Origin of the sequence: Enterococcus durans (assembly GCF_002277935.1) — a bacterium.
Classification (GTDB): domain Bacteria; phylum Bacillota; class Bacilli; order Lactobacillales; family Enterococcaceae; genus Enterococcus_B; species Enterococcus_B durans.
On the sequence record NZ_CP022930.1, the window covers coordinates 945,343 to 1,003,013 of the forward strand.

Consider the following 57,671-nt stretch of genomic DNA (forward strand, 5'->3'; position numbering starts at 1 on the left):
TAGGTACTGGCTAATTGTTGTTGTGTATCAACGAATGTCGGATAAATGATTTCATAGATCTCGTGGATATTTTTCTGTACGGGAACTTGGGTCTCTAATTTGATCCATTTTTTGCCTTCATTTAATTCCTTGATTTTCCCTAGGCTCTGCCAGCCTAGAAAAACAGCCCCTAAAGCGGAAGCCTCAGAAACAGTTGGAAAGACGAGTGGATAGCCTAAGACATCTGCCATGAGTTGACGAAAAACATAGGATCGAGCAAATCCACCTGTCGCTCGTAGTTCAGATAGCTGACCTTCTTGGCAGATCCCTTCCAAGATCCGTTTCAAGTTGAGACAGATTCCCTCTAAGATTGCCCGCATCATTTCTTTTTCTGTGTGGTGCCGTTGGAGACCTAAGAAGCTTCCAGAAGCCTCTGCATCCCATAGTGGCGCTCTTTCTCCTAATAAATAAGGTTGGAAAAGTAAGCCGTTTGCTCCTGGAGGGACAAAAGCAATTGCTGAGAGCAGTGCATCGTAATGATTGTCTCCTTGCGCAATCGCTTGTTGCGTGACTTCCTGCATCAAGGTTTGACTTGCCCAATCAAAGATCCCTGCACCATTACTTGTTGCCCCACCAACGACCCAATGGCTTTGATCCAATACGTAGCAAAAGGTCTCCATATCTGGGTGCAACTGTGGATGATCTGTTATAAATCGGATAGCACCACTCGTCCCGACCGTTAATGCGGCGATATCCTCCCCAAATGCGCCTAATCCTAAATTTGAGAGCGGACCATCTGCACCGCCCAAAACAAATGATATATCATTTTTAAGTTTCAATATTTCTTGTATCTCTGCTTGAAGTTTCGGCATCTCCATAGTGGGTGGAGCTATTTCAGGTAACTGTTTTTCACTGATATTTAAGTAATCAAGCACTTCTTTTGCCCATCTGAACTGATGGATATCGAAGTATCCTGTGCCAGAGGCTGTACTATAATCTGTTATGAGCTTGCCAAATAAACGATAAATGATATATTCTTTGATCCCGATATAATACGCGGTACGTTCGATTAGTTCTGGTTGTGTTTCTTGTAACCATTTGATTTTTGCGAATGGCGTCATTGGATGAAGCGGCGTACCTGTTTGTTGGTAGATGCTTAGACCTAGTGGAGTGTTCTTCAATCTTTCTGCCTGTTCCACAGCACGTGTATCTGCCCAAGTGATCATTCGGGTAAGTGGCACCATTTGTTCATCGCACAAAATCAAACTGTGCATTGCTGACGAGAAGGAAATGACGTCAATCGTTGCTTCTTTAGAGAACCGTTCAGTCAATTGCTGGATCACTGTACAAACAGCGTGGAAAATCAGTTCTTGGTCTTGTTCTGCCATCCCTGGTTGTTCTTGGATCAAGGGATAAGGAAAGTACGCTGAATCGATGACTTGTGCTTGTTCATCGAAGGCGACTGCTTTGGTTTGGGTTGTGCCAATATCTATGCCAATTGAGATCTTCATTTTATCACCTCTACTAAAAATTACGAAAAAATTGGAGCATTACTGACGTATCTTACCTAAAAAGGAGGATACATTCATGTTACTGTCTGTTGTCATTGGTTGTTGTGTTGGTTCTTTCTTATGTTTGTCGGCACAACGGATTCCCCAAGGTCATTCTATTATTTCTCCCAGATCACATTGTGTCAACTGCCACCATTTTTTGACATGGTATGAATTGATTCCTTTGCTTTCGATCTGCTTGCAACGATTTCGCTGTCGCTCTTGCCACGTTCCCTTACCCCAAAGCTATTTTTTAGCTGAACTGGCTTGTGGCGGGATCTTTGTTTGGTTCTTCCACTATGCACCCAGCACCGATCCAATGCTCCTTTTTTGGATACTCTCTGCTTTTTTGCTCTCACTGATGGATTGTTTTTATTTCTTCATTGATTCTAGGATACTTTACCTTATTTGGATCATTTTGTGGAGTTATTGGTTGCTTACTGGGCATTTTCAATTCACGACGGTTTTGATCCTATCGATTGTCAGTAGTCTTTTGATTTTTTATGCTACTGATTATTTAGGTTCCGGCGATTCATTGGTTCTATGGTGTTGGAGCGGACAACTCTTACTAGTACAATTACTGTACTTAGTCTTGATTGCTAGTGCCTTAGGAATTTGTTTTATGCTCTGCACTCATTTCTTCTTTCAAAAGAGGATCACGAAGTTACCCTTTCTGCCTTTTTTAAGTGTGGCTTTACTCGTTGTCCAACATATTGAATAACGCGATACTACAGCAATGAAAAAGCCGACATCTAGTTGCATCCTAGCTGTCGGCCGAACATAGAGGTCGAGAAAAAAGTCATTTAGGTTTGAGAAATTGGAGAGAAAAACCTGACTTTTGGACTTTCGTTTACTCGAGAGTCTGTAGCAACACTGATTTTTAGATTTGTCCTAGACTCTATATTTTTTAGCTCTTTTTGTCGCTCCAATACTTTCTCAAAAATCCTCTACGGCCAGATCCTTCACGGTATAGCTGATAATGTACTTTGTTTTTTCTATAATAGTCTTGATGATATTCTTCTGCTGGATAAAAGTCGCTTTTAGGTTCGATTTTCGTTACGATCGGTTTATCAAATCGGCCACTGTCTTGCAGTTCTTGTTTTGATTTTTCCGCTATTTCCCGCTCTTCTTCATTCCCATAATAAATGACTGGCCGGTAGGAGTCCCCTCGATCTGCAAACTGTCCTAACGCATCGGTCGGATCGGTTTGTTGCCAATAAATCTCCACCAGTTGTTCATAGCTGATGATGTCAGGATCATAGGCGATCTCCACGGCCTCCGTATGTCCTGTCGTTCCTGTTGTCACTTGTTCATATGTTGGATTAGGCACGTGTCCACCTGTATAACCTGAAACAACAGAGAAAATACCTGGTTGCGTTTCAAATGGTTTTACCATACACCAGAAACATCCTCCGGCAAATACCGCTTTTTTTACTGCCATAATGATCAACTCCTTTCCTTTTATCATACTCATTTTATATGAAAGTCCTATTGATTTGCTTAAATTACCCTACTGGGGTATCAAAAAAGCTGCTTTATTTCTGTTTTTCCTACTGCCTATTCCAGACTCAATTTTTTGATATTGTGGATAATTATTGAAAAAAACTTATCCACCTGTGGATTTATTTTTCGTGTAACTTTTTGTGTTTCCTACTGACTGTTAATAGCTTCTTCCTACTTTTTATCCACAATTTTTTAAAATCATTTGATAAACTCCAGGACGATTTATCTGTAAAATGACTCACAAGATGAGCATAGCTAGAATTCGCTTCAATAAATTTCTGTTTATGTTCCAATGAACTGAACTACTATTTTATTCAAAAAAAGAGGATGTGATAGATTTTATCACACCCTCTAGTTCGAGTAACAAGGGAGAACAGAAGCCATTTCTTGATGAATCCTTCTGTTCCGACCGCTTTACTTACACGTTATGCTTATTTTTGTTCATTCATTGCATCTTCTGCAGCCATTTGTGCTTCGATGTCTGAAATACTATAAACATTTTCACTTGCTACACCGACTTCTTTTGGTTCCATGTTGCGGTAACGTGACATACCAGTACCAGCTGGAATGATCTTACCGATGATAACATTTTCTTTCAAACCAAGAAGTGGATCTTTCTTCCCTCTGATAGCAGCATCCGTCAAGACACGAGTTGTTTCTTGGAATGATGCAGCAGATAAGAAGCTATTTGTTTCTAATGAAGCTTTTGTAATACCTAGTAAGACTGGACGAGATGTTGCAGGAACACCGCCGGCTACTAACGTATTGTAGTTTTGGTCTTTGAAATCTGCGATATCTAATAATGTTCCTGGTAAGATTTCTGTATCACCTGGGTCCATTACGCGAACTTTACGCAACATTTGACGAACCATTACTTCGATATGTTTGTCTCCGATTTCTACCCCTTGCATACGGTATACGCGTTGTACTTCACGTAGCAAGTAGTTTTCAACAGACAATACATCGCGGACTTGTAACAATTGTTTAGGATCGATCGAACCTTCTGTCAATGGTGCTCCACGATGGATCATATCGCCTTCAGCAACTTTCATACGAGCTGTATAAGGAACAGTATACGTACGTGTATCTGTTTTCCCTTTGATCGTTACTTCTTTTGTACGTGTCGCAGCGTCTTCTGAAATGTCGATGACATCTCCGGTTACTTCTGTGATCACGGCTTGCCCTTTCGGATTACGTGCTTCAAAAATTTCTTGGACACGAGGAAGCCCTTGAGTGATATCGTCTCCGGCAACCCCACCCGTATGGAACGTACGCATTGTTAACTGAGTACCTGGTTCACCGATTGATTGAGCGGCGATCGTACCAACTGCTTCTCCGACTTCAACGTCAGAGCCAGTTGCCAAGTTACGTCCATAACAATGTTTGCAGACACCGTGTTTTGTGTTACATGTGAAGACTGAACGGATCGTTACTGTTTCAACACCTGCATCAACGATTTGTTTTGCAACGTCTTCTGAAATCAATTGATTTCCAGCAATGATCACTTCATTTGTTTCAGGATGACGGACTTCTTTACGTGTGTAACGTCCAATCAAACGATCTTCTAGTGATTCAATGATTTCGTTTCCTTCACGAATCGCTTGAATTTCAAGCCCTCGATCTGTACCGCAATCTTCTTCACGAATGATTACGTCTTGGGCAACGTCTACTAAACGACGAGTTAGATAACCTGAATCGGCTGTCTTCAAGGCTGTATCGGTCATTCCTTTACGCGCTCCGTGAGTAGAGATAAACATTTCCAAGACAGATAGTCCTTCACGGAAGTTTGAAATGATCGGCAATTCCATGATTCGTCCGTTAGGGGCAGCCATCAATCCACGCATACCAGCAAGCTGTGTAAAGTTGGAGATGTTACCACGGGCTCCAGAATCAGACATCATGAAGATTGGGTTTTTCGCTTCCAGACTTTCCATCAGTTTTTGTTGGATGTTGTCTTTGGCAGCGTTCCAAACAGCGATTACGCGTTCATAACGTTCATCATCAGTAATCAACCCACGACGGAATTGTTTAGTGATTGTTTCAACTTGTTTATGGGCATTTTCAATGATTCCTTGTTTTTCATCTAGTACACTGATATCTGCGATACCCACTGTGATACCAGCATGAGTGGAATGTTTGTACCCTAAGTCTTTCATACGGTCAAGCATCTTAGAAGTTTCTGTTACTTTGAAACGTTTGAAGACTTCTGCGATGATATTTCCTAAGTTTTTCTTCTTGAATGGTAAGACTAATTCTTGCTCTTTGATGTGCGCAGGAATGTCTGTACCTGCTTCAACAAAATATTTATCCGGTGTTTGGACTGTTAAGTTGAAGTCAGTAGGTTCATTCAAGTAAGGGAATTCTGGTGGCATGATTTCATTAAAGATGATCTTACCAACAGTTGTGATCATCGTACGTTCTTTTTGCCATTCAGTAAATGGTTTTTCACCTAGTGAATTAGGGTTCACACCGATACGTGAATGTAAATGAACGTAGCCATTACGCCATGCGATCACAGCTTCATTTTGATCACGGAAGACCATACCTTCGCCTTCACGTCCTTCTTCTTCCATCGTTAGGTAGTAGTTACCTAAAACCATATCTTGAGAAGGAGTTACAACTGGTTTACCATCTTTTGGATTCAAAATGTTTTGAGCAGCGAGCATCAACATACGTGCTTCTGCTTGTGCTTCTTCGTTCAATGGTACGTGGACAGCCATTTGGTCTCCATCGAAATCGGCATTGTAAGCTTCACATACAAGTGGATGCAAACGGATTGCACGACCTTGAACCAATACTGGTTCAAATGCTTGGATACCAAGTCTGTGAAGCGTAGGTGCCCGGTTAAGTAAAACTGGGTGTTCTTTGATTACGTCTTCTAGTACATCCCAAACTTCGTCTTCTTGACGCTCGATTTTACGTTTCGCATTTTTGATATTTGAAGCAAGTTCACGTTGAACAAGTTCACGCATCACAAATGGTTTGAATAGTTCGATCGCCATTTCTTTTGGTAGACCACATTGATACATTTTCAAGAATGGTCCAACAACGATAACCGAACGACCTGAATAGTCCACACGTTTACCAAGTAAGTTTTGACGGAAACGACCTTGTTTCCCTTTCAACATATGAGAAAGAGATTTCAATGGGCGGTTACCTGGTCCAGTAACTGGACGGCCACGACGACCATTATCGATCAATGCGTCAACAGCTTCTTGTAACATACGTTTTTCATTTTGAACGATGATACCAGGAGCGTTCAAGTCTAACAAGCGTTTCAAACGATTATTACGGTTGATTACTCGACGGTAAAGGTCGTTCAAGTCACTTGTCGCAAAACGGCCACCTTCTAATTGGACCATTGGACGTAGATCTGGCGGGATGACAGGGATAACATCCATGACCATCCAGCTTGGTTCATTTCCTGAAGCACGGAAAGCTTCTAAAATGTCCAAACGACGGATCGCACGTGTACGTTTTTGTCCTTGTGCAGATTTCAATTCTTCTTTTAATTCAGCTGCTTCAGCATCTAAATCAACATTATCAAGTAATTGTTTGATTGCTTCTGCTCCCATAGCTGCTTGGAATTCTTGTCCATATTGTTCACGTTTTTCGCGGTATTCGCGTTCAGTCAACAATTGTTTTTTCTCTAAGTTTGTGTTTCCAGGTTCGATGACCACATATGAAGCAAAGTAAATGATTTCTTCTAGTGCGCGTGGGCTCATGTCTAATACAAGACCCATACGAGAAGGAATACCTTTAAAGTACCAGATATGTGAAACAGGTGCTGCTAATTCAATGTGTCCCATACGTTCACGACGAACTTTTGAACGTGTGACTTCCACACCGCATCGATCACAAACGATTCCTTTATAACGGATACGTTTGTATTTTCCGCAGGCACATTCCCAGTCTTTTGTAGGACCAAAAATCCGCTCACAGAACAACCCTTCGCGTTCAGGTTTTAAGGTACGATAGTTAATCGTCTCAGGTTTTTTTACTTCACCGTAAGACCAGCTTCTGATTTTTTCGGGAGAAGCCAAACCTATTTGCATACTTTCGAATTTATTTACATCGATCAAAAGGGGTTCCCTCCATTTCGTTTAATGGCAAAACCGCAAGGCGGCTGATCATCGACCGCCTTACAGCTCATAGACCGGATTAGTCTAATTTATCTTCTGCGGTTTCGAAGTTTTGGATGACATCTTGTCGTTCATCTTCTACTTGTTCTGCAGCTTTTTTCTCTAGCTCTTTTGCAGTTTGTTGTTCCGCAAATTTAGTCAATGCATCAACGGTGATCAAATCATCGTCTTCGTCATCCATATCACGAAGTTCGATTTCAGCATCTTTGATATCCAAGACACGCATATCCAAACCAAGTGATTGTAATTCTTTTACTAATACTCGGAATGATTCTGGAACGCCTGGTTTTGGAATTGGTTCACCCTTAACAATTGCTTCGTATGTTTTCACACGACCGACAACATCATCTGATTTGTAAGTCAAGATTTCTTGTAAGGTATATGCTGCACCGTAAGCTTCCAGTGCCCAAACTTCCATTTCCCCAAAACGTTGTCCACCAAATTGTGCTTTACCACCCAACGGTTGTTGTGTAACCAATGAGTAAGGTCCAATTGAACGAGCATGCAATTTATCATCAACCATGTGAGCAAGCTTGATCATGTACATCACGCCGACAGACACACGGCCATCAAATGGTTCACCAGTACGACCGTCATAAAGAACAGTCTTCGCATCGCTAGCCATACCAGCTTCACGAACAGTTTCCCAAACGTCTTCATCACTTGCACCATCAAAGACTGGTGTTGCAACGTGGATGCCTAGTTGACGAGCAGCCATCCCTAAATGCAATTCCAATACTTGTCCGATATTCATACGTGATGGCACCCCTAGAGGATTCAACATGATATCGATCGGTGTTCCATCTGGTAAGAATGGCATATCTTCTTCCGGCATAATACGGGAAACAACCCCTTTATTACCGTGACGACCGGCCATTTTATCCCCTTCATGGATTTTACGTTTTTGAACGATATAGACACGAACTAACATGTTTACACCTGGTGACAATTCATCGCCAGCTTCACGAGTAAAGATCTTCACATCGTGAACGATCCCGCCACCGCCATGTGGTACACGTAAAGAAGTGTCGCGGACTTCACGAGCTTTTTCACCAAAGATCGCATGCAATAGACGTTCTTCTGCTGATAGTTCAGTAACCCCTTTTGGCGTAACTTTACCAACAAGTAGATCTCCATCTTTCACTTCTGCACCGATACGGATGATACCCATTTCGTCTAAATCTTTCAATGCGTCTTCCCCAACGTTAGGGATTTCGCGAGTGATTTCTTCAGGTCCTAATTTTGTATCACGAGCTTCTGACTCATATTCTTCAATATGGATCGAAGTATACACATCATCTTTTACCAAACGACGGCTCATGATGATCGCATCTTCATAGTTATACCCTTCCCAAGTCATGAAACCGACAAGAACGTTTTGTCCTAAAGCCATTTCACCTTGTTCCATAGAAGGTCCATCAGCTAATGTATCGCCTTTTTCAACTTTTTCGCCTAAATGAACGATTGGTCGTTGGTTGTAACTTGTTCCTGAGTTTGAACGGCGGAACTTCGTAATATCATATTTATCTAATGCACCATTATCACGACGAACACGGATTTGAGAAGCATCAACGAATTCAACTACTCCATCGTGTTTACATAATAATGCAGCACCTGAGTCATGTGCTGATTTATATTCCATACCAGTACCAACCCATGGAGCTTGTGGATTGATCAACGGTACAGCTTGTCGCTGCATGTTGGCACCCATCAAGGCACGGTTGGAGTCATCGTTTTCCAAGAAAGGAATACATGCTGTCGCTACCGCAACTACTTGTTTAGGAGAAACGTCCATATAGTCGACTTTATCGATTGACACTTCTAAGTTTTCACTTTGTGCACGAGCCATAACTACGTCTTGAGCAAATGTGCCATCTTCATTCAATGGGCTGTTTGCTTGGGCAACGATGTAATGGTCTTCGATATCGGCTGTCAAATAATCGATTTGGTCTGTTACACGACCTGTTTGACGGTCAACACGACGATAAGGAGTTTCAATAAATCCAAATTTGTTTACTTTTGCATAGCTAGATAAACTATTGATCAATCCAATATTCGGACCTTCAGGCGTTTCGATCGGACACATACGGCCATAGTGAGAATAGTGAACGTCACGGACTTCATAACCCGCACGGTCACGTGTCAAACCACCAGGTCCTAAGGCTGAAAGACGACGTTTGTGTGTCAATTCGCCAAGAGGATTCGTTTGGTCCATGAACTGTGACAACTGAGAAGAACCAAAGAATTCTTTGATACTTGCGACAACTGGTCGGATATTGATCAATTGTTGTGGTGTCAATGTTTCTGTATCTTGGATCGACATTCTTTCACGTACCACACGTTCCATACGAGCTAACCCGATACGGAATTGATTTTGTAAAAGTTCGCCGACTGAACGGATACGACGGTTTCCTAAATGGTCGATATCGTCTACATTGCCGATGCCTTCCATCAAGTTCAAGAAATAGCTCATTGAAGCAATGATATCTGCTGGACGCACTGTTTTCACAGGTGCTTCTGGATAGCCATTACCGATGACATTTACTTCACGTTCTGGATCTTTTGGTGAAAAGACTTTGATCACTTGGACAGTCATTGGATCAGTCACTACACCGTCTTCTGATGGGTAGTAAGTCACTGAATTCAAGCCATTTTCGATGAAAGGAGCAAGTGTTTCCATCACTTGGTGAGTCAAAACAGTTCCTTTTTCAACAATGATCTCGCCAGTTTCTGGATCGACCAATGTTTCTGCTAGAGTCAAATTCAATAGACGTGTTTTCAAGTCTAATTTTTTGTTTACTTTGTAACGACCAACATTTGCTAAGTCGTAACGTTTTGGATCGAAGAAACGAGCGTTCAATAGGTTACGTGAGCTATCCGCTGTTTTAGGTTCGCCTGGACGTAAACGTTCATAAACGTCTTTCAAACCTTCTTCTGTTCTTGAGTCGCTTGCATTTTTGTGCAAATCTTTTTCGATCGTATTACGTAATGTTTCACTGTCGCCGAAGATTTCAAAGATCGTATCATCTGAGCCAAATCCTAAAGCCCGAACTAAAACAGTCAATGGAATCTTACGTGTACGGTCGATACGTACGTAAGAAATATCTTTTGCATCAGTTTCCATTTCTAGCCAAGCACCACGGTTAGGGATTACAGTTGAACCGAATCCTTCTTTTCCGTTTTTGTCGACTTTACCATGGAAATAAACGCCTGGTGAACGAACCAACTGAGAAACGATTACTCGTTCTGCCCCGTTGATGATAAATGTTCCTTGTTCCGTCATTAATGGGAAATCACCAAAGAATACTTCTTGTGCTTTGATTTCACCAGTTTCACGGTTTGTTAAACGCAAAGTGACATGTAATGGCGCAGAATAATTGGCATCATGTGCGCGAGCTTCTGCTACAGTATACTTAGGTTCTTTCAATTCATAATCCACAAATTCCAAAGATAGATTGCCGTTAAAATCATCGATTGGCAAAATGTCTTCAAACATTTCTCTTAGTCCTTCATCTAAGAACCATTGGTACGAGTCTGTTTGAATTTCGATCAAATTTGGTAATTCCAACACTTCACTGATTCTTGCGAAACTTCTACGTTCGCGGTGTTTTCCGTATTTTACTACGTGTCCAGCCAAGCTCTTCACCCCTCTAAAATGTCATTCAAAAAGACTACCCGATCAATTGTTACAATAATATTAAAAATATTATATTTAGGTAACAACAGACATTTTTTGCGGCTTTTAGGCAAAAAAAAACCAAAAATAGAACATTCTCTTGAAACCATTCCTTCATGAGCTTCTACTTTTGTTTCCTTATATTAAAGCCGAAACGGACAATATTTCGTTTCTGCCTTCACTTCATCAGATAGTTTTTGCAACTTCATATACTACACTCATTTTTCATAAAAGTCAACACTTCCTGGCGTTTCCTCTGACTTTACACAAGATTTTCTTAATCTTTTTCCTACTATAGTATTCTAAAAATTTATTTCGTCTTTTTTGAGAATTTTCTGAAATTTCTGCTTGACAGTGGGATGACCCTCCGCTATACTTGAGAAAATTCAAATTGTGGAGGGCTTTTTTATGAAAATAAAAATCAACCAACTAACACCAACACAACTGAATAACTTTTACTTTAGCTACTTTAGATAGGTTTGTATTCATGATTGATCGTGGGTGCAAACGTTAAACGACAGTTTGTATCTATGATGGCTAAAGCACTTTGTACTGCACAAGAGGCCACGTAGACATTACGCTAAGTGGCTGAGCGAAAGAGTGCAAAGTATTTACTTACTTTCATATATTTCGATGACCGATCCATTTAGACGTTTTGTCTAAATGGATTTTTTGTTTTCAAATTTAAGGAGGAAAAACAAATGAAAAAGAAATTAATGATCGGATTAGGAACAGCTTTACTACTCGCACTTGCAGGATGTGGTTCATCAGGGAACTCTTCTGAAAAAGCAGATAACACAAAAACAATCGGCGTCTTACAACTTGTACAACACAATTCACTAGATGCTGCTTATAAAGGTTTCAAAGAAGGATTGAAAGAAAACGGCTATAAAGAAGGCGATAATCTAACCATCGACTATCAAAATGCTCAAAATAATCAAGATAACTTGAAGAGCATGAGCGAAAAACTAGTCAAAGACGATCCAGACTTGCTTTTAGGGATTGCAACTCCCGCAGCACAATCACTTTTAAATGAAACAACAACGATACCAATCACAGTGACAGCCGTGACAGACTTAGAACAAGCACATTTAGTCTCCTCTAATGAAAAACCTGGCGGAAATGTGACAGGAACAACTGACATGGTACCGATCGACAAACAGATCGATTTATTACTAAGCATCGTGCCTGATGCAAAAACAATCGGGATCATGTACAACAATGGTGAAGCAAACTCTAAGATCCAAGGCGATCTAGCTGAAAAAGCACTGAAAAAAGCAGGCGTGAAAGTCAAAGTATTAACAGCAAATACAACAAACGATGTCCAACAAGTAACAAAAAGTTTAGCAAAAGACGTTGATGGTATCTATATCCCTACTGACAATACCTTTGCAAGTGCAGCCAGTGTCGTCGGTGAAGTAGCAAAAGAAACGAAAACACCGATCGTTGCAGGTTCTGTTGATCAAGTCAAAGATGGTGGTTTAGCAACAGTTGGGATCGACTATGAAAAATTAGGGAAACAAACAGGCGCAATGGCTGCAAAAATCTTAGATGGTAAAAAACCAAGTGAACTTCCTGTCGAATCTGCAGATGATCTTTCATTGTATGTAAACGAAGAAATGGCAAAAGCCATCGGGATCGATCCATCAACGATCAAATCTGCTGAATAGACCTATAGGAGGACAATCATGACAAATCTCATCTCAATTTTTTTATCATCCGCTTCGCAAGGGGTCCTATGGGCACTCCTTGCTATCGGAGTATTCTTAACCTTTCGTATTTTAGATATCGCTGACTTGACTGCTGAAGGAAGTTTCCCGCTAGGTGCTGGGATTGCCGCAATGAGTATAACAAAAGGCATCCATCCAGTCCTTGCTTGTCTTTTAGGTTTTTTAGGAGGAGCTGCAGCGGGACTTGTCTCCGGATTACTTCACACGAAACTTAAAATCCCCGCTTTATTAGCTGGGATCATTACAATGACTGGTCTATATTCTGTTACTTCTCGAGTGATGGGTGCTCCTAATATCTCGTTGTTGGGACAAAAGACTGTTTTTGACTGGGTCCAATCTTATGGCATGACAAAAGAAAATGCTGTTTTGATCGTTGGCTTGATCTTTGCTTTGATCGTGGTGGCTTTGCTCGTCCTTTTCCTACGAACAGAGACGGGTCTTGCTATTCGTGCAACGGGAGATAACTTAGCCATGAGTGAAGCAAATGGGATCAACACAGATAATATGAAAATCATTGGCTATATGATCTCAAACGGTTGTATCGCTCTATCTGGTTCTTTGTTAGCCCAAAACAATGGCTTCGCAGATCTAAACTCAGGGATCGGTACGATCGTCATCGGTTTGGCATCGATCATTATTGCTGAGGTACTATTTAGAAATCAATCCTTGCTATTCCGTTTACTGACAATCATCTTGGGGGCCGTGATCTACCGCTTTATCCTGGCATTAGTATTTGAATTGAACGTACAACCAAGCGATTCAAAATTAGCTTCTGCACTTGTACTCGTTATCTGTCTATCATTCCCTCAGATCCAACAGAAATTAAAATTACCAACACGTACCAAAGCAAAAGGAGGTAAATAAAAATGACTGATGTATTAACGCTAGAAAACCTTCATCATACCTTCGAAAAAGGAACAATCAACGAGAACCATGTCCTTAAAGGGATCAATCTATCCTTGAAGCCTGGTGACTTCGTAACGATCATCGGTGGGAACGGAGCGGGTAAATCTACTCTTTTAAACAGTATTGCCGGTTCCTTTTCTGTAGATCAAGGGCGTGTGTTGCTAAATGGGAAAGACTTGACTAAAAAATCAGTCGTGGCACGTTCAAAAGACATCAGCCGCGTGTTCCAAGATCCTAAATTAGGCACTGCTGTCCGTTTAACTGTCGAAGAAAATTTGGCGTTAGCCATGAAACGTGGAAAAAAACGAGGCTTCTTCCGCGGAGTCAAACCTCAGGATCGTACATTTTTCAAAGAACAATTAGCCCGTTTGAATCTGGGACTTGAAGATCGACTAACAACTGAAATCGGCTTGCTTTCTGGTGGACAACGCCAAGCGATCACTCTACTGATGGCAACACTCCAAAGGCCTGAACTGATTTTATTGGATGAACATACAGCTGCTCTTGATCCTGCCACTTCAAAAACAGTCATGGAATTGACTGAAAAACTGATTGGCGAACAACATTTGACAGCATTCATGGTCACACATGATATGGAGGATGCCATTCGGTATGGGAATCGCCTGATCATGTTACACCAAGGAAATATCGTAGTAGACATCCATGAAGCAGAAAAACAACAATTAACTGTTTCTCAACTCTTGGATATGTTCAAACAAAATAGCGGAACAGCATTGAAAGACGATCAAGTATTACTCTCTTGATCCTTTCTGAATAAATACGTCAATTTAGCTTAGATCATTCTTTTTTTCGATTTTGCTAAATTGACGTATTTTTTTTAATAAAATCCATTTGATTAAATTTCAACGAGTTTGTTGAAGTTATTATTTTGTTCTTTTTCACTTATTGATACAATGAACTGAAAAGGAGTGATCATGATGGCGACAAAAGAGAAAGTCCTACAATTATTGAAGGATTCATCCGAGTTCCTTTCTGGAGAAAAAATTGCCCAACAATTACAAGTTTCCCGTACGAGTATCTGGAAAGCGATCAAAGAATTAGAAAAAGCAGGCTATCAATTTGAGCATCAAGCAAAAGGGTACCGCTATCTCCCTTCTGATGTTTTGGACGCCCAAGAAATCAGCCAAGCACTACACTATTTCGCCCCTGATTTAAAAGTACAGGTCCTAAAGCAATCTGAATCAACGATGAAAGATGCAAAACTAATCGCTACCCAACACCAGATGGATCCGGTTTTATTGGTAGCAGATACACAAGAACAGGCGCACGGTCGTTTTGGTCGACCTTTTTTTGCGGAGCCTGGCCAAGGAATCTACATGAGTCTTTTGCTACATCCAAATCAACGGTTTGATGAGTTACCTCAATATACGATCATCGCTGCCAGTGCGTGTATAAAAGCGATCCAAGAATTAACCGGCAAGTCTGCATCAATCAAATGGGTCAACGATATTTATTTAAATGGCAAAAAAATCAGCGGTATTCTTTCAGAGGCCGTGAGTGATATGGAATCTGGCGAAATCAGTTCAGTGATTATTGGGATCGGGATGAATTTCTCCATTCCTCAAGCACATTTTCCTGAGGCAATCCAAAACAAAGCTTCTTCTCTATTTGCAGATGGAAACAAGACCACTACACGTAATGAAATGATCAGTCAAATCTGGCAAAATTTCTTTACTTATCTTTCAGATTCAAGTGATGCTTATTTAAATCTCTATCGAGAAAGATCGTTTGTGTTAGGTAAAAAAGTCAGCTTTACACAAAAAGGGATTTCTTACACAGGTATCGCTAGAAAAATCGGGGAGCATGGCGAATTGATCGTTGAGACCCCACAGGGAACCTTGTCTCTTTCCTCCGGTGAAATCAGCCTTTCTGCGATCGAATCGATCTAGAAAAAAACAGCTATTAGTAGATCAACTATTCACATAGTGACATTAAAAAGCCCGTCTATCACAGAAATCCATGTTGGAAACTTCTGTGATAGACGGCTTTTTCTCAATGGTGGTTGCTTTTATATGAGCTCGTTGTTTACCCTCCCTAGTCTCCAACTCACGAGTAAAACTGAAGACTGGTGTTTATGTGCGATTGTTTTACTAACAAACTACAATAAATATACTATGTGCTCTTGACTACCATAATTACTAGACGTACTGTAAGAAAACTACCTACCCCAATTACAGATAATTTTCTACTAACTGAAATTCTACCGCCAATAAAAGTTGGTCAACAAGTGAATCTGTTTAAAAAAAATCTCCCCAAAATCTAGCCATAGGTATATTACCCCATTTTATTTATACATGTGTCAACTTCCGAAATCGTTTCCGTTCAAAAAAAGATAACGTATATAAAATATTCAAACCATCCTCTATACAACAATATTTTTTGCTTTTTCAGCCCCCCTTTTTTTCTTTCATTGCTTCTATCATTATAATAAATGATAATTAGATGAACTTGTTATTTTGTACAGTATTACAACATTTTTATTCAGTTTTTTCTCAAGAAAGACATTCTTTTTTCCTATAAAATTTTAGCTGGTTCGATGCTAAATACTCAATATTCAAATTGAATTTTTTGACCACTACACAACGGATCAAAAATTTATCAGCTGTAGTTAACGTTCTTTGACATTCTTTTTCAATGTCGTTGAAAGAAAAATAACTCTTTTTTGTTAAAAGCTGAGTCAAAATCTCATTTACATCTACTCTTGATAAATCAGTCGCTAGTTGTTTCCTCAAAAAAATCTTCCTTTCTTACAGTGGTTTGGTAATTGAAACTATAGCATGAATCTTTTTTACCACTAGAACAAGAATTTTTAAAAAAAGGAAAGAACGTTTTTTCCTTGTCTGAACATTTCCAAAAGAAGAAATTTCTGGCGTACGATTCTTTACCATCAATGTTAGAGTTAAGTCAACAATTATGACAAAGGAGTACCTAATTATGGCTAGGATCACAAATATGTTGAAAGATAGCATTCCCTCGAAAGAAAATGAGCAAGACAAAGGAACATCAGAAAAAAGCGCAAAAATCGAACAAAACGAAGCGTTTAAAGATGCGTATGCTCTGGAAGAAAAACAACAAGAACTTGCAAAGTTGAGTCAAAAAATTTCACGTTCAAATCATGTACCAATGCAAGTACTACCTGTAGTAAAAGGATGGATCACCCTCGCATTTACCATCATGACGATTTTGAAGGCACAGAAAATCGAACAAGAGTTAAAAGCGCAAAAACAAGCTCCAGCAAAGCTTGAAAATGAAAAAGGAGAAGTATATCAAAAAAATATATCTAATCTTGAAAAAGAAATAACCAAAGTTTCAAAAAATTTACCCAATCAGTTAAAGAATCATTCGGAGATCAAACCGCATATCGCAAATCTTTTGCAAGAAGTAGCGAGGCACCCATCGGAAATAACTAATACTAAACAAAATGCAGTTATCAGTGAGAAAAGAGTCCCTCTACATACGTTCAATCAAGTAAAAAAACAAGCGATAACTTCATCTAATCAGCAAACCAGCCAAAACCACCGATCAGCTATCACACGAACTACAGATCAGTCCTTAACAAAATAGCCATTGGCTTCTTCTGGCTGTGAAACATGCTTGAAATAACTCCCACTATTTTAAGCATGTTTGTTTCTTTTTTTATTTTATAGAGCATAAGTTATTCTACGGTCGTATCCATCAGCTAAGGATTCGACAAAAAAGTTGCTGAGTATAACTAAAAAAGAAATCCTTTTAGTCAGCTCAACAACTTTTTAACAATTTATTTAATTGGATTTGACGATGTGTAGCGATCGCTTACGCACAAAACATTTCCCCCAAAACATTTTATGTGTACTGGCTTCTTCTGTCCCTCCTTTTTAAACAAATTGATGCTTGATTTTATCTCAAAAAATAGCCACTTGATCACTGCTTTTATCACTTTTCACACAAAATTCACGTATCAAATGTTACCAATAAATAATAGACTTGCATCTAGTATTAGCATACTTGCTAATCAAACAATGGGAGAAACTTTTTTTCCCTAAAAAGAAAAAAATGGCTGGGACGAAAGAAACTCCTTCGGAAATAAGCCCACATTCACAAAAATTTGAAAAGCAATTTTCGTGAATGTCTTCTTATTTCTCGGAGTTAAACACTTCTGTCCCAACCACTGTATCAAATCGTCCTTAATTTTCTCGCTCTAAGATCAAGCTCGTGAGCGACAGTAAATTTTCCTTCGTTCCAAATAGATTATCTGGTAGTTTATTGATTTCATTTAATGCTTTTTTGGTATATTTTCCAGCTAATCCTTTGGCTTTTTCTACCCCTTTTGCTTCTGCGACTAGTGTTCGAACTTTCTCTATTTCCTCAGAAGTCAACTTGTCTTTTTTATCAAGATATGAGATAAGTTCTGCCTTTTTATCCGTTTGTAACGCATAGATCAACGGTAGTGAATATACGCCTTGACGCATATCTTCTAGTACTGGCTTACCAATTTCATCACTGCTTTTAGTATAGTCTAAAATATCATCAATGATTTGAAAAGCCATCCCGATCGCTAAACCGATCGTACCAGCTTTTTTCGCAAACCGTTCAGTTGTCCCACTTTCATAAGCGCCTATCGAACAGCTCAACTGAAATAGTTCAGCTGTTTTACCAGAAATATTTTCTAAATATTCCTCAACCGTTAGATGATAATTATAACGATCATCCATTTGGCCTAACTCTCCATCTAATATTTTTTCCATACTGCGAGAATTTGTCTGCAGACTTTTAAGGGAAGTAGAATAATTAGAAAGTAATTTAAAACAACACACAAATAAATAGTCTCCCGCATAGACGGCTACCGTATTCCCAAAATTGCCCCGAATATTTTTCTTTCCGCGTCGCATGTTTGCTTCATCGACGATATCGTCATGGATCAGCGTAGCCGTATGAAGCATTTCGATCGAAGCAGCTAACGCAATTGCTTTATCTCGATCGTTCTCAGCACCAAATTGAGAAAACAATAATTGGTATGCAGGCCGTAATAATTTGCCACCAGCATGGATCGTTTCTTTAATTGCTTGTTCAACTGGTTTATTTTTTAAGCGGATGACATCTTCCATTTTCTTCAACGTTTCTGTTAACTCGTCTTTTAAACCGGGATAGCCCTCCCACATTGGATGTAACTTCATAAAAAAACTCCTTGCATAGCGATTATTTTTCTAAAAAAACGGACTGCCATTTGTCTTTCTTTTTTAACTCATATTCTTTTTGGAATTTTTGAAGGGTTCGTACATGGCGCAACAAGTAATTTGCGGCAATTCCAATAGCGATACCTGATAAGATGCCTAAAAAAGATAAAATTGGTAAATAAAGCATAACCGTCCAAGATTGGGCAATAAAAGAGGCTGTAACGAGCTGCCCCACATTATGCATAAATCCACCTGTTGCACTGATACCAATAATGCTGACTCTTTTTGGTCCTAGTTTTTTGACTAGTAACATCCCGAAATAACTAAGTAGTGCGCCACTCATACTATACAGAAAAGTAGAGATTGTTCCACCTAATAACGTCGTTAAAAACAAACGGAGCCACAGGAGCAAAAAACTATCTCGTTTGTTCATCGTAAAGATCGCTACGATCGTAATCAAATTTGCTAGACCTAATTTGGCTCCAGGTGCAAAAGAAAACGGATAAGGAATCATGTTTTCAATCAGTCCAATGATCACGCCCTGTGCTACTAAAAGAGAGATATAAATCATTTTTTGTAATTTTGTCATGGTGTGAATAGCCTAATAAATCAGACTGTCTTCGTCACTCCCATCTGTTGATCGCACTTCGATCACTAATTTATGTGGTAAACATACGATTGTCTCCCCATTTTTTGATGCCCATCCTCTTCTCACACAAATCTGATCATCACAATCTGCTTCCTTGATCCGAATTTTATCTCCGGCAATTTCGATCAGATTGTAATCACCATGGGAATCTTTGTATGTGTACGTATATGTTTCACTCCCCACGCTTAGTGGAAAGGTTTTGATTTCTGTTCCATCTACCCGCAGCACTGCTTCTTTTTCAGGTGCAGCGTTTGCTTGCTGGTAACTAAAAATGATAACTGGTAAAAAAGAAAGAGCAACCAAAAGAATGATAATGAAGATATCCCAAGGTTTGAGTAAACTTTTCTTGATAAATTCTTTCATTTTTTGTACGCATCCTCCTCTGCCCTTTTTCACTGACCCAATTTTAGCACGGAATAAAAGAAAGTCCTAGGTATCCCTAGAACTTTCCTTCAATCAACCATTACTTTAAACTTTTTCTGTTCAAGCTCTATATTGCATGCTATTTTGAGCCATATTGGGATTTGGGTTTCCCATACCACCAATTTCCTAATGTTTTTTGCAACCATGGAATTACCCAGCGATCAAGTCCGATTGCTCGTCCTGAACCATTCATCAACGCGAAGGCCACAAAGATAAACCAGATGTTTACCCAGTAAAACATTCCTGATAAACAGAACGTGATGACCAACACAATCGTTGTTGCACTACATAACCAAGTGAATAAGCCAGCAATCAATGCTAATGCCAACGCAATTTCAAAGAAAACCATGAATTTTTGGAAGAACATTGCTACATCGTTATTCGGCATGATGACTTGCATCATTTTTGTAAACCAAGCAGGTGATTTGTCGATCACAGCCATTGGTTCTTCTCCATAAGCATAGCTTAGACCAAAATGTGCAGCTTGTGTTGCTGCTTCCCCAGCACCACTTGATGCAGCACCGCTAGCAGCTGTTGTTGCATCTCCGGCAGCTGATGCGCCACTTGCAACATCCGTCACATTATATTCCCATGTCCAAGGGAAGACGCTGTTACCAGTGAACCATGATCCCTCACCGAACCATGTACCTGGTTTCAATACTTCACCGTTACCAACGATTTTCTTGAATGCTTCTATAAACCAAACTAGTCCATAGAAAATACGTAGCGGTACACTCCATAGTACATTCCCATAGCGTGAAGAATGACCACGTGTCACATTTCGGTCATCTTTGATATGGAAGAATTCATGCATTAGATATTGGAACATATAGTATCCAGAGCGAATATCAAAGAAATATTTTAAGTTGACGATATGTTTCATGACGATTGCTAGGAAACCACTCAAATGGATCTTGTTAAATAGGTTCGCAACCCCCCATTTAGCGCCAACTGAGACCATGAAACCTTGATAATTCCCTTTAAACTTGTGTTTCTCGCCACCTTTGATCGAAGCCACGATATTTGTAGCAGCCGTATGCCCTGTCTGTTCAGCCGCTTGAACGATTTGCGGTGTCGGTGTTCCAGGGAATTCTTCATAGAAAACCAAGTCCCCGATGATATAGATATTTTTATCTTCATAGCCTTTTGCTTGCATGTACTCGTTGGCAATCAGACGTTGTCCGCGAGCCAATTCTAATCCAAAATCAGCTGCATCAGATGTACCTTTTACACCAGCTGTCCAAATCAAAGTGTGTGTTGGAATCTGACGACCATCTTTTAATTTGATATGATCATTTGCTACCTCAACGATTGGGGAATTCAACAATAATTCTACTTGATGTTTCTTCAAGTAACGTTCCGCTTTGGCCCCATCGTTACGATCTAACATATTCAAAATCGTTGGCATTGCTTCTACGACCATCAAAGTGATTTCGCTTGGATCTAATTTGTAGTCTTTTGCTAAACGTTTTTTCCAGTCAATTAATTCACCAATCATTTCGATTCCGGTAAAACCTGAACCACATACTACAAACGTCAACATGGCGCGACGTAGTTCATCATTTGGCTCTAATGCTGCTTTGGCAACTGTTCGCTCGATATGTTCACGAATCTTCACCGAATCTTCGAATGACCATAACGTAAAGCCATTTTCTTTTACACCAGGTGTACCAAAGTCATTTGGTTCGCCACCCATCCCTAAGATCAATTGGTCAAATGGATAAGAACCTAATTTTGTTTTAACGATTTTTTGTTCTTTATCGATACCGATTACCGTGTCTGTCACTAATTGAACATTTTTTTGTCGTGCAAATAAGTGCTGTAAATCATATTGAATTGCTTGTGGTTCAACTCGTCCGCCTGCAACTTCGTGAAGTTCTGTCATCATCGTGTGGTACGAATGACGATCAATCAACGTGATTGTCACATCTTCTTTTTTCAGTTTTTTTGCCAAGTACTTTGTAGCTGATACTCCGGCATAACCTGCACCTACAACGACAATATTTTGCTTTGCCATTGATCATCCGCTCCTTATTAAACCATTTATTTGAAATTTATAATAACTATTTTAGTTTGATACCTATTACACAATCTCCATACATTATATAGATGTTATGTTCTTTTGTCTAATTCCTTTTCGATTTTTTTGAATTTTTATTATTAAGCGTTTTTTTCACGAAATTTACAGAAAGAAAACGGTTGTAAGATTATAATAGTTATTTGCTTAAAATGGTTGACTTATAGCTAATATCTATTAGAATGTATAATGAATCACAAAGAAAATTGTGGACTAAAAAAGGAAATGGTGGGATTTAAAAATGAAGAACAAACGTTTTGTTACTGGATTTGCAGTTTTAGCATTTTCAGCTTTAGTGTTAGGTGCTTGTGGTGCAGATGACAATGGAAGCTCAAACAGCTCAAGTTCATCTGAAGCTTCAACAGCACAAACTTCTGAAAGCGCAACAACTGAAAGTTCAGCAAAAGTTGTCGCTGGTGGCGAGTTGAAAGATGGCACATATAAATTGGAAGAAAAAAATTACTCTAATGGCTACCGCGCAGTTTTTGAAATGGTCGTAAAAGATGGTAAGATCACTGAGTCTAAATATGACAACATCAACGAAAAAGGCGACTCAAAAACAAAAGATGCAGAATACAATAAAAATATGGATGCAAAAGCTGGCACTAGTCCAGAAAAATTCATCCCAGAATTAAACGAACAATTCGTGAAAGCTCAAAGCGCTGGCGGTGTTGAAGTAGTCACTGGTGCTACTCACTCTTCAGAAAGCTTCCAAAACTATGCACAACAATTGATCCAAGCAGCTCAAGCTGGTAACACAGATACGATTGAAATCGACAATGGTGCTGACTTGAAAGACGGTACTTACAAATTAGAAGAAAAGAACTACTCTAACGGCTACCGCGTACAATTCGAAATGACTGTAGCTGGCGGTAAAGTAACGGATTCTAAATTTGATTACATCGACAAAGATGGCAAATCAAAACAAGATGACACAGAATACAACGAAAATATGAAAGCGAAAAGTGGTACTGAACCTAAAACTTACATCCCTACACTTAACGACGAACTTGTCAAAGCAATGGGCGAAGAAGATGGTTCACCTGCTGACGTAGAAGTAGTTACTGGTGCTACTCACAGCTCACATTCATTCATTATGTACGCACAACAATTAGTGAATGCAGCTGAAAAAGGCGATACACAAACAATCGAAGTTGACAACATCGTAACAAAATAATCAACTAGAAATAAATGTGGAAGAAGCTGTCTCAACAATAGTTTTTTTCTGAAATCCAAGCCGAGATATCCGAAATTTTCTTTGAAAAATTTTTGTGATATTTCGGCTTATTTCTGAAAGAATATTTTTTGTTTTGCTATACCCTTCTTGCCACTGATGAAATGAGGAAACACATGTTAAAGAAACGCTTACTCCCTATCGTCGCTTTGCTATGCCTATTGACGTTAGCTGGTTGTAGTACTTCAGCGAATAAAGCCACAACAACAAGTACTACGACAAATAAAATATTAAAAGATCCTTATTCAGATGAACAATTCCTATTAGGTACGTATGTCCGGATCCGTGTCTACGATGAAGGAAAAGAAGCTGCTTTAAAACCAGCTTTTGATCGAGTAAAAGAGTTGGGTGATAAAATCACGATCAACCAACCAGGTTCAGAAATCGATGAAGTCAATCAGCAAGCTGGTATCAAGCCGGTGAAAGTTTCTGATGATGTCTATGGGTTATTGAAGAAAGCCTATGAATACAGCGAAGATTCCCAAGGTGGTTTTGATATGGCGATCGGTGCTATCACTCAGCTGTGGCGTATTGGTTTTGATGATGCAAGAAAACCTTCTCAAGAAGAAATCGACCAAGCATTGAAATTAGTCGACTACCATAAAATCGAATTGAACGATCAAGACAAGACTGTCTATCTCAAAGAAAAAGGGATGATCATTGACCTTGGAGCGATCGCTAAAGGATACATCACAGATGAAGTAGTGAAAGTACTGAAAAAACAAGGTGTGACGACAGCGATCGTTGACTTAGGTGGAAATGTTTATGTTCTAGGTCATAGTCCTAGAGGGAAAGATCAAGACTGGACAGTCGGTATCCAAGACCCTAATCTAGCACGCGGATCTGTATTAGGAACAATCGAAGAACGGAATAAAACACTCATTACATCTGGTATCTATGAACGCTACTTAGAAGTAGACGGTAAAAAGTACCATCATTTATTTGATCCTAAAACTGGTTATCCTTTTGATAATGACATCGCAAGCGTCACGATCATCACAGATAAATCAATTGATGGTGATGGCTTATCAACGGCTGTCTTTTCAATGGGTGTGAAAAAGGGTCTTGAATACGTTGAAAGTGAATTGAACAATGGTACTGAAGCGATTTTTGTCACAAAAGAAGATAAAGTATACGTGACAGATCCAATCAAAGATACATTTAAACTGGATAAAGACTCAAAATATACGATGGGCGATCGCTCAGAACTGAAATAAGGAGCAAGAAACATGACACTAAAAATCTTTTTAGAAGTAGTCGAACTACGGACTAAGGTAGCTAGTGTATTTCCTTTTGCGATAGGGGTTTTATTCTCTATCGCTTTTTTTCATGAGATACATTGGTTGAACACCGTATTATTTTTTATCGGTATGCTCGTCTTTGATTTGGCGACAACAGCTATCAACAATTATATGGACTACGAAAAAGCCCATTCCGCTGTTTATAAATACGAAGAAAATGTGATCGGACGTACAGGGACTTCCCCCAAGTTGGTTCGCAATATGATTTTAGGAATGATCCTTTTTGTTCTGATCATCGGTCTCATTCTAACTGCTAAAACGGGGCTCCTTCTATTGTTGATGGGGGCGGCTTGCTGTTTCATCGGTATCTTTTATACATTTGGTCCGATTCCTTTATCTCGTATGCCGTTAGGTGAGATTTTCAGTGGTGTAACAATGGGGCTAGGAATCTTTGCCATGGTCGTCTATGTCAACACGCACAATACAAACGTATTTGATTTGTCCCTTTCACTTGCTACTGGACACTTTAGCTTAGAAGGCAATCTATGGGCAGTCTTAGCGATCTTTTTGGCTTCCCTTCCACTGATATTCACGATCGCTAACATCATGTTAGCGAACAATCTACGTGACTTAGACCGTGACATTGAAAACCACCGGTATACACTAGTCTTTTATATCGGTCGGCCAGTGGGCATCGTTTTGTTCCAACTCTTGATGTATGCTTGCTATCTTGTCATCTTATTAGGGTTGTTCAGCCGCGTGTATCAGTTGCCGATAATCGTAACCTTCTTTACCTTGCCAAAAGTCTATAAAAATTTGCAGGCTTTTAAACAAACTCTGCCACAACCCGTTAGTTTCAGCTACTCCATTAAAAATATGGTCCTCTTCAATAGTAGCTACGTGGTAGGCTTATTGTTGACGATCTTATTCCAATCTCTTTAAAATAAACCCATTTTAATCAAAGAAAATTTGGAACAAATCTAAAAATCAGGTTTGCTACAGACGCACAAATAAACGGCGTCCAAAAGTCAGGCTTTTCGGAAATTTCGAAAAAAAAGAGCATGAGACAAAAGTAAGAAATACTTTTGTCTCATGCTCTAAAAATGAATAAATGGTGGGGATACAACTCCACGAAATAAGAAGTTACACACTTCTACCGTGATTTCTCATCTACTTTTTGTTTACAAATCGTACAAGTCACCCGATTTGTCCTTTGATCGTCGTTTTTCGTTTGCTCCCTAACGTCCTGTATTGATAGTAGGTATAGACGTACGGCGCTGTGGTAAAGCTCGGCTTACCTCTTTCGCCTTGTTATTGTTGATGGCAGATATCTTTCTAGCATGGGTCGTTAGTTCAGAAAGTGGCTTATATTTTTTTGGTACATTATTTTGTAACATTTGTGCATGTGCCGGTTTTGCAATCGTATTGTTTATTTGGAGTTTTTCTGTGCGTGCTGGAATAGCCTTGGAATCCTTCACTGCTGTTCCCAATTCTCTGGTACCCCGGTCACGAGTTACTGTGTTATTCCTTAATACGGCATTACGAATAACCCTTGGCAACAAAGGTAAAACAAATTTTGCACCTTTCATCAGTAGCTGATTGAATTTATTCATTGCATGTTGAAAGGGATTGATTACTCTTTCTCGACTAGTTGCTTTGGATAAAAGAGGCATCTCTCTTTTTTTGATTAGTGCCTTTGATTCTTTTCCCATTAGTTTTTGTGCAGGTTGTTTTTTGTCTAATACTTGTTTCATCGTCTGATTTGGTTGTTTAGTGACTTGACGATTTTTACGCCACTGATTCAATTGTTGAACCCCGGTTTTTGCTTTACTTGTTAGGCTTACGATACCGTTTTTGATTTTTTGGGGTATTTTCTTTTTAAAAAAATACACAGTAAGCTTCAACGCCAACTTGGCAATACCTAAGTACCCCTTTAACATGACCTGTTGGGTTTTGTCTACTTCTTTATCCTCCATCTATCCTCACCCCTTAACTTTTTCGGTAATTATCACTTTGTTTCCATCTTTATCAACCGTTTCAGTGGTTTTCTTCACTGTATCTGATCGCGTGGTGCCATCTTGCGTAGGTGTGACCGCTGCATAACTTTTTTCAAAGGTAGTGATCCAGTCAAAAGTACCTGGGTTCCCCAATAAAATATACTTAGAGCCTTCTTCCTTGATTTTAAAGACTACATCTTGTTTCTGGTCATGACTATCCGTTCGACTCATGACAAAAACTGCACTGGACTGTTCATAGTCAATCGAGACGATTCTATATTTATAAGTGACTTCTTCCTCTTTTTTGCCTTGCTCGATTTTTTTTTGAATAAATTCATCGTCTTTGAATGTCAACGTGAATGTCCGTTTATCTGTTTTGTTTTCCCATTCCTCTTGTTGCAAGATGTCCATCCACATTTGTGAGACAACTTGCTGAGCCGCTTCTGCTTGTTCAGAAATCTCTGTTTCCATTTTTTCTTTGACTTCTTCATTTGGATACAGATAGATTTCTTCTTTATCTTCTTTTAAGTACATGACTGTACTACCCATTTTCGTTTGCAACTTGAATTTTTTTGTTTTCCCCTCTTTATCCTCCAGTACCATGACCCCATTATCAATCAAATGATAGGTACCTTTAGATAACCAACCAGAGGCTTGATACGTGCCATCCGTTTTTAATTCAATCGTCATCTCATCTGTTCGATTGGAATACCATTTGCCACTGTAAGGTGTCGCATCGTATTGCCCTCTGACTTCACTGCTTTCTTGCGTTTTTTCAACGTTATCTTCATTTGTCGAGGCTGGCTCAGGTTCTTTCGTCATGAACGCATAAATGATAGCGCCAATGACCACGACTACAAATACGGCAAAACCTGCAGCGATCCGTTTTCCTGCTTTTGTCTCCAAAAAATTATTGATCATACGTGTGCCTTTCTAAAAATAAAGTTCTTCTTTACTTAATAGAAAATAACTCACCTCCTTTAATGTGTATCTGATGCTTCTACTTGATTAGTTCAAGTTAATTTGGCTAAGGGATACCATATCCGGAAATAGCCATATTATCTAGCGCATAGGTTCTACGGCGAACAAGATTATTGGAATTTCCTTCAATGACTTGTACGATATTTCCACCGGAATATTCAACAATCCCCACGTGATCTTTTCCTGTTTTTTTACCTTTCCAATCAAAGAAAATCAAGTCACCTGCTTGTGGGATATAATCCGCAGTTGGTTCTTGGAATTTACGATTATCTTGGTACCATTTCATCATCAATAATGGACTTGGTGTATTCAGCACGCGTCCTTGATCTAGATAGCCAGCCTGACTAGCGACCCAAGAAACAAAGATCGCGGACCATTCGATGCGTTTATCAAAGCCACCCCATTGCCAATATTTATCCCCATTCGGTGTACCTAATTCCTTTTTAGCTACCTCAACTAGTTTACCGATGTCAGCAGAAATGTTATATGTGACAAGTTGCGGATAAAACATATTGCCAAAGGTGTAACGCCAATTGTAGCCAAGATCCAAAGCAACGGTACTATTATAAGATACAGTCTCACCTTGACTCTTCTCTTGCGCGTACAGGCGACTATGGTCAAAGGAGTAACGTCCTCTTATACGAATCAGGTCATCTAAGTAGGCTTCCCCATAGCTATAGGCCTGTAATGCCGCCATTTCTCCTAATTGATTTGACTGCGTCTTTTTCAATAATCTGGCAAAGTATTTTACGCCTTTTTCAATGGATTCAGTTGGGCTATATACTGCACCACCTACTGAGTACGCTTTATTTATCCCCATGATATCTGAGAAACGTTCGCTATCCCCACCTGTTTCGACCCAGATAATGGATAGGATCGTGTTTACATAAGAACCAATATTGTTTTTTATCGCTTCTTCATACACTTTGTCGCGCCATTGTACGACTTTTTCTGGTGGATTAAACAATTCACCTCTTAACCCGCCGCTGTTACTGGAATAGGCTAAATTCGTATCACTGGCAAAGACTAGATTATCGATAAAAATTGCAGGATAGATGTCAGGGTCTGCATGCAATAAACGATATTCTTCCATCGCAATCAGCAGATTCCCGCCAAAAGTATTCCTTGTATAGCCGATCAAATCCCCTGCTTTCAAATCCTGATCTTCTCTTACTACAGGGTCCACATTGATATAAAACGCATAGTAGTCTCCTGTGTCCGTTTTGATACTTCGTGTTTCAACCATTTTCCCATCGCGATCTTGTGCACTATACGTTCGATTGATTCCATCTACTTCTTCATCTGTGGTGGCATAAACTGGTGAACCAGGTTCCGCATCCAACATGATCTCAATATTCAATTTGTCTTCGTCTCTTCCCCGATAGCCATAGTTTTCAACAACTGGACTATAGGTATTTTTACCTAATGGATTATCCATGAAGATTTTTGATTCAAAACGATCCAACTCCATGATTGGATAATATTTATCAACTTCATCTTCGTCGAAGGCATCGACAGTCCCAACTAAGGCATAGTTGCTTTCCTCCTCTAAAATTCCTTCTTTAAAGCCATAGATCTCAACTTCCGGCTGAGAGTCAAGCATTTCATTCAATGTCTGGACCTCGATTTTCACTGTAGCGACATCTTTTACTTCTACTTTGGTTTCAGTCTTCTCCTCCCCTGTTTCTTTATCGATCGTCACTGTCGTTGTTTCGATTTCTTTGTCTTTTTCAATGACCGTCTCATAGTTATACGTCATGTCATGGATTGCATGGATCTCATGCTTCACTCGATTGATCTTGATTGGTAGTTCTGACGATGGATGTGGGGTATCTTTAAATTGAACATGTGCTACCTTTGAAGCTGGCAACTCTGTGCCAGTGTTTTCAGCTAGACGCTTGATATAGACATTCACTGCCCGTTCCTCGATATCGTAATCCTCATATTTTGCATTGAGATAATAGATATAATTATCGCCATTTGACACGACAGAAAATTTCTCAGGATCAGAAGCAATGTTATTCACTTCAAAATAGACTTCGTCATATTCAGGATTATCCACCAACTGATTGTAGCGTTCATAGACTTCTTTATTTTTACTGGCATCTAACCAGGTAACATACTCATAGGCTTCTGTAATCATCATTGATTCTGTTTTAACAACAAACAAACCTACGATGAATGCCCAAATCGCCATGACAACCGCAATGATCGTCATGATGATTTCTAAAATAACAATGATGATGATCAACTTCAACAAAATGGGCACGAGAAGTACCAACATCAAGATCATCCCAATAATGTTCAAATTCCCCTCACTGTCACGGCCAAATTTATCAATGACCATTTCTTTGAAGTAGTTTTTTGCACCTCTTTTTGGAGAAACTTGTTTCTTTAACTGGTCGTTGACCTTTTGCTTCTTGTTTCTTTTTTTATAGGTTTGTTTTTTGCCGGAAGCACGCACATATTTTTGTGCGTATTGCTGATTGCGGAGGTGTCTCCGATTCGAAAACAGCTTTTTTTTCCTTTGAGAAGTTCCTTGAACTTGTTCCTTGTCTTGCTTCTTTTTCCCAGTTTCTTGATATTGCTTGTGTGCCGTTCGTTGCTTCGTTTCTTTTTTCGCTATGATATGCTGCGTATCTATTTTTTTCTTTTTTTTCAGAATTAGTTGTTGTTTACGGTCTTGCTTTTGCCGAACACTCTGGACAGTGGGTTTTTGTTTTTTTACAAGTACCCGACCATCTATCTGTTTTTTATTGTTGATCAGCGCTCGGGCTTTTATTGCTTTTTTCTGTTGGATCTTTTGCGTATTGACCTTTTTTACGTCATTGGACAATTTACTGTTGCGGTCGATCGTCTTCTGATATTTCTCACTTTTTTTCAGATAAATTTTTTGCTGTTTCTTTCGCTCTTCTCTGGTGCTGGCGTTTAGATTCCTAAAAAGCCGTTTGTTTCTGCTCCCTTGCGCCTGTATCATTTTTTTATGCTTTAAATTCTTTGAGCGTCTGATTGGCGAACTTGTCAGTGGTGCGTTGCCTTTTTTGGCTTGCTGTTGTCTTCGGAGCATCATTCTGATTTTTGCTCGTTTGCTTCGTGATACAGTCGATTGGTTTTTCCGAATGATTACAGCCTTGCGATGTTTGCTTTTACTAGTGGTGATTTTCTCATTTTTTGAAACATTTTTTTCTTTTTTGGTGGATGTAATATTCTTTGCTGTCTCTAAGCGATCAATGATCTTATCGTTTTTCTTTTCATTTCCTTTTTGGTTTTCTTGTTCATTCAAATCGGGCACTATGACGTATCCTTTCTGATTTCATTCTTTTTATGTTTCACCCGGCTTCGTCGACATCATCTTATAGAGTTTCGTATCTTTAGGAAAATGATCATAAAAAGGCAACGTTGTATCGCCAAAAACCATCAAACCGTAACCTTCTGGAGAGTTGACAACAAATTTTTCTTGTTCCTCGGAAATATCAAATAATCGAACTAACTGCGTACGGTCAGATTTTGCTTGATTCAGCATCATGACGAAATCGCTATTTGAAAGCATCCGTCTTGCTAAATCTGAGAGTAATAATGTTTCCACATTCTGCGTGATACCAGTTGGAATAGCTCCCCATTTTCTGGCACGACTCCACAGTTCAAAAAAATAATTCTCAGAGTATTCATTGGTAAATAGCAACTGCATCTCATCGATATACAGCCATGTACGGACACCACGTTCTCTATTTGTCGTGATACGATTCCAGACTTGGTCTAACACGATCAGCATCCCCATTGTTTTTAATTGTTTTCCTAAATCTTTGATGTCATAAATGACTAAACACTTTGTAATATCTACATTCGTTTTTGCAGAAAAGACAGACAAACTACCTTCGATATAGATCTCCAGATCCATCACTAATTGTCTTGCTTCCTCTTCTTCTTGTTCTTTCAAAATAGTATAAAAGTCGATAAATGTCGGTGTTTGACTTCCCAATATTTCATATGTTCGTCGGCAAACTCGGTCAATCAATGTCTTTTGAGTAGAACTCAAACCAAGAGCTCCACCAATGATCAAATCAAATAAAGAAATCAAAAATTCTGATTTTAAAACGACCGGATCTGTATCATCTCCATAATTTTCATTGATATCCATTGGATTGATCGTTGTAGCAGAATCGCTAGAAATTTTGATGATTTCTCCATTGAAATTTTGACCGATCACTGAGTATTCACGTTCTGGATCAATAATGATCACTTCATCATCTGCATCTCGTAATAAAACATTCACGATTTCTCGTTTGACTGAAAAACTTTTTCCTGAACCTGGTGTTCCCAATACAAAACCGTTTGGTGCTTTCAATAGTTTTCGATCAAGGGAAAGAATATTTTTAGAGATCGCATTGACCCCATAATATTTCCCATTTTCTTGGATCAAATCGGAAATCGTGAATGGAATAAAGATCGCGGTACTCGCAGTCGACATTGTCCGATCTAAAGGAATCTGATTGATCCCTAATGGCAATGTTGCATTTAGACCAGCTTCCTGCATAAATTCTAATTCGATGATTTTAAACCCAAATTGACGCCCAATCGAATTGACTTCATCATGGATCTCCGTTAACTTTTCAACCGTATCGGCATGGAAATGGACTGTACTTGTCATTGAATACAGTTTCTGTCCTTTATTTTGCAAGTCGTCTACTAGTCCTTTAGCTTCTGTCAAAGAATAAGATAAGTCATACGACAACATCTCAAAGTCATAGCCATTTTGTAATGCTTTCTTTTGTTCATCCACTTTTTGCTGCTCCATGAAGGCCAATTTCGTTTTGACTAAATCAAAAGCCTCATCTTGTTCAAGCGGATCGATATGTAAGGTAATCACTAGTTCTCGAGGGATTTCTAGTAATTCATAGATAAAAGTATCCGATAACCCTGCTGGATACTCCTGTAAGTAAACGGTCTTTGCATAATGCTGATCGACTTTCAAATAGTTCTTATTTTCCTTCAGTTCGATCACTTCTGGTAAAATATCTTCAATTTCTGGCTGTGCCGTAGCTTTCGTCACTAATATCTCTGAAAGGATCGTCAGTAATTCCTTTTTAGGTATTCTTTTAGCCTGACTTCCTAAGCGGTTTGCAAACATCAAAAAGCGATCCGTCACCATGTCTAATTCTTTTTCTGCAAACTCGAGTTTCTGGTGATTTTGTACGAAAGTGAATAAAATTGTTTTTTTGTATCCATTTTTTTCCTCATCTAGCTTACGCGAAATAATATCATTCATCTCTGCACGATAAGAATCTAAAAAATCATTTTTTTCCTGATAATACAGAATAGATTGCAAATCTGCTAAGGGTCTTTTTTTCTTGTAGACAGTCAGTTGCAATTTTGTTTTACTGCTGAGTGAGTTCAAGAAATCACAGTATTGAGAAAAAATCTCGATCTGACTATCTTCTGAAGATAACTGGTAGTTGATGTCATTCAACTCGATGGTGACCGAATACGTCGTCTCATCGAGTCGGCAGATACCACTAGGATAGATTTCCTGAAATAAAAAAGTATCTCGCAGTAGATCCATTTCTTTAGGATCCTTCTTTGGTTTTTTTCTCTTCTTTTTTGTATCCTCCATCGTGGATTTATCCGTCTTTTTTACTGATGTGAAACCTTTTAATTTCATCATGTTTCTTGTCCGCCTAACTTGGTTTGCTCATTCTTATCTTTTGGTTCTGCTTCTTTCTTTTTTCTGACGCCTGCAGAAAGATGGTATTTAAATAAATGTTTGATATACGTTTCAAAATTCAAACCATTTCGTTTGAACCAACCAAAGGATACGATGGGGATAGAAACTAAAATCATCAGCCAACTTGTGATTTCCATCGGGATTTTCAGCCAGACGACAAAGATCAGACTAATGAGAATATTCACACCCCCAGCAATCGTCAAACACAACAATTGCTTTAGATTCATTCCTGCAATTATTTTTTCTTTATATTCTTTGATATCTTTTGGTACTTTTACTTCTATTGCCATAATTCCTCCTTGGTTACGATGCAGACAATATCGTCTTCGCCCAACCTTTTGTCTTATTGATCGAAAGTAGTAAAGCGATCATATAGATCGTCAATCCTAGTATGATCCCCCACATGCCTTCCCCTACATCCTTCATGATCCTAGCAAAAATCATTGGGTAAATGATAAGAACCAAGGCGATAAAAGTGGCTTGCAGGCCCGTGGAGGCAAAATTTTTGAAGAAGCTTTTTGTCATTGATGAAAACTCTTGACTCGGTAATGCACCCATCGGAATCGGTGCCATTGCAGAAAATATGTATAATTCTAAAAAACGTAAATAGATTGTTACTTGAATCAATACCCGTACGACTAGAGCTACTAAGAACAAGATACACATGATCAGTAAAACAACGATTTGTTCCCACCAAGACAGAGCATTTACTGCTCGTTCTACTCGCTCTGATACATCCTGTACTTTTCCACTCGCTCCTATTGCTAAAATTTTTGCTGATAAGTTTGCTGTGATAACGATGATCCCATCTAAGATATCCTGAATCCTTAAAATCACTACATAACAGATTGCAAATTTGATAAATGACTTGATGATCATCTCAAATCCAAGCATTGGAGCACCTCCTGCTCCTTCTACCTTCAAAGAAATCCGTTGGAATTCTAGAAGGATAAAAAGAGCAAGAATCGACAGTGCAAGCGGTCCTACTACAATAGTTTGCAGATCTTTTACCAGATCATATGCATCGTACATATAGGAACTTAGATTTTGTCCAAGCGTATTTTGTAAATCTTCTCCATTTAAATAGGTCATGATTTGACTGAAGATATTCATTATTGCTTTTTCCATGAATTAAACTCCTGTTCTCCAAATCAAATTATGGTACCAATGAACTAAAATCAAAGGATGAACCAAACCATCCAGCTGCTGCTAAGATCAACCCACCACCAACAATTTGCCAAATTCCTTGCTGCAATTGAGGGCCATTTTTATCTTTCAATGCTCCAGCTAGAATGATTGTCCCCCAAATAAGCCAAAGTCCTCCACCAACTAATGTGAATTTAGATACTAGATCAAATACCTGTTTCAATAAATCTGAATCGCCCATAATGTTAAATACTCCTTTATCTATGTAATTTTTTTGTGTTCCATCATTTAGTATATGCTACTTTTTTGTTATCCTTTCTCCAGTTATTTCCAAGTTGAGAAAATTTAGAACACTTCTTTATTCGATTACACTCATTCTTCATAAAAGCGAGTGTTCTCTTGCTTTTGAGTCTATACATCAATCGGAAATGAATCCCTCTAACAAAATCCAAAAAATCATTTTCTGTTATTTTTGTTGTTTTTGTTATTTTTTATTTTGTACACAAAAACTCTCTTTTTAATTGACCAATTTACGGTAAATACCAAAAAGAGAGTAGAAAAAGTTAAGCAGATAAGTCGCGTAGATACATATATTTTTCTGTTACATCGCCTAATTTCTTATAATTTTTATGTTTGAGAATATCATATTTTTCCGATAAAAATGGATTTGCACCACGTATTTTTAAGATACACTGTTGCCCTTTTAAACTTGCTACTTCATCAGGGTCCATCAGATTACGCCCCAATTTTTGGAAGCTTTCATTGAATGAACCATTTGAACCTTTTGTCACACTGATATTTCGCTGTTCGATCGTCTCTTTCCCCAGTAGTTTAGAGATATATTCATGCGTACTTTGCTCCATTCCACCCAAGTATAAGAACACATCACTTGTACCAATGATGGTTTCCCAAGTATCCTTATACAATGTCTTTAACTGGCTGATATTTTGCAAGATCACATTCGTTGAAATTTCTCTACTTCGGATAACAGAAATCACTTTTTCAAAGTCGGGTATCTGTCCAATATTGGCAAATTCATCTAGGATACAACGTACATGACAAGGTAATCGTCCCTTATAGATATTATCCGCTTTGTACACGAGCATATCGAAAAGCTGCTGGTACATCATACTTGCTAAAAAGTTGAAACTTGTATCTGTATCTGGCAACAAGATGTACAGAATGGTTTTCTCATCGCCCACTGTATCTAGTTCCAACGTATCTTTTGAAACCAACTCTTTGATACTTGGAATATCAAATGGTGACATACGTACACCTAAACTCACTAAGATACTCTTCGTTGTCTTATCCCCAGATAATTTGAAGATTTTATATTGCGCTACAGCAAAATTCGTTGGATCTTTTTCTTCTAACTCATTGAATAAGACATCTAACGGACTGACAAAGCCTGGAACATCTTCTTCGATATCGGCTAACCGAACCAGTTCGATCACATTGCCTAGTGTGCGGTCTTCTTCCACCACTTCTTGGAGCAAATAACTGAAAATTGCCATAAGCAAAGCCGTTTCTGCCTTTTCCCAGAAATCATCGCCCCCTTTTTTGTTAGGGTTAGAGGTATTCTTGATCAGATTGTTCACGATTTTTAAGATATCATCTTCTGTTTTTATGTAATGGAATGGATTGTAGTGATGTGTATCCCGGCGATTGATCAAGTCGAATACTTTGATGTGGTAGCCTGCTTCTTCAAACATTTTTCCTGTTTCCGCCAATAATAACCCTTTCGAATCACTTACTACATAAGAAGAGTGCATCTGCATCAAATTCGGTTTTACGTAGAACCGTGTCTTATCACTCCCAGCACCTCCGACAACTACAACATTCTTATTTCGATTGAAATTGTCTTTGCCGGTTATCTTCATCCTGCCTGATAACGATAAACTTTCCGTCTTCGTCAATAAAATATTAAAATCTTTTTTCTTATCTATGAATGGGTAGATGTCCCGCGGTTTCCCCCAACGTGCACTTCCGTATTCTTCTCCTGGTCTGACATTCTTGTCGTCGAACACTTTATACAAGACAAATAATCCGTAAGCTAGAGTCAAAAAACCTCCTCCAGCTAATGATCGAGTATCAAAAGTAAAATGAAAGGAAACATTTGACAGTTCATCTATAGTCTGAAGAAATCCTGTCATCAGTTTATCTAAAAAAGAAAGCTCTTCTGATTTTTCAGCTAAAAATAAAAAACATGTTCGATTCCCTATATAAAGCAGTATGCTAATAATGACGATATGCAAGCTGATCCATGCATATTGTTTTTTTCTCAAGTTGAAACCTCCTTCTCTGATCGTTTTTTAACTCATTACTGGTTGTTCTACCTTTTTCTTCCTAGTGTTACTTTGAGTCGCTTCTCGTTTTTTTTGTTCTTCCTGTGCTACTTGCAGTGTTTGATTATTTCTCTGACTCGCTAGATTGGATTTTTCAACCGATGTATTCTTTAAATCAGAGAACGAGCGTAATACTTTTTTCTCGGCCACAGCTTCCGGCGTTCGCTGCTCACTTTTTACATTGACAGAATGAGTCGCTTCATTTTTGATCGCTTCTATTTTTGGCTGGCTTGGCCCCGCTTGATCTACTCGACTTTGAGAATTCTGTTCTCCTTTATGAGCTGGTTCCGTTACCTTAGGTCCTTCTACTTTTTGCGCTACCATTTCTGCCTGTGGCCGCTCAACTGCTGATTTGGCCACCTCCGTTCTTACTGGTTCCGGCGTTTTCTCTTTAGCAACGACTTGTTCTTTTGTTTCCACTTTCACAATTTCACTGATTTTTTCTTTATATTCTTGATTTAGTGACTGATGCTGTCCTTTTTCTTTATCTTTTTCATACCGCTTAACAATCATCTTTTCCCGATTGCGGACTTCCCGTCGAACAAGAAATTTTTGAATTGGTTTGAACACCAATTTATCCGCCAACAATACCGAACCACAAACGATGAATGAACCAGCCGCAAGAGCAAATGCATCAACCATGATTGAAGAAGTTAACATTGGGAATATTGCCGGCGCAATCGCCCCAGCAGTAAAGATCGCTCCAGCAGTCAAACCAACAATCAATGCGATTTTTATCTTATGACGCCACATATAATCAAGGGAACGCTTGGTCAAATTCCACGCACGCATTTTCAGAGATAATCGTTCCCCAGTCACAGGATTGAAGCCTTTATTCCGAAGTTTTCTTTGTTCTGGTGTTAATTTTCCGTCGATGTGTAGCGTTTTTTTCAATTGCGTAATTACTGGTGCTAATTTCGCAGCTACCGGTCGTATCGTATGTTTTGAAATGGTTTCTTGTGTGTTCGCTATTCTATTTTTTATTGGCGTATACACTTTGTCTTTAACGGGGGAAAGAACCTTTGCCTGCACCCTCTCCACAGCTTTATCTAAACCTTTAGCTGCTCGCGGAAACTTCTTTCGGGTCGCTTGAGAAAGTCTGTCCATTCCTCGTCCCAAAAGCTTTGGTCCTACATACAAAACTTTTTGTGCGACATACGTTCCTAGAATTGCTTGTTGGACTGCACTAATCCCCGCTGCTCCATTCATTATCAAAGTCGTTTCTGGCATGACTTGCGCTATAAAACCTGGAACGGCAGGCATTAAGAGAAATGGCGTAGCCCATGCAGCTTGCCTCCCGATAAGTGCATAGAATGACGGTCTTTTAAAAACATGATACCAACGATTGCTTAGCTCTTTATAGTCTATCTTTTTTAGTTCATTCGTCTTTTCAATCAGCTCAAGCGTATCTTTTTTTACTTGTTCGATTTCTTGTGACAGCATACTTTTATCTTTTGGTACTACTTTTTCGATATAGTCGTTTAATTTATTGTTATCTTGGAGAATACTCTTTAGATCATTTATGAGCTGCGTATCTTCCGCCATGGTAGCCTTGATATCCTTAAATCGATCTACTCTTTGTGTCTTAGATTTTCTATCAAGGAGAAAGTTATTCATCGGTGCTTTTTTTATTATTACCTCAGCGATCCGGACACGTTGTTCCAATAATTCGACTTGCTCCTTCAAATAAGGCCGATATGCCTCCATCAACTTTCCATCTACCTTCTGATCTGGTAAAGTCAATTCAGGTGTAGGCCGACTACGTTTTATTGCTGGGCTTTCCATCGCCTTTTGAACAGAGTGAGGACGCTTTAAATTAGGTCGCGGAAGCTTGATTTTAGGGTTCTCACTTCCATCCACTACGTGAAGCGCAGAGTACTCTCGTTTCAACTTAGGACGTGGCAGTTTGATTTTAGAGATTTCACTTCTATCAACGGAATAACTACGCGTTAACTTAGGCCGCTCTTGGATGTTCTCTTGAATGGATTGAGAACGATTTAGTTTAGGACGTGGAATGTTAAATTCTGATTGTCGAAGCAACAAATCAGAAGTATTTAATACTTTCGCAGGATCTGATACTGCAATATTTTCCAGTATTTCACTATGTGCTATGTAAACATTTTTTTCAAACGTCAATTTTTCCTTCATCTCTTGGACAGCGTCTAATTTTTGCTTTAAATCGCCTACAGACTCTTCATCCTTTGGAAGGTATTGCGAAAATGATGGCGTTCTTTCCAAACGTTGGACAGGCTCAACCGCTTTTTCTATGTTCGTAAGATCGTTCGTATTCCCCAGTTTTTCCACGATCTGGATTTCTACATTAGACAACTGAGCGATATTTTTTTCAGTATTCGTCAATGCTTCTTGGACGACTTTGTTTTCATGTTTTTTTAATTGACTAACTTCTCTTCGAAGCTTATCCACTTCTATTTCAAGACTTTTATTTTTCTCATTAAGTACACTACTCGCTCGCATGAATTCTGCTGATTTCAAACTAGTAAGATACGAGATATTTTGGTTAGAGGGATCTTTGATTGCTTGCTCGAGAGAAATAGTGTTTAATCCATTTTTAGCTGTTTCCAATTTTTGATTATTGATTTGATAATTTTTTTTGGCTTGAACCAAGTCAGCCATCAAATTTTTCTGTTTTTCTTCTAATACCTTTAAGTCAATCGTTTTACCTGTGGGTTGTAAAAAACTCTTCTTTTTTTCTAAACTTTCTTTTTCAACTAGCCAATCACTGATTTTTTTTTCTGTTTCTAAGTTCTGTAACTTAGTCGCTTTTAGTTCTTCAAAGCTTTCTAAGATATTCCCTATGGAAGGTGGTTTTTCGCCACTTGCTATTCTTAAAATCCGTTTGTTATGTTGCCCACCTTTCTCAGTCAAAAAAAGTTTGATAAAATCCTCAGTTAAATTAGACTGATTGATAAGATCATCTATCAGATTCCCTGATTTATCTTCTTCGTTCGTTCCCATTTCTTATCCCTTCTTTCTAAAGCTTACAGTGTATGATCACTTGCTAATATAGGAGATTTGGGAAGTGATTGGCTACTTTGCCCAGAACGCGTATGGACATTGTTGATTTTTTCCTTAAATGATTGTCGTTCTGATTGTTTGACATCCTGCTTTGTTAATTCATTCACAGGAGAATTTAGATTTCTTTCCACTTCAACAGCGGTTCTTGCCTTTCGTTCTTGGTACTTTTTATAGCCCCATTTTCCTAAAGGTTTGAGCATCCAATTATAAAGGACGGTTTTAGCTATCAATCCAGCTAACTTAAGTAGTCCCCATATCCCTTTTCCTAAGCATTCCAACATTTTACAATCATATAAAGTAAACATTTTTCTTCCTTCCTCTCTATAAATCATACTTTTGTTTAATGATAGACGAAAATAGTCATGATATCATTTCTATTTTTTCAAAATTATTAAAAATTTGACGAGCCAAAAAGCTAGGAGGAATACAAGCACTCCTCAAAGTTCGTCCAAAAGATAGGTGTCGGTACTTTAGAAATTTTCAAGATCTCCGATGTGATCCGCTCAAAATTCAATGAAAGATCAGTCAAGACCAAGTCATATTTATTCACGATTTGATAGTCGATAGCAAAGATATCTTTTTCATAAATATCAATATTTTTGAAAAAAGGATACTTGTTCAAAATCAGCTTTTTATATAGCAAGGCTAGACCGACTTCTTGTGTACTTAAAACCAAAATCGACTTTTCTTGTATTTTAGGTTCGATCATTCGCAACAGTTGAGGCGATGAGATGATCAGTTCTAAAAATAAATCTTTATGTAATAATTCACTTTGCTCGATAAAATGGAGTTCAGACGTGGCTAAGGCCAGATGATAGGCCTGCCAGATCTTTGGATTCGTCTTCATCATTTTCTGGTAAAAGATATCTGCATAACTTACTTTAAAGATCATCAATTCTTTATAGAAGTTGATATAGTCCAAAAAATAGTCCACTTTTCTTTTATTGACTGCGGAATCAATATTCAACAAGTAATAAAAATGCGTCAAAAATTTTTCGATTTTCGTAGGCATCGCCCCATACTCCCTTGGATTATCAGTAAATAGTAGCCCAAAATACGAGCTTATGACATTAGCCACATTGACTTTATTGACATTAAATTTATACTTTTGGTTCATCAAAGTACCGAAAACTGTATCATCGTGAATTATCTTATAGACCGTATCAACAACTTCTTCTTTATTGATCAATTCGATTGCAGGAATAAAATGCTTATTCCCCACACGAATGATCGAAACAAAAATATAATATACGGAATAAATGATTTTTGGCGTACTAGCTGCCTTTTTTTGTGTTTTTAAGCAACGTCGCAGCAATTGATAAATGGTGTCAAAATATGTAAACTCTTTTACTCGATACATTTCTTTGAACATACTGGCAAACAGCCGCCTGATCTTCGTTTCATTGCCAACGATAACTAACTTTGTATCTAAGTCTATCTGTATATCCATCTTCTCATGTAAAAAATATGTATTGATTTTTGTTACTATACGCCGAATACTTGTTTTACTTAGGAAAAGTTCTGTAGAAATATCATTTAACGTCGGTTCAGCGATAAAGATATGTTTTAAAATCTTGACATTGATCGAACTATTCAATATTTTCACATAAATATCATCTAAGTTGATATTCTTAGGAATCCTCAAAGATGCTTCTTTATAATGATTGATTCCAATATGTGCAGGAAAGCAAGAAACATTGAAATGATCAATATCAGCAGTAATCGTTTTATCGGTTATATTTAATTTTCTCGCCAGTTCACTAATATTAGAGGATTCAATATTTAACAAATAAAGTAAGGTAATTTGCCTTTCCAGTTGCTTTTCAAGTAACCCCATATCATTTTTCCCCTCTCTTTCAGAGCTATAGATGTATCGTACAGTCAATTCCTTTATTCCTCTGGAACTTTTTTTCTATTATCATAAATTTAAGTTTTAAGTACGAACATAAACTATGATATAATTTATGTTTTTTATTTCCATCAATGATAGAACGAGTATTCATTACAATACAAAAAAATAAAATAACATATATTAATATATAAAATAATTTTTTATTATTTAAAATTTGGAATTTTATTTTATATTTCGCCTATAAAAAAACACTTACATTGTTAAATAATTATGATAAAATAATATATATACTAAGAAATGAAAGGTGGCGAAAAAAGATTTTTGCTATTTAAAAATCTAAAAAAGATGACAAAAGAACCTAGTATACTTGAAAAATCTTCTGAAAGACAAATAAAATTAGCCTTGATTCTGGGTATGTCAGATAGCGATTGTGACACCTTAGCACAACAATTAAATATCACAAAAAAAACTTTATTGAGTGATGTTGTTTTTTTTAATCATACCTATTCACCGATTGCAATCAATATCGATCAATATCAAATTACCTCGTTAAACATACCAAGTGATCAGAATTTAGAAGACCTGATGAAACAAATTCTTAATCATTCAACAAATATTCAGATACTCAAACATATTTTTATAGAAGAAATAACTTTATCGAAACTTTCAGAAACACTGTTTTTAAGTGAAACAAGTATTCGGCGCATCATTTTAAAGATCAACACTTATTTTAAAAGTAAGAAATTGCCTATAAGCATCCACCTAACAACAAAACCAAAAATCATTGGAGATGAAATTTTTATTCGGCACTTTTTTTGCAGCATGTTTCGGGAGTTATATCCACCGCAACATCTCCCTCATTTTGAACACCTATTTGAAATTTTGAAACGTTATTATGAAAAAAGCAATTCTGCCACTGATATCAGTACATATAAATTGATTTTGAATAGTTATTATTTCTATATTTCACTTATCCGTATCGGGCATCATCATTTAGTAGACGTATCTCCAACTGAAAATTGTAGTACAACCTCCATATTTTTTGATTTACTACAAAAAAATACTGTCCTATGTTCAATCATCGAAAAGAATTATCAATGTAAGATCACTAGAGCAGCAATTCAAGACATCATTCAATCTGGGATATATTTATTCGAAAATCGTGCTGACAACCATAAAAAAAATGAATGGGATCAATTACATACATTAGCGCAACGCTTTTATACTCAATTAAATATAATTGCTCCTTTATCTACTGAAGAGAAACAACAGTTGCAAGATTTTCTTCACTTCAATCAGGAGTTACAATCGTTCAAAACAACTTACATAGAAATCCTATCCGATCTTTTAATCAAGCATTCACCGAAACTTCTAGTTGCTTACGATACAGCTATAGAAGAAGCCGGACTTACAAACATTAAAAAGAACCATTTTCTGTATGAAGAGTTACTGCTGGAATTGATCACTTTATCCCCTCAACTATTGGCGACTTTATTTCCACATAAAGCACATTTTTCGATCTTGATCATTTCCTATCAAGAAGAACGAATTTTATCCTTTTACAAGCAACTTTTATTAAAGAAATTGCCCGCATTGCATTCAATTGATACATACAAGGGAAATATCTTCAAACTAGATTACCAAGAAATCAATCAATATGACTTAATCTTAACGGATATCGAACTAAATAAGAGTCGAATAACCACACAGATGCTAAAAATTTCCAAAGTACCTATTTCTTCTTTTTGGAACAATTTAGAAGAAATCCTTTATACCTGACACATCCATTGGTCAAAAGAACTAGCAAAAACCTATGGATAGTATAAAAAAGTCGGACAGAATAGCTCCGGTAACTAAGAAGGGGTTCACAGAATTTGCTTTTCAAATTTTTGTGAATCCCTTCTTAGATTTTTCTCGTTCCTTATATATCACTCCTACCTATAATTGATTTTATAAATTTTCCTTGCGTTTTAATTTTAACAATGTTAAATTAAAATAAATAATATTAATAAAAGGAGAGTAACCTAAATGGATTGGTTTTTCACTTTAGAAACTGAAGAACAAGAATTCATCAAAAAATTCTTATTCGCTTCAGGTTCCTTAAAGCAATTAGCAAAAGATTATCAAGTTAGTTATCCGACTGTCAGATTAAGATTGGACCGATTGATCGAGAAGATAAAATTATCTGAAGAAAACAATGATTCTTTTGAAATTGCAATCATGGAGATGGTTATTAATGAAAAACTATCCTTAGAATTAGCAAAAGAAATCTTAATAAAACATAAGGAGAGTAACCATGAATAATATTTTAGAGCTTTTATTGATTGTTTTAGTCATTGCTTTTCAAACGCTGTCAGGATATTTAGGAAAAAAATATTTAGGGGCAATCTTACCGGTGATTTTTAGTGGCTTAGTTGTCTATATTGTCATTAGTGGTCACTGGGATCTCTCTTTTAAAAATATTTTGATGCCTTTCGTTGGTTTGATCGCGCTGATCTGTATGTATGAAGGCGGAAAAGAGTCGAAGAAAAAGAAACTCGCAAAAGAATTAGAAAAAATGAAAGCAAAAGATATCCTTAAGCGATAACAATAAAAAAATACGCCACCTAACTTCGACATTCTAAAGTTAGACGGCGTATTGCTTTTTCATTATCTCATGGTTACAAACTCTTCAGCACCTGTAGGATGGATTGCTACAGTATTATCAAAATCGGCTTTTGTTGCTCCCATCTTGATAGCTACAGCAAATCCTTGGAGCATTTCATCTACACCAACACCGATTGCGTGTAAGCCAATGATTTTTTCTTCTTTACCTACACAAATCAATTTCATTTCACATTTCTGACGATAATCATTCAATGCAAAATACATAGGTGTGAAGCGGGAGCGATAGACTTTGATTGCTTCTTCTCCGTACTCCTCGATTGCTTCTTTTTCTGTCACACCGATCGTTGCAATCGGTGGATGCGTAAAGATGACCGTTGGTACCAAGTTATAGTCTAAATACGAATCAGCTTTACCATTGAATAAACGTTCAGATAAACGACGTCCTGCAGCAATCGCTACTGGTGTCAATTCAATTTTCCCAATAACATCTCCAACAGCAAAAATATGGCTATCTGTTGTGTTTTGGTATTTATCAACTACGATAAATCCTTTTTCATCTAATTGGACTTGCGTATTCTCCAAGCCAAGTTTCGCCGTATTCGGTACACGACCACCAGCAAATAGGACACAATCCCCTGTCAATTTTTCGCCATTTTCAAATACGACAGTATAGTCATTCTCATTTTTAATGATTTCTTTGGCCACATAGTGTGCATAGGTTTGAATCCCAGCTTCTTGGTACATCTCTACTAAGTTATCAGATAACATTTGGTCAAATGTACGTAGCGGGCGTTCTTTGCGGTATGCCCACATTACTTTGCTCCCTAAGCCGCGAAAGACTCCTGAAAGCTCCGCTGCAATATATCCAGCACCTAAAACAATTGCTCGTTTTGGTAGTTCTGTCAATTCAAAGAAGCCATTTGAATCAATCGCATACTCGCCCCCAGGAATACTCATCTTGCTAGGTTTTCCGCCTGTAGCGATCAAAATTTTTTCTGCTTGATATATTTCGCCATTTACTTCCACTGTTTGGCTATCGACAAATGTTGCATATCCTTTGATTGCATCAACATGATTACTATCCAACCCACGTTGATACGCTCCATGTAAAAATTCGATGTACTTTTCACGTCGTTCAACTAATTCTTTGAAGCTTACCTTTTTTAGATCCGCTTGGATGCCATAACTTGGAGCATCTCGTTCGATCGTTTCTAAAATCGTACTTGCTTGCCACATGACCTTTTTAGGTACACAGCCGACATTTACGCAAGTGCCACCTAATTCATTTCCTTCAATCAATAAGACTCTTGCACCATGCATTCCTGCACGATTTGCTGAGGCAATCCCACCTGAACCACCACCGACGACTATATAATCATAAGTTTCCATGTTATACCTCCCGATTTAAAAGGATCATGTCAATAATGATCTCTTAGATAACAGCTTAAACACGCTATGAATGCTCTTTCACAAGCTTTATCCTTACAAAAAATAAGTGTAACACGTTTTACTAAATAATAGGTTTCAAATGCTCAGCTTGTCATGCCTCCGCTATTATTTTCTTTTACGGATCATGTCACCTGGCTTAACTGGTTGAGCTACTGGCATCGTTAGGATCATCATTGGGTTAGGCGCGCGATCAATGGACTCTCCTTCATCATTATACATTACTTCCACTGGTTGGCTGAAATGTGTAAACCCTGGTCCATAAAATTCAATTTCATCGCCTACAGAAAAAAGATTTCTTTGACGGATCGTTGCAATCTTTGTTTCTGCATCATAAGACAATACTTCACCAACGAATTTATAAACAGGGATCTTGCGACGTTCCCCAAATAATTGTTCATTTTCACTTGGTGTATTGTAGTAAAAACCAGTAGCAAGCTCTCGTTGTGCCACTTTCCATAACTCATCGATCCATTCTTGTTTACATACATAGTTATCTGGATCTTCCATGTAACTATCCACTGCTGCTTTATAGACATTCGAAACAGTTGATACATAATGGATCGATTTCATCCGTCCTTCGATTTTGAAACTATCGACCCCATTCTCGATCAATTCGGGGATATGTTCGATCATTGACATGTCGACTGCACTCATCGAAAATTCTTCTTCGATTTCTCCAGAATCAGTCAAGCTGTTTCTCTCTTGACCAAATGGCATATCGAACAGTCCATATTTCCAACGGCATGATTGAGAACAGCCACCGCGGTTTGCATCACGCATCGACATGTGGTTAGACAATGTACAACGTCCAGAATAAGAAATACACATTGCACCATGAATGAACGCTTCAATTTCAATGTCTGTATTTTTACGGATCTCTGCGACTTCTTCCATTGAAACTTCGCGTGCCAAGACGACACGTTCTAATCCTTCTTCTTTCCAGAATTCAAGCGTTTCAAAGTTGGTTGCAGAGGCTTGGGTAGAAAGATGGATAGGTAGACCAGGTGCTTCCGTTGCACAAATCTCGATTAAGGCAGGGTCTGAAACGATCACCGCTGAAATGCCAACATCACGCAGACTTCTAAAAAATTCTCCTGCTCCCTCTTCGTTTCCTTCATGAGTGACCATATTCGCAGCAACATATACTTTTGCATCATGTTCTTTGGCAAAAGCAACACCTTCAGCCATTTCTTCATAGGTGAAATTACCGGCACGACTCCGCAAACCATAAGCATTACCGCCAATGTACACAGCATCTGCACCATAATGGATCGCTGTTTTTAATTTTTCAAGTGTTCCTGCCGGAGCTAAGACTTCCGGACGTTTTAATTTTCGTTTTGTTGTCATTTTTCTTTTGTCTACTCCTTACTTGATGGCTTCAGGATCAATATAAAAGAAGCCTGTATCTAATTCACGATTTGTTGGATGTAATTCGTTGATTGCAGCACAAATTGCTTCAGCTTGTTCTTTATTCCATGAATCAGCAAGTAGCAAGTCTTTGGCTTTTACAAATTCTTGTGTGATCTTTACAAAATTTACTCCTGGTGTAAATAATCCGTCTAATTTCCATGTACGGAAGTGATGCGCATAAAGTTCACCCAATTCTTTGGAAAGATTTAGATCGTTGCTTGCAAAAATATGTGTACCATGTGTATCTTCATAAATGGAATAATGTGTTTCTTCTTTTTTAGGTTCAGAAAGAAAGAGCCCTCTGTCACGGTCTGCTCGCTCCTCTTGCTTCGTAAAATGATAATAATTTTGTAAAAGCGGCCGTTTCGATTGATGGATACATGTAGCACCATACACGAGTACTTCGACAGGAATCGTCAATTTCTCTTCCATTTTTTTCATTTCTTCAAACGGAACTTCACGTGCCAGTACTGCACCAGTCGCTCCTTTTTTCGCCCAAAAGTTGATTTGTCTTGCACTTGTAACCAATGTTTCTGCGTCAAATATATATGGAATACTCAATTCAGGGTATTTTTTCATTGTATAAATAATCCCAGTATCGCCCACCGTGATCTTATCGACCCCGATTTCTTTTAGAAATTTCAGGTATTCTGGAACTTTTTTCATTTTTTCAGGATGGATAATGCCATTCACCGCAATATTTGCTTGTTTGCCATATTGATGAGCCAATTCAACTAATTGGCGTTGTTCTTCTCTCGAGAATGACGCGGGTAATCTTAGGCCAAATAACTCTTCGCCAAAATATAAAGTGTCCGTCCCAGCTTCAATCAGCTCTTTCGCTTGTTCAAAAGATTCTACAGTAGTTATGATTTCGATCATTAGTTCCTCCTCCTACAACTCCATAATAGTAGCATAGCTTAAAAAACTTTCCAATACTTCTTATATTTATTGTTGGATTTTTGAAAATCTCTTCACAAGAAAAACTGCACATAATAAAAAAGAACGGCTATTATCTCTCCACGTAATGTTTACGTTAGGAGAGATAAAAAACCGCTCTTTTTAATCATTAGGATTCAATTGTTGCCTTTTTTGGTAAGCGAACGTTTAAAGTGATTTTCCCTTTCGAGGCGCCCACTGTGACTTGATCGCCTAAATGGATCTCGCCACCTAGTAAAGCTTCACTTAAACGATCTTCTACTTCTTTTTGTAGGGCGCGACGGATCGGACGAGCACCATACTCAGGATCAAATCCCGCTTTACCAATCACATCAACTGCTGCCGGTGTGATTTTCACTTGAATATCTTGGTCTTTTAATCGTTTGACGATCGCACGACTCATGATCTCAACAATCGCATGAATTTCTTCTTTGCTTAGAGAATGGAATACTACCGTTTCATCGATACGGTTCAAGAATTCTGGACGGAACGTTTTCTTCAATTCCTCTAAAATACGTTTTTGCATGGCTTTATGATCTTTTGTAATATCTTGGACATTGAAGCCAACATTCTTTTCTTCTCGAATTTGTGTCGCTCCAATATTTGAAGTCATGATCATGATCGTATTTCGAAAATCAACTTTTCGGCCTTTAGAATCTGTTAAGTGACCATCATCTAGTACTTGTAATAACAGATTGAAAACATCTGGATGGGCTTTTTCCACTTCATCTAATAGAATCACCGAATAAGGTTTTTGGCGGATTTTTTCTGTCAATTGTCCACCTTCATCATACCCAACATATCCTGGAGGTGAACCAATTAGACGACTTGTGCTGTATTTTTCCATAAATTCAGACATATCCACACGAATCAACGAGTTTTCATCGCCAAACATCACTTCTGATAATGCTTTAGCCAACTCCGTTTTACCGACACCCGTTGGTCCTAAGAACATGAATGAGCCTATCGGACGATTAGGGTCTTTCAGTCCACTACGAGCACGTCGGATCGCACGCGACACTGCCTTAACTGCTTCATCTTGTCCAACTACACGTTCATGTAGTAATGCTTCTAGTTCTAATAACCGCTGACTTTCCTTCTTTTCCAACTGTTGAAGTGGGACACCTGTCCATTCGGAAACGACAGTCGCCACATCCTCTTCAGTTACACGGTTCGCATAACCATTTTCGTGTTTTTCTTCAAGCAATAATAACTTATCTAGTTTTTTACGCATTGCTTTTTCTTGTCTGCGGAATTGAGCTGCCGTTTCAAAGTCTTGTTTCTGGATAGCTCGTTCTTTTTCTTTCACAAAAGTATCGATTTCTAACTTGACCATCGCCGATTTAGATAGATCATCTGTCTGATCTAAACGAACTTTTGCAGCTGATTCATCGATCAAATCAATCGCTTTGTCGGGTAATTGTCGGGAAGTGATATAACGTACAGAGAGATTGACAGCAGAACGTACAGCTTCATCTGTGATTTCTACATTATGATGTTCTTCATATCTTGAGCGTAGTCCGCGCAAGATTTCTTCTGCTTCCTCCGGTGTTGGTTCATCCACTTGAATACGGGCAAAACGTCTTTCCAATGCTGAGTCTTTTTCAATGTACTTTTGGTATTCATCTAAAGTCGTTGCACCGATCGTCTGTAACTCACCACGAGCTAACGCTGGTTTCAAAATGTTCGAAGCATCAATTGCGCCTTCTGCTCCACCAGCACCGATCAGCGTATGCAACTCATCAATAAATAAGATCACTTGGCCATCATTATAAATTTCATCAATGACTTTTTTCATTCGATCTTCAAATTCACCACGATACTTTGTACCCGCAACTAATGAGCCCATATCGAGCATCATCAAGCGTTTTTCCTGCATCTCTTCAGGCACTTCACCCAAGATGATCTTTTGTGCAAGTCCTTCCGCAATAGCTGTTTTACCTACACCAGGTTCACCCACTAATACTGGATTATTTTTAGTGCGGCGGCTAAGGATTTGGATCAAGCGTTTTACTTCTCTTGAACGTCCTACTACTGGATCTAATTTGCCTTCTTTAGCTAGTTGCGTTAAATCTCTTGCTAAAGAATCCAAAGTTGGTGTACCTTTTACCATTTGGCGCTTCTCTTGTGGGTTTCGACGACGTAGTCCACCATTACGAGTATCATTTTTCAAGCCCATTTTTTGTTTCAGTGATTGGCGTACTTTCGTTAAACTGATTCCTAAATTGATCATGATACGAGCAGCCATGATGCTTTCATCCTTCAACAGACTAGACAAAATATGCTCTGTACCGACTTTTTGCGAACCCATTTTCTTTACTTCGCTATTCGCCAATGCAAATATTTGTTTCATCCTTGGGGAATATGGAAGAAATACACCCTGAGGATACGAATTGACCATCCCATAACCAATTAAATGTTCGATCTCTTCATAAATATCCGTTTCGTTAAGCCCCACTTCTCGCAAGACTTTCCCAGCGATACCATTTGGTTCGAGTACTAAGGCTAACAAGATATGCTCAGAACTAACAGACTGATGTTTGAATTTTTTTGCTTCTTTTTGCGCAATTTCTAATACTTGTTGCGCTCTTTCTGTAAAAAGTTCTTCCATTTATGTTCACTTCCCATCTTCATAACTTAAACGTTCTAAAAAGGCTCGAAGAATCCTAGCACGTGTATAGTCTTCTAATTCACTAAAATTAAGTGTACTTTTAGCAATTGCACTTAACATTAAATTTCCTTCTTTTTTTGAAATCATTTGATCTTCATATAGCTTTTGGATAATCGCAAACGCATTTTTTTCACTGATCGTTTCATCAAACAGCTGATTGATTTGTTCCAGCATATGTCTTTTATCAGAAATCCTTACTTTTGCAATACGTATATAGCCTCCGCCACCCCGCTTACTTTCAACTAGATATCCACGTTGAATCGTAAATCTCGTATTGATGACATAGTTGATTTGAGAAGGAACGCAATTAAAGAGGTCTGCCATTTCAATCCTACGAATCTCAATCATTTCATTATCTTCCAAAATTTTCTTTATATAAGATTCAATTAAATCCGAGGTATTCTGATGTGCCATCTTACTCATTCCTTTGACTAATATTGACCTTAATTATAACGAATTTAATATCAGAAAGAAAGAAGAATGACTTTTCTTCATCTTTACCTTAGTATTTATTAAAATATATAAAAAAAATACGGAATAAACCATTCCGTATTAACGCGCCCAAGAGGAGTCGAACCCCTAACCTTTTGATCCGTAGTCAAACACTCTATCCAGTTGAGCTATGGGCGCATATTCAGTTCATTCAAATTATAAATCAACTTGAAAGTAAAAGCAATTAAAAACAAAAAATCGGGAAGACAGGATTCGAACCTGCGACCCCTTGGTCCCAAACCAAGTGCTCTACCAAGCTGAGCTACTTCCCGAAGATATAAAAAAGACTACGCGCCCAAGAGGAGTCGAACCCCTAACCTTTTGATCCGTAGTCAAACACTCTATCCAGTTGAGCTATGGGCGCATATTTGTAATGCCGAGGACCGGAATCGAACCGGTACGGTGATCACTCACCGCAGGATTTTAAGTCCTGTGCGTCTGCCAGTTCCGCCACCCCGGCGTATTGCTTTGGCAAAGCGGAAAACGGGGTTCGAACCCGCGACCCCCACCTTGGCAAGGTGGTGCTCTACCACTGAGCTATTTCCGCGTGGTTATGATGCCGGCTAAAGGATTTGAACCCTCGACCCTCTGATTACAAATCAGATGCTCTACCAACTGAGCTAAGCCGGCATGTGTAAAATCATATAATGCGGGTGAAGGGACTTGAACCCCCACGCCGTAAGGCGCTAGATCCTAAATCTAGTGCGTCTGCCAATTCCGCCACACCCGCAAAAAATATGAGCCGTACAGGGCTCGAACCTGTGACCCTCTGATTAAAAGTCAGATGCTCTACCAACTGAGCTAACGGCTCATATGGAGGTTAACGGGATCGAACCGCTGACCCTCTGCTTGTAAGGCAGATGCTCTCCCAGCTGAGCTAAACCTCCATAAGATAATTCAAGCGTGGCGACGTCCTACTCTCACAAGGGGCAACCCCTCACTACAATCGGCGCTAAGAAGCTTAACTTCTGTGTTCGGCATGGTTACAGGTGTATCCTTCTCGCTATCGCCACCACACTGTGGTGTTATCTTTTATTGAGTTTGCATTTTGCTCACTCAAAACTGGATTTGAAGTTTAAGTAATGTCCGAGTTCTTTTCTTTTAACCATTTGGTTAAGTCCTCGATCGATTAGTATCAGTCCGCTCCAACCATCACTGGCCTTCCACTCCTGACCTATCTACCTGATCATCTCTCAGGGATCTTACTTTCTTAAAGAAATGGGAAATCTCATCTTGAGGTGGGCTTCACACTTAGATGCTTTCAGCGTTTATCCCTTCCCTACATAGCTACCCAGCAATGCCCTTGGCAGAACAACTGGTACACCAGCGGTAAGTCCATCCCGGTCCTCTCGTACTAAGGACAGCTCCTCTCAAATTTCCAACGCCCGCGACGGATAGGGACCGAACTGTCTCACGACGTTCTGAACCCAGCTCGCGTGCCGCTTTAATGGGCGAACAGCCCAACCCTTGGGACCGACTACAGCCCCAGGATGCGACGAGCCGACATCGAGGTGCCAAACCTCCCCGTCGATGTGGACTCTTGGGGGAGATAAGCCTGTTATCCCCAGGGTAGCTTTTATCCGTTGAGCGATGGCCCTTCCATGCGGAACCACCGGATCACTAAGCCCGACTTTCGTCCCTGCTCGACTTGTTGGTCTCGCAGTCAAGCTCCCTTCTGCCTTTACACTCTTCGAATGATTTCCAACCATTCTGAGGGAACCTTTGGGCGCCTCCGTTACCTTTTAGGAGGCGACCGCCCCAGTCAAACTGCCCATCTGACACTGTCTCCCACCACGATCAGTGGTGCGGGTTAGAGTGGCCATAACGCAGGGGTAGTATCCCACCAGCGCCTCCATCGAAACTAGCGTTCCGATTTCTACGGCTCCTACCTATCCTGTACATGCGGTACAGACACTCAATATCAAACTACAGTAAAGCTCCATGGGGTCTTTCCGTCCTGTCGCGGGTAACCTGCATCTTCACAGGTACTAAAATTTCACCGAGTCTCTCGTTGAGACAGTGCCCAAATCGTTACGCCTTTCGTGCGGGTCGGAACTTACCCGACAAGGAATTTCGCTACCTTAGGACCGTTATAGTTACGGCCGCCGTTTACTGGGGCTTCAATTCGTACCTTCGCTTACGCTAAGCACTCCTCTTAACCTTCCAGCACCGGGCAGGCGTCAGCCCCTATACTTCATCTTACGATTTTGCAGAGACCTGTGTTTTTGATAAACAGTCGCTTGGGCCTATTCACTGCGGCTGATCAAAGATCAGCACCCCTTCTCCCGAAGTTACGGGGTCATTTTGCCGAGTTCCTTAACGAGAGTTCTCTCGCTCACCTTAGGATTCTCTCCTCGACTACCTGTGTCGGTTTGCGGTACGGGTCATTGTTTTCTCACTAGAAGCTTTTCTTGGCAGTGTGACATCAGGAACTTCGGTACTATTATTTCCCTCCCCATCACAGCTTATCCGTGTAGACAGAAGCATTTGACTCCTATCAAGACTTACTGCTTGGACAGACATTTCCGATCGTCTGCATTCCTTAGCCTCCTGCGTCCCTCCATTGCTCAAACAAAAACAACGAGTACAGGAATATCAACCTGTTGTCCATCGCCTACGCCTGTCGGCCTCGGCTTAGGTCCCGACTAACCCTGGGCGGACGAGCCTTCCCCAGGAAACCTTAGTCATTCGGTGGACAGGATTCTCACCTGTCTTTCGCTACTCATACCGGCATTCTCACTTCTAAGCGCTCCAGCAGTCCTCACGATCTGCCTTCAACGCCCTTAGAACGCTCTCCTACCAATACACCTCATGGTGTACTCCACAGCTTCGGTAATATGTTTAGCCCCGATACATTTTCGGCGCAGGGTCACTCGACTAGTGAGCTATTACGCACTCTTTAAATGGTGGCTGCTTCTGAGCCAACATCCTAGTTGTCTGTGCAACCCCACATCCTTTTCCACTTAACATATATTTTGGGACCTTAGCTGGTGGTCTGGGCTGTTTCCCTTTCGACTATGGATCTTATCACTCACAGTCTGACTCCCGGATATGAATGAATGGCATTCGGAGTTTATCTGAATTCGGTAACCCGAGATGGGCCCCTAGTCCAAACAGTGCTCTACCTCCATCATTCTCAAATCCGAGGCTAGCCCTAAAGCTATTTCGGAGAGAACCAGCTATCTCCAAGTTCGTTTGGAATTTCTCCGCTACCCACACCTCATCCCCGCACTTTTCAACGTACGTGGGTTCGGTCCTCCAGTGCGTTTTACCGCACCTTCAACCTGGACATGGGTAGATCACATGGTTTCGGGTCTACGACTACATACTCAAACGCCCTATTCAGACTCGCTTTCGCTGCGGCTCCGTCTCTTCGACTTAACCTCGCATGCAATCGTAACTCGCCGGTTCATTCTACAAAAGGCACGCCATCACCCATTAACGGGCTTTGACTTGTTGTAGGCACACGGTTTCAGGTTCTATTTCACTCCCCTTCCGGGGTGCTTTTCACCTTTCCCTCACGGTACTGGTTCACTATCGGTCACTAGGGAGTATTTAGCCTTGGGAGATGGTCCTCCCGGATTCCGACGGAATTCCTCGTGTTCCGCCGTACTCAGGATCCTCCTAGGTGCCTTCCAAATTTCATCTACGGGGTTTTTACCCTCTTTGACTGACTTTTCCAAGTCATTCGATTATCTGAAAGAACTACCATATTGGAGTCCTACAACCCCAATGAGCAAGCTCATTGGTTTGGGCTTTTCCCGTTTCGCTCGCCGCTACTCAGGGAATCGAATTTTCTTTCTCTTCCTGCAGGTACTTAGATGTTTCAGTTCTCTGCGTCTACCTCGAATGCGCTATGTATTCACGCAAACGTAACATCCTATAAAAGATGTTGGGTTTCCCCATTCGGAAATCTCTGGATCATAGCTTACGTACAGCTCCCCAAAGCATATCGGTGTTAGTCCCGTCCTTCATCGGCTCCTAGTGCCAAGGCATCCACCGTGCGCCCTTATTCACTTAACCTTATCAACCTTGCGGTTGGGTTTTGATCTTTCTTCTAGCGATAGAAGTCCGATCAAGAAAATAAGCAATTGAACTTATTAAAAAACTCATTCAACGCGGTGTTCTCGGTTTGTATTACTTAATTTACTTCAAATATCCAGTTTTCAATGAACAAAATAATTTAACAACATACGTTGTTAATGGAGCCTAGCGGGATCGAACCGCTGACCTCCTGCGTGCAAAGCAGGCGCTCTCCCAGCTGAGCTAAGGCCCCGATCTAAATTTTGAGTAGACCTCTCAAAACTGAACAAAGTATAAAACAACCAGTGTAGTCTCCGTAATATTCCTTAGAAAGGAGGTGATCCAGCCGCACCTTCCGATACGGCTACCTTGTTACGACTTCACCCCAATCATCTATCCCACCTTAGGCGGCTGGCTCCAAAAGGTTACCTCACCGACTTCGGGTGTTACAAACTCTCGTGGTGTGACGGGCGGTGTGTACAAGGCCCGGGAACGTATTCACCGCGGCGTGCTGATCCGCGATTACTAGCGATTCCGGCTTCATGTAGGCGAGTTGCAGCCTACAATCCGAACTGAGAGAAGCTTTAAGAGATTAGCTTAGCCTCGCGACTTCGCGACTCGTTGTACTTCCCATTGTAGCACGTGTGTAGCCCAGGTCATAAGGGGCATGATGATTTGACGTCATCCCCACCTTCCTCCGGTTTGTCACCGGCAGTCTTGCTAGAGTGCCCAACTAAATGATGGCAACTAACAATAAGGGTTGCGCTCGTTGCGGGACTTAACCCAACATCTCACGACACGAGCTGACGACAACCATGCACCACCTGTCACTTTGCCCCCGAAGGGGAAGCTCTATCTCTAGAGTGGTCAAAGGATGTCAAGACCTGGTAAGGTTCTTCGCGTTGCTTCGAATTAAACCACATGCTCCACCGCTTGTGCGGGCCCCCGTCAATTCCTTTGAGTTTCAACCTTGCGGTCGTACTCCCCAGGCGGAGTGCTTAATGCGTTAGCTGCAGCACTGAAGGGCGGAAACCCTCCAACACTTAGCACTCATCGTTTACGGCGTGGACTACCAGGGTATCTAATCCTGTTTGCTCCCCACGCTTTCGAGCCTCAGCGTCAGTTACAGACCAGAGAGCCGCCTTCGCCACTGGTGTTCCTCCATATATCTACGCATTTCACCGCTACACATGGAATTCCACTCTCCTCTTCTGCACTCAAGTCTCCCAGTTTCCAATGACCCTCCCCGGTTGAGCCGGGGGCTTTCACATCAGACTTAAGAAACCGCCTGCGCTCGCTTTACGCCCAATAAATCCGGACAACGCTTGCCACCTACGTATTACCGCGGCTGCTGGCACGTAGTTAGCCGTGGCTTTCTGGTTAGATACCGTCAAGGGATGAACAGTTACTCTCATCCTTGTTCTTCTCTAACAACAGAGTTTTACGATCCGAAAACCTTCTTCACTCACGCGGCGTTGCTCGGTCAGACTTTCGTCCATTGCCGAAGATTCCCTACTGCTGCCTCCCGTAGGAGTTTGGGCCGTGTCTCAGTCCCAATGTGGCCGATCACCCTCTCAGGTCGGCTATGCATCGTGGCCTTGGTGAGCCGTTACCTCACCAACTAGCTAATGCACCGCGGGTCCATCCATCAGCGACACCCGAAAGCGCCTTTCAAATCAAAACCATGCGGTTTCGATTGTTATACGGTATTAGCACCTGTTTCCAAGTGTTATCCCCTTCTGATGGGCAGGTTACCCACGTGTTACTCACCCGTTCGCCACTCTTCTTTTTCCGGTGGAGCAAGCTCCGGTGGAAAAAGAAGCGTACGACTTGCATGTATTAGGCACGCCGCCAGCGTTCGTCCTGAGCCAGGATCAAACTCTCATAATAAAAGTTAGAACAATCTTGCGATTGTTAAGCTCAATTTGTTTGCTAGCATATTGCTTGCTTGTTAAAAATGTTTGTTGTCTTGAATCAATCAAGACGCCCTACACATTTGGTTTGTCTTACTTTGTTCAGTTTTCAAAGGTCTACTTGAATTGCCGTAGCAACTTTTATATCATATCAGAGCGACAAGTGAATGTCAACTGTTTTTTAAAAGTTATTTTCGATTTCGCATTTAGAAATCTTTCAGCAACTCGTATATCATAACTCATTTCTTGTTATTTGTCAAGAACTTTTTTGAAGTTTTTCTTGATTAGATCAAGCTTTTCAATAGGTTCTTTTCAAACGACTTAGTTATCTTATCATGTGGTCACCCACACGTCAAGAACTTTTTTAAGTTATTTGTGAAGTGTTTCGCGCTCTTTCGAACACATAATAATATACCAACATCAAAATAGAAAGTCAATAAGAAAATGCTGTTTTATCAACATTTATAGCATATTCGACCATTCCCCTCTAATTGCTTTTCAATGTTCGTATTTTCGTTTTTTTTAGTCTTTATTTACCTTGATTTCCATTAAATGTTCAGGTTTTGTTTTCCTTGATACATAGTTATTTCCTGAACCTTCTAAAATTTTTGTTAACAAAGTGTTGCTTTTATCTATTTACGCTTTTTTTTGCTAATATATATAGTAAATAGCTACATTATAATCTTGGAGGAACGATCGATGAAAATATTAATTGCTGATGACGATAAAGAAATCGTTGAATTACTAAGTATCTATATTCACAACGAGGGCTATGAAGCTGTGAAAGCTTATGACGGAAAAGAAGCC

Annotated in this window: 38 protein-coding genes, 10 tRNA genes and 3 rRNA genes (2 of these 51 only partly in view); 13 read left to right on the forward strand and 38 right to left on the reverse strand. The window is 39.3% G+C overall.

Features of this window, described 5'->3' with window-relative positions:
* Positions 1-1,490, reverse strand: the 5' portion of a protein-coding gene (locus tag CJZ72_RS04585) for a gluconokinase (RefSeq protein ID WP_081135150.1). The gene continues 43 nt to the left of window position 1, outside the view; only the first 1,490 of its 1,533 coding nucleotides appear in the window; the start codon lies at positions 1,488-1,490; its stop codon lies beyond the left edge, outside the window.
* Positions 1,491-1,566: 76 nt separating this feature from the next.
* Here CJZ72_RS04585 and CJZ72_RS04590 point away from each other — a divergent pair, with 76 nt between their 5' ends.
* A complete protein-coding gene (locus CJZ72_RS04590; protein ID WP_081135147.1) occupies positions 1,567-2,250 on the forward strand; it encodes a prepilin peptidase in 684 nt (227 codons plus the stop codon).
* 186 nt (positions 2,251-2,436) lie between these two features.
* Here CJZ72_RS04590 and msrA read toward each other — a convergent pair whose 3' ends face one another.
* The 3 genes from msrA to rpoB all read right to left on the reverse strand — a co-directional run bounded on the left by msrA (position 2,437) and on the right by rpoB (position 10,811).
* Positions 2,437-2,970 carry a peptide-methionine (S)-S-oxide reductase MsrA gene (gene msrA / locus CJZ72_RS04595; RefSeq protein WP_095443655.1) on the reverse strand — a complete coding sequence of 178 codons (534 nt, stop codon included), beginning with the start codon at positions 2,968-2,970 and terminating at the stop codon, positions 2,437-2,439.
* Between the two features lie 493 nt (positions 2,971-3,463).
* Entirely contained in the window at positions 3,464-7,114 is a 3,651-nt protein-coding gene (gene rpoC, locus CJZ72_RS04600; RefSeq protein ID WP_016177781.1) for a DNA-directed RNA polymerase subunit beta', read from the reverse strand.
* 79 nt (positions 7,115-7,193) lie between these two features.
* The gene (rpoB, locus tag CJZ72_RS04605) at positions 7,194-10,811 is read right to left on the reverse strand and encodes a DNA-directed RNA polymerase subunit beta (protein ID WP_005881184.1); all 3,618 of its coding nucleotides are present in this window, start codon (positions 10,809-10,811) and stop codon (positions 7,194-7,196) included.
* Between the two features lie 740 nt (positions 10,812-11,551).
* Here rpoB and CJZ72_RS04615 point away from each other — a divergent pair.
* From CJZ72_RS04615 to CJZ72_RS04630, 4 genes are all read left to right on the forward strand, one after another.
* The gene (locus tag CJZ72_RS04615) at positions 11,552-12,520 is read left to right on the forward strand and encodes an ABC transporter substrate-binding protein (protein ID WP_081135136.1); all 969 of its coding nucleotides are present in this window, start codon (positions 11,552-11,554) and stop codon (positions 12,518-12,520) included.
* An 18-nt stretch (positions 12,521-12,538) separates the two neighbouring features.
* Entirely contained in the window at positions 12,539-13,444 is a 906-nt protein-coding gene (locus CJZ72_RS04620; protein ID WP_081135133.1) for an ABC transporter permease, read from the forward strand.
* A gap of 2 nt (positions 13,445-13,446) precedes the next feature.
* Positions 13,447-14,250: an ABC transporter ATP-binding protein gene (locus CJZ72_RS04625; protein ID WP_081135130.1), complete on the forward strand. Its 804-nt coding sequence runs from the start codon at positions 13,447-13,449 to the stop codon at positions 14,248-14,250.
* Positions 14,251-14,424: 174 nt separating this feature from the next.
* Positions 14,425-15,396: a biotin--[acetyl-CoA-carboxylase] ligase gene (locus tag CJZ72_RS04630; RefSeq protein WP_081135127.1), complete on the forward strand. Its 972-nt coding sequence runs from the start codon at positions 14,425-14,427 to the stop codon at positions 15,394-15,396.
* Positions 15,397-15,999: 603 nt separating this feature from the next.
* On the opposite strand, the gene CJZ72_RS04635 is transcribed toward CJZ72_RS04630, so the two are convergent.
* Complete coding sequence (locus CJZ72_RS04635; protein ID WP_005881174.1) at positions 16,000-16,239, reverse strand: hypothetical protein; 240 nt, start codon at positions 16,237-16,239, stop codon at positions 16,000-16,002.
* Positions 16,240-16,441: 202 nt separating this feature from the next.
* Between CJZ72_RS04635 and CJZ72_RS04640 the strand changes: the two genes are divergently transcribed.
* Positions 16,442-17,071, forward strand: coding sequence for a hypothetical protein (locus CJZ72_RS04640; protein WP_081135123.1), 630 nt, complete (start codon positions 16,442-16,444; stop codon positions 17,069-17,071).
* Positions 17,072-17,670: 599 nt separating this feature from the next.
* On the opposite strand, the gene CJZ72_RS04645 is transcribed toward CJZ72_RS04640, so the two are convergent.
* The 4 genes from CJZ72_RS04645 to CJZ72_RS04660 all read right to left on the reverse strand — a co-directional run bounded on the left by CJZ72_RS04645 (position 17,671) and on the right by CJZ72_RS04660 (position 21,749).
* Complete coding sequence (locus tag CJZ72_RS04645) at positions 17,671-18,660, reverse strand: polyprenyl synthetase family protein (RefSeq protein WP_005875235.1); 990 nt, start codon at positions 18,658-18,660, stop codon at positions 17,671-17,673.
* A gap of 22 nt (positions 18,661-18,682) precedes the next feature.
* Entirely contained in the window at positions 18,683-19,249 is a 567-nt protein-coding gene (locus CJZ72_RS04650; RefSeq protein WP_005875234.1) for a Gx transporter family protein, read from the reverse strand.
* A 12-nt stretch (positions 19,250-19,261) separates the two neighbouring features.
* Positions 19,262-19,672 carry a NusG domain II-containing protein gene (locus tag CJZ72_RS04655; RefSeq protein ID WP_081135119.1) on the reverse strand — a complete coding sequence of 137 codons (411 nt, stop codon included), beginning with the start codon at positions 19,670-19,672 and terminating at the stop codon, positions 19,262-19,264.
* Positions 19,673-19,811: 139 nt separating this feature from the next.
* Positions 19,812-21,749 carry an NAD(P)/FAD-dependent oxidoreductase gene (locus CJZ72_RS04660; protein WP_095443656.1) on the reverse strand — a complete coding sequence of 646 codons (1,938 nt, stop codon included), beginning with the start codon at positions 21,747-21,749 and terminating at the stop codon, positions 19,812-19,814.
* A 301-nt stretch (positions 21,750-22,050) separates the two neighbouring features.
* Here CJZ72_RS04660 and pplA point away from each other — a divergent pair, with 301 nt between their 5' ends.
* From pplA to menA, 3 genes are all read left to right on the forward strand, one after another.
* Positions 22,051-22,986 carry an extracellular electron transfer flavoprotein PplA gene (gene pplA / locus CJZ72_RS04665; protein WP_081135113.1) on the forward strand — a complete coding sequence of 312 codons (936 nt, stop codon included), beginning with the start codon at positions 22,051-22,053 and terminating at the stop codon, positions 22,984-22,986.
* Between the two features lie 173 nt (positions 22,987-23,159).
* A complete protein-coding gene (locus CJZ72_RS04670) occupies positions 23,160-24,260 on the forward strand; it encodes an FAD:protein FMN transferase (protein ID WP_095443657.1) in 1,101 nt (366 codons plus the stop codon).
* 12 nt (positions 24,261-24,272) lie between these two features.
* Positions 24,273-25,226, forward strand: a complete 954-nt coding sequence (menA, locus tag CJZ72_RS04675) for a 1,4-dihydroxy-2-naphthoate polyprenyltransferase (protein ID WP_081135108.1) — start codon at positions 24,273-24,275, stop codon at positions 25,224-25,226.
* Between the two features lie 296 nt (positions 25,227-25,522).
* Here menA and CJZ72_RS04680 read toward each other — a convergent pair whose 3' ends face one another.
* The 11 genes from CJZ72_RS04680 to CJZ72_RS04730 form a co-directional block, all read right to left on the reverse strand.
* A complete protein-coding gene (locus CJZ72_RS04680; RefSeq protein ID WP_095443658.1) occupies positions 25,523-26,260 on the reverse strand; it encodes a hypothetical protein in 738 nt (245 codons plus the stop codon).
* A gap of 6 nt (positions 26,261-26,266) precedes the next feature.
* Positions 26,267-27,202, reverse strand: coding sequence for a hypothetical protein (locus tag CJZ72_RS04685; RefSeq protein WP_081135101.1), 936 nt, complete (start codon positions 27,200-27,202; stop codon positions 26,267-26,269).
* Positions 27,203-27,308: 106 nt separating this feature from the next.
* Positions 27,309-29,609, reverse strand: coding sequence for a lysozyme family protein (locus tag CJZ72_RS04690; RefSeq protein WP_095444029.1), 2,301 nt, complete (start codon positions 29,607-29,609; stop codon positions 27,309-27,311).
* A gap of 975 nt (positions 29,610-30,584) precedes the next feature.
* The gene (locus tag CJZ72_RS04695) at positions 30,585-32,924 is read right to left on the reverse strand and encodes a VirB4-like conjugal transfer ATPase, CD1110 family (RefSeq protein ID WP_095443659.1); all 2,340 of its coding nucleotides are present in this window, start codon (positions 32,922-32,924) and stop codon (positions 30,585-30,587) included.
* Positions 32,921-33,274: a PrgI family protein gene (locus tag CJZ72_RS04700; protein WP_005875212.1), complete on the reverse strand. Its 354-nt coding sequence runs from the start codon at positions 33,272-33,274 to the stop codon at positions 32,921-32,923. Before CJZ72_RS04700 ends, CJZ72_RS04695 begins: the two co-directional genes overlap by 4 nt.
* 13 nt (positions 33,275-33,287) lie before the next feature.
* Positions 33,288-34,112, reverse strand: coding sequence for a type IV secretion system protein (locus CJZ72_RS04705; RefSeq protein WP_081135095.1), 825 nt, complete (start codon positions 34,110-34,112; stop codon positions 33,288-33,290).
* A 28-nt stretch (positions 34,113-34,140) separates the two neighbouring features.
* Entirely contained in the window at positions 34,141-34,371 is a 231-nt protein-coding gene (locus CJZ72_RS04710) for a hypothetical protein (protein WP_081135092.1), read from the reverse strand.
* A gap of 322 nt (positions 34,372-34,693) precedes the next feature.
* Positions 34,694-36,415, reverse strand: a complete 1,722-nt coding sequence (locus CJZ72_RS04715; protein ID WP_095443660.1) for a VirD4-like conjugal transfer protein, CD1115 family — start codon at positions 36,413-36,415, stop codon at positions 34,694-34,696.
* Positions 36,416-36,442: 27 nt separating this feature from the next.
* On the reverse strand, positions 36,443-39,451 hold the full coding sequence (locus tag CJZ72_RS04720) for a hypothetical protein (RefSeq protein WP_095443661.1): 3,009 nt from the start codon (positions 39,449-39,451) through the stop codon (positions 36,443-36,445).
* A gap of 23 nt (positions 39,452-39,474) precedes the next feature.
* On the reverse strand, positions 39,475-39,816 hold the full coding sequence (locus CJZ72_RS04725) for a hypothetical protein (RefSeq protein WP_081135082.1): 342 nt from the start codon (positions 39,814-39,816) through the stop codon (positions 39,475-39,477).
* Positions 39,817-39,926: 110 nt separating this feature from the next.
* Positions 39,927-41,348 (reverse strand): helix-turn-helix domain-containing protein, encoded by a 1,422-nt coding sequence (locus CJZ72_RS04730; protein ID WP_081135080.1) that lies wholly within the window; start codon positions 41,346-41,348, stop codon positions 39,927-39,929.
* 360 nt (positions 41,349-41,708) lie between these two features.
* On the opposite strand from CJZ72_RS04730, the gene CJZ72_RS04735 reads away from it, so the two are divergent.
* From CJZ72_RS04735 to CJZ72_RS04745, 3 genes are all read left to right on the forward strand, one after another.
* The gene (locus CJZ72_RS04735) at positions 41,709-43,142 is read left to right on the forward strand and encodes a helix-turn-helix domain-containing protein (RefSeq protein ID WP_232509783.1); all 1,434 of its coding nucleotides are present in this window, start codon (positions 41,709-41,711) and stop codon (positions 43,140-43,142) included.
* A 249-nt stretch (positions 43,143-43,391) separates the two neighbouring features.
* Positions 43,392-43,667: a DUF2089 family protein gene (locus CJZ72_RS04740; protein ID WP_005881150.1), complete on the forward strand. Its 276-nt coding sequence runs from the start codon at positions 43,392-43,394 to the stop codon at positions 43,665-43,667.
* A complete protein-coding gene (locus tag CJZ72_RS04745; protein WP_095443662.1) occupies positions 43,660-43,950 on the forward strand; it encodes a hypothetical protein in 291 nt (96 codons plus the stop codon). The genes CJZ72_RS04740 and CJZ72_RS04745 overlap by 8 nt, the downstream gene beginning before the upstream one ends.
* 62 nt (positions 43,951-44,012) lie before the next feature.
* Here the strand turns inward: CJZ72_RS04745 and gor are convergent, their stop codons facing one another.
* The 18 genes from gor to CJZ72_RS04835 form a co-directional block, all read right to left on the reverse strand.
* Complete coding sequence (gene gor, locus CJZ72_RS04750; protein ID WP_081135794.1) at positions 44,013-45,359, reverse strand: glutathione-disulfide reductase; 1,347 nt, start codon at positions 45,357-45,359, stop codon at positions 44,013-44,015.
* Between the two features lie 165 nt (positions 45,360-45,524).
* On the reverse strand, positions 45,525-46,766 hold the full coding sequence (locus tag CJZ72_RS04755; protein ID WP_005881157.1) for a peptidase U32 family protein: 1,242 nt from the start codon (positions 46,764-46,766) through the stop codon (positions 45,525-45,527).
* A gap of 18 nt (positions 46,767-46,784) precedes the next feature.
* Complete coding sequence (locus tag CJZ72_RS04760) at positions 46,785-47,708, reverse strand: peptidase U32 family protein (protein WP_081135796.1); 924 nt, start codon at positions 47,706-47,708, stop codon at positions 46,785-46,787.
* A 187-nt stretch (positions 47,709-47,895) separates the two neighbouring features.
* Positions 47,896-50,376, reverse strand: a complete 2,481-nt coding sequence (locus CJZ72_RS04765; protein WP_016177798.1) for an ATP-dependent Clp protease ATP-binding subunit — start codon at positions 50,374-50,376, stop codon at positions 47,896-47,898.
* Between the two features lie 6 nt (positions 50,377-50,382).
* Positions 50,383-50,850: a CtsR family transcriptional regulator gene (locus CJZ72_RS04770; protein WP_005881164.1), complete on the reverse strand. Its 468-nt coding sequence runs from the start codon at positions 50,848-50,850 to the stop codon at positions 50,383-50,385.
* A 142-nt stretch (positions 50,851-50,992) separates the two neighbouring features.
* Positions 50,993-51,066 (reverse strand) — tRNA-Arg (locus CJZ72_RS04775).
* Positions 51,067-51,126: 60 nt separating this feature from the next.
* Positions 51,127-51,200 (reverse strand) — tRNA-Pro (locus CJZ72_RS04780).
* A gap of 18 nt (positions 51,201-51,218) precedes the next feature.
* Positions 51,219-51,292, reverse strand: a tRNA-Arg gene (locus CJZ72_RS04785).
* 10 nt (positions 51,293-51,302) lie between these two features.
* A tRNA-Leu gene (locus CJZ72_RS04790) sits at positions 51,303-51,388 on the reverse strand.
* A gap of 15 nt (positions 51,389-51,403) precedes the next feature.
* A tRNA-Gly gene (locus CJZ72_RS04795) sits at positions 51,404-51,475 on the reverse strand.
* Between the two features lie 10 nt (positions 51,476-51,485).
* Positions 51,486-51,558, reverse strand: a tRNA-Thr gene (locus CJZ72_RS04800).
* Between the two features lie 18 nt (positions 51,559-51,576).
* Positions 51,577-51,658, reverse strand: a tRNA-Leu gene (locus CJZ72_RS04805).
* 8 nt (positions 51,659-51,666) lie between these two features.
* Positions 51,667-51,739: transfer RNA gene (locus CJZ72_RS04810), tRNA-Lys, on the reverse strand.
* A gap of 3 nt (positions 51,740-51,742) precedes the next feature.
* Positions 51,743-51,815 (reverse strand) — tRNA-Val (locus tag CJZ72_RS04815).
* A 14-nt stretch (positions 51,816-51,829) separates the two neighbouring features.
* A 5S ribosomal RNA gene (gene rrf / locus CJZ72_RS04820) occupies positions 51,830-51,945 on the reverse strand.
* A 92-nt stretch (positions 51,946-52,037) separates the two neighbouring features.
* Positions 52,038-54,951: ribosomal RNA gene (locus tag CJZ72_RS04825) — 23S ribosomal RNA — on the reverse strand.
* Positions 54,952-55,131: 180 nt separating this feature from the next.
* Positions 55,132-55,204, reverse strand: a tRNA-Ala gene (locus tag CJZ72_RS04830).
* A 77-nt stretch (positions 55,205-55,281) separates the two neighbouring features.
* Positions 55,282-56,841: ribosomal RNA gene (locus CJZ72_RS04835) — 16S ribosomal RNA — on the reverse strand.
* Together the 16S, 23S and 5S rRNA genes with 10 tRNA genes alongside form the textbook arrangement of a ribosomal RNA operon.
* 722 nt (positions 56,842-57,563) lie before the next feature.
* Here CJZ72_RS04835 and CJZ72_RS04840 point away from each other — a divergent pair.
* Positions 57,564-57,671 carry the 5' end (the start) of a response regulator transcription factor gene (locus tag CJZ72_RS04840; RefSeq protein WP_005875751.1) on the forward strand. Its footprint extends 582 nt past the window's final position, so 108 of the gene's 690 nt are visible here — the first part of the coding sequence; its start codon is at positions 57,564-57,566; the stop codon falls past the right edge of the window.

Coding starts and splice junctions, on each gene's coding strand:
- CJZ72_RS04590 (WP_081135147.1), top strand. CDS start 1,567: ATGTTACTGTCTGTTGTCATTGGTTGTTGTGTTGGTTCTTTCTTATGT.
- msrA (WP_095443655.1), bottom strand. CDS start 2,970: ATGGCAGTAAAAAAAGCGGTATTTGCCGGAGGATGTTTCTGGTGTATG.
- CJZ72_RS04615 (WP_081135136.1), top strand. CDS start 11,552: ATGAAAAAGAAATTAATGATCGGATTAGGAACAGCTTTACTACTCGCA.
- CJZ72_RS04620 (WP_081135133.1), top strand. CDS start 12,539: ATGACAAATCTCATCTCAATTTTTTTATCATCCGCTTCGCAAGGGGTC.
- CJZ72_RS04625 (WP_081135130.1), top strand. CDS start 13,447: ATGACTGATGTATTAACGCTAGAAAACCTTCATCATACCTTCGAAAAA.
- CJZ72_RS04630 (WP_081135127.1), top strand. CDS start 14,425: ATGGCGACAAAAGAGAAAGTCCTACAATTATTGAAGGATTCATCCGAG.
- CJZ72_RS04640 (WP_081135123.1), top strand. CDS start 16,442: ATGGCTAGGATCACAAATATGTTGAAAGATAGCATTCCCTCGAAAGAA.
- CJZ72_RS04645 (WP_005875235.1), bottom strand. CDS start 18,660: ATGAAGTTACATCCAATGTGGGAGGGCTATCCCGGTTTAAAAGACGAG.
- CJZ72_RS04650 (WP_005875234.1), bottom strand. CDS start 19,249: ATGACAAAATTACAAAAAATGATTTATATCTCTCTTTTAGTAGCACAG.
- CJZ72_RS04655 (WP_081135119.1), bottom strand. CDS start 19,672: ATGAAAGAATTTATCAAGAAAAGTTTACTCAAACCTTGGGATATCTTC.
- CJZ72_RS04660 (WP_095443656.1), bottom strand. CDS start 21,749: ATGGCAAAGCAAAATATTGTCGTTGTAGGTGCAGGTTATGCCGGAGTA.
- pplA (WP_081135113.1), top strand. CDS start 22,051: ATGAAGAACAAACGTTTTGTTACTGGATTTGCAGTTTTAGCATTTTCA.
- CJZ72_RS04670 (WP_095443657.1), top strand. CDS start 23,160: ATGTTAAAGAAACGCTTACTCCCTATCGTCGCTTTGCTATGCCTATTG.
- menA (WP_081135108.1), top strand. CDS start 24,273: ATGACACTAAAAATCTTTTTAGAAGTAGTCGAACTACGGACTAAGGTA.
- CJZ72_RS04680 (WP_095443658.1), bottom strand. CDS start 26,260: ATGGAGGATAAAGAAGTAGACAAAACCCAACAGGTCATGTTAAAGGGG.
- CJZ72_RS04685 (WP_081135101.1), bottom strand. CDS start 27,202: ATGATCAATAATTTTTTGGAGACAAAAGCAGGAAAACGGATCGCTGCA.
- CJZ72_RS04690 (WP_095444029.1), bottom strand. CDS start 29,609: ATGGTCATTGATAAATTTGGCCGTGACAGTGAGGGGAATTTGAACATT.
- CJZ72_RS04695 (WP_095443659.1), bottom strand. CDS start 32,924: ATGATGAAATTAAAAGGTTTCACATCAGTAAAAAAGACGGATAAATCC.
- CJZ72_RS04700 (WP_005875212.1), bottom strand. CDS start 33,274: ATGGCAATAGAAGTAAAAGTACCAAAAGATATCAAAGAATATAAAGAA.
- CJZ72_RS04705 (WP_081135095.1), bottom strand. CDS start 34,112: ATGGAAAAAGCAATAATGAATATCTTCAGTCAAATCATGACCTATTTA.
- CJZ72_RS04710 (WP_081135092.1), bottom strand. CDS start 34,371: ATGGGCGATTCAGATTTATTGAAACAGGTATTTGATCTAGTATCTAAA.
- CJZ72_RS04720 (WP_095443661.1), bottom strand. CDS start 39,451: ATGGGAACGAACGAAGAAGATAAATCAGGGAATCTGATAGATGATCTT.
- CJZ72_RS04725 (WP_081135082.1), bottom strand. CDS start 39,816: ATGTTTACTTTATATGATTGTAAAATGTTGGAATGCTTAGGAAAAGGG.
- CJZ72_RS04730 (WP_081135080.1), bottom strand. CDS start 41,348: ATGGGGTTACTTGAAAAGCAACTGGAAAGGCAAATTACCTTACTTTAT.
- CJZ72_RS04735 (WP_232509783.1), top strand. CDS start 41,709: ATGACAAAAGAACCTAGTATACTTGAAAAATCTTCTGAAAGACAAATA.
- CJZ72_RS04740 (WP_005881150.1), top strand. CDS start 43,392: ATGGATTGGTTTTTCACTTTAGAAACTGAAGAACAAGAATTCATCAAA.
- CJZ72_RS04745 (WP_095443662.1), top strand. CDS start 43,660: ATGAATAATATTTTAGAGCTTTTATTGATTGTTTTAGTCATTGCTTTT.
- gor (WP_081135794.1), bottom strand. CDS start 45,359: ATGGAAACTTATGATTATATAGTCGTCGGTGGTGGTTCAGGTGGGATT.
- CJZ72_RS04755 (WP_005881157.1), bottom strand. CDS start 46,766: ATGACAACAAAACGAAAATTAAAACGTCCGGAAGTCTTAGCTCCGGCA.
- CJZ72_RS04760 (WP_081135796.1), bottom strand. CDS start 47,708: ATGATCGAAATCATAACTACTGTAGAATCTTTTGAACAAGCGAAAGAG.
- CJZ72_RS04765 (WP_016177798.1), bottom strand. CDS start 50,376: ATGGAAGAACTTTTTACAGAAAGAGCGCAACAAGTATTAGAAATTGCG.
- CJZ72_RS04770 (WP_005881164.1), bottom strand. CDS start 50,850: ATGGCACATCAGAATACCTCGGATTTAATTGAATCTTATATAAAGAAA.